A 55962-nucleotide genomic window follows, 5' to 3' on the forward strand; every position below is an offset into this window, starting at 1 on the left:
AACCTGTGCCAGCGCGACGATGGGTATATCGACTTCATGCGCCTGACGGGCGAACAGGACGAGCGCAATGTCCACGGTGTGCTGGACGCCGCGGGCGCGATGGTGGTGCCGCCCGCCTACAGCTCCGTGCAGGACTTCGGCACGAAAAAGAAGATCGCCATCGTCAGCCAGCGCATCGATGGCCGCTTCCTGTTTGGCCTGGTCGATAGCCAGGGCGAGCTGCTGGCGCCCTGCCAGTACGAAGCCATCGATAGCGCCACGACGTCATCGCCGCCCAGGCTGCGCAAGAACCTGATCTTTCGCCATCGATGCGCAAGGCCTCGCCTGCATGCTGACCCTGGACGGAAAACAATCGTTTGTGCCTTTATATCCGCCCGCCCACCATCTGCGCGGCGTGGCCGTGCAAAGCGACTTTTTATATGTCGTCAAGGATGGCATGGCCTGGAGCATGGATTTCACGGGCCAGTTGCTGGAACAGTTCGACACCGTGGAAAACTTCAAGGCGGCCATCACGGCCCAGTTGAGCGAAGCCATGGGCCTGAGCAAGAAAAAACCCGTCAGGCGCCGCAGCTTTACGCCGGCGCAAATCCTGGCAAAGGCCGACCGCGCGCAGTTGCGCACCATGGCCGCCCTGTTCTTGCAGGGCGACGCGGACCTGGCCGCGCGCTGCGTGGACATCACGCTCGACGAGCTGGCGGAGGACGACCCGGAAGAAGAATACGAAGGAGACACGCCCGCAGCGGCCTGTTTCTTCCTGCTCTGGTCCACGGCCGCCCACACGCTGGGCCACGGCACCACCTGGACTGGAAAGCCGTCGATGAAGTGCCGCGCATAGTCCAGCATATCGGCTTGCCCGCGCTGCGCGATTTTTCGTGGTCGGAGCGCGAAGACGGCGACGCGATGGCCGATGGCCTGGCCGCCATCGCCGCCCACCTGGCGCCGCATCAGCTGCGCCTTGTCAACATGCACGGCGGCGAAGACACGTATTATCTGGGCGTGGTGCGGACGCAGGATGCGGCCGCGTTCAAGGCAGCGGCGCTGCTGGCGGCCTTGCGGCCCGTGGTGTACTAAGACCGCTCAGTTCAAACCGCTCAGTTGCATTTGACGGCCCCGAAATGCTGGGCCAGGGTCAGGCCCAGTCCCTGCTCCACGGCGTTTTCCACCTGCGCCGCCAGCGCCGCAGCCTCTTCGGCCGCCTTGATGTCGCGCTCGTTGGTGGAACCGGCCGGATAGCCGGAGTTCACGCGCATGCCGCCGAAGACGAACAAGCGGTAGATGTCGGCCAGGCTGATGCGGTTGACGTTGCCCAGCAAGACCCAGTGGTCGGAACTGTCGGCCACGCGCTTGCCCCACTGGACGCGCACGGCGCCATCCACGTTCACGCGTCCCACCCAGCCTTGCTGCACCATCTTGTCGAGCAGGGTTTCCATTTCTTCGAAGCCCAGGCGCGTGCTGCGGCGGATCTCGGCCGCGCCCACCAGGGCCGAATCGGCGCAGTGGCAAGCGCGGTACAGCACTTTCAGGATGGCGACGGCGTCGACGAATTCGCTGCCCGGCGCCGCCTCGTACCACCAGCGCTCGTATTTCACGACGGGCAAGGCAGCCACCAGCAAGGCGCCCACCAGGGTGATCATCCAGCTCAGGTAGATCCACACGAGGAACAGCGGCAAGGCGGCCAGTGCGCCGTAGATGCGCGAATACGTGGGAAATTCCTGGATGAATTCGCCGAAGCCGCGCTTCGCCACCTCGAACGCCAGCGCCGCCAGCAAGCCGCCCCAGGCCGCGTCGCGCCAATCACGTCTCGGTTCGGCACGGCGATGTACAGCAAGGTGAACGCCAGCATGGTCAGGCCGATCGACACCAAGGTATAAAACACGGCGCCGAGGAAGGGCACGGCGCCCACCACGCCGCTGGTGGCCATGAAGAGGCGCGACGTCACCGTCAGCGACACGCCCACCAGCAGCGGGCCCAGGGTGACGATGGCCCAGTACACGAGCAGGCGCTTGGTCCAGCGGCGCTCCTGGCGCACGCGCCAGATGCGGTTGAAGACGCGCTCGATCAAACCCATCATGCCCACCGAGGTAACGATCAGGGCGCCCGCGCCGATGGCCGACAAACGCGTGGCCTTCGAGGCGAACGTGGTCAGGTAGCCGAGAATGGTGTTCGAAATGCCCTTGGGCATCACGCTTTGCACGAAATAGTCTTCCAGCGCATGGCGGAAGGTATTGAATAGCGGGAAAGTGGTGAAGATGGCCAGGGCCAGCGTCAGCAGCGGCACCAGCGCGAACACGGTGGCGAAGGTCAGGCTGCCGGCCACCTGCGGCAGGCTTTCCTCGCGCACGCGGCGGCGCGCGAACTGCAGCAGGTCGCGCGTTTCGGACCACGTCAGGCCGCGCACGACGGCCAGTCCCATGCTCAGGGCGCGCCACAGGTATTGAAAGATGGGGAATATATATTTTGAAAACATGTGCAAAATCAGAACGGCGCCATGACAGCAGTCGTATCAGGCTGTAAAGCGCCCTATAATACCAATGATGAAGCCAACCAATCTGATTATTCTCGTATTGTTTTATTCACGCCATGGCGCCACGCGCCAGTTGGCCGAGCTGATAGCCCAGGGAGTGGAAAGCGTGCCCGGTTGCGATGCCCGCCTGCGCACCGTGCCCGCCGTCTCCACCGTGGCCGAGGCGACGGCGCCCGAGGTGCCGCCCGCTGGCGCTCCCTATGTGGAACTGGAAGACCTGCAGGAATGCGCGGGCCTGGCCCTGGGTTCGCCCACGCGCTTCGGCAACATGGCCGCCGCCATGAAGTACTTCTGGGACGGCACGGCCAGCGACTGGCTGGCCGGCAGCCTGTCCGGCAAGCCCGCCTGCGTGTTCACGTCCACGGGCAGCCTGCACGGCGGCCAGGAATCGACCCTGCTGTCGATGATGATCCCCCTCTTCCACCACGGCATGCTGGTCATGGGCCTGCCCTACACGCACCCGGAACTGATGACGACGTCCACCGGCGGCTCGCCGTACGGCGCCACGCACTGGTCGGGCATAGCCGGCGACAAGGCCCTGAGCGACGATGAAAAACGCCTGGCCATGGCCCTGGGCCGGCGCCTGGCGGAAAACGCCGCCAAACTGGCAGGCGCATGATGCACGGCACACTGCACAAGTATTTTCACTGGGGCGCCATCGCCAGCCTCGTCACCCTGATCGTCTGGTGTCTGCTGTGGGAAACCGTCGTCGCGCCGCTGCAGCCGGGCGGCTCCTGGGTCGTGCTGAAGGCGGCGCCCCTGCTCATACCCCTGTACGGCGTGATCAAGCGCGACGTCTACACCCTGCAATGGTCGTCGATGGTGATCCTGCTGTACTTCACGGAAGGCGTGGTGCGCGGCTACAGCGACACGAACCCCACCTCGGCCCTGATGGCCTGGGGAGAAGCGGCCATCGTCTGCATCTATTTTGCCTGCGCCGTGCTGTATCTGCGCCCGTATAAAAAGGCCGCCAGGCGCATGGCCAAAGAGCTACTGGAAAAAGTGAATAAAGTGAGCATCAAGAAATGACTGAAAAAGCCGATTTCCTCGCCGCCTGCCGCGCCCTGCTGGGCGACAGCTACGTCCTCACCCAGGATGCCGACACGGCGCCCTTCCTCACCGACTGGCGCGACAGGTTCACCGGCAAGGCCCTGGCCGTGCTGCGCCCCGCCACGGTGGAGCAAGTGGCCGCAATCCTGCGCGCCTGCGCGCAATGGCAAGTTCCCGTGGTGCCGCAAGGCGGCAACACGGGCCTGGTGCTGGGCAGCATCCCCGATGCGGCCGGCACGGCCGTCGTGCTGTCGCTGGCGCGCCTGAACGCCATTCGCGCGCTCGATCCCGTCAACCGCACCATCACCGTCGATGCGGGCTGCATCCTGCAAACCATCCAGGAAGCGGCGGCCGCCGCCGGCTGCCTGTTCCCCCTGTCGCTGGCGGCCGAAGGCAGTTGCACCATCGGCGGAAATCTGGCGACGAATGCGGGCGGCACGGCCGTGCTGCGCTACGGGAACACGCGCGAGCTGTGCCTGGGGCTGGAAGTGGTCACGCCGCAGGGCGAAATCTGGAGCGGCTTGCGCGGTTTGCGCAAGGACAATACGGGCTACGATTTGCGCGACCTGTACATCGGCGCCGAGGGCACTTTGGGCGTGATCACGGGCGCGGTGATGAAACTGTATCCGCAGCCGAAGGCCTGCATCACGGCGCTGGCCGCCATGGACTCGCCCGCCCACGCCCTGCGTTTATTAAGCCTGATGCAAGACCATTGCGGCGCCAGCCTGACGGGTTTTGAATTGATGTCGCAGTACTGCCTGCAACTGGTGGCGGAGCAGTTCCCGCAGCTGCCGCGGCCTTTCGCCGACGCGCATGGGCAGTCGCATGGGCAATATGTGCTGCTGGAACTGTCCAGCAGCCAGTCCGAGGCGCATGCCGTGGAATTGCTCGAGGCGAGCATCGGCGCGGCCCTGGAAGACGAATTGATCGCCGACGCCGTCGTCGCCAGTTCCGTGGCGCAGTCGGAAGGCCTGTGGCAGCTGCGCGAGCACATTCCGCTGGCGCAGGCGCAGGCGGGCAAGAACATCAAGCACGATATCTCGCTGCCGATTTCCCGCATCGCCGATTTCATCGCCGTCACGGATGCGGCGCTGGCAAGCGCCTTCCCCGGCTGCCAGCTCGTGTGCTTCGGCCACCTGGGCGACGGCAACCTGCATTACAACGTGGCCCCGCCAGCCGGCATGACGGACCGGGATTTCCTCGCCAACCAGGACGCCATCAACCGCATCGTGCACGACCAGGTGCATGGCTTTGGCGGCTCGATTTCGGCCGAACACGGCATCGGCGCGCTGAAAAAGGCGGACCTGGCGCACTACAAGTCGCCGCTGGAACTGCAGCTGATGCGCGCCGTCAAACAGGCGCTGGACCCGCAAAACATCATGAATCCGGGGAAGATATTGTGAAGCCGCCGTATCTCCTGCTCATGGCCTTGCTGGCTGCTTCCGCCAGCGCGCAGGACGTCTATAAATGCGTGCAGGATGGCCAGACCAGCTACAGCGCCACGCCCTGCACGGGCGGGCAGCTGCAGATCCTGGAAATCCCCTCGCCGCCGCCTGCCGTCGACAAGGGCGCGGCCACGCGCCAGGAGCGGGTCGCCAGCCAGCTGGCAGCGGCGCGCAAGCAGCAGGAACAGCGGGAAGACCAGGCGCGCGAACGCGGCGCCAGACAGCGCGAAGCCCATGACAAGCACTGTGCCCAGCTGCGCCTCGATCAGAAATGGGCGGCGCAGGACGCCGTCGGCGCCGGCGATAAAACCCGCGATGCGGCGCAATTGAAAGCGCGGCGCGCCGGCGAACGCCTGGCCGTCGAATGTCTGAATTGAGTGCGCCGGCAGCCAATCCTGCGGGTACGCGCCTGTTGTCGCGCTGGCTGCTGCTGGGCGAATGGCGCGCGCATCCCGTGCGCGCCTTCGTCGCCATCCTGGCCATCGCCATCGGCGTGTCGCTGGGTTTTGCCATCCATTTGATCAACGCGGCCGCCTTCAACGAATTTTCCACGGCCGTCAAAAGCCTGTCCGGCCAGGCCGACGTGCAGGTGGCCGGGCGCGAAGCGCTGTTCGACGAAGCCATCTACCCGTGGCTGGCGCAGCGCGACGGCGTGGCCGTCGCTTCCCCCGTGCTGGAACTGCAAGCCGGCGTAGCCGGAAAGAAAGACGGCGGCCCGCTGCACATCCTGGCGCTCGACGTCTTCCGCGCCGGCTTCATCTCGCCCGACCTGATCGGCGCGCCGGCCGAAGGCCAGCCTTTCGACACCCTGGCCGACGACGCCCTCTTTTTATCGCCGGCCGCCTTGCGCTGGATCAATGTGGCGCAGGGCGACAGCATTGCCCTGCAATCGGGCACGGGTAGCGTATCGCTGCGCGTGGCCGGTTCGCTGCAGCGCGCGCGCGCCGGCCAGCGCATCGCCGTGATGGATATCGGCGCGGCGCAGTGGCGCTTCAACAAGCTGGGCAAGCTGTCGCGCATCGACCTGAAACTGCGCCAGGGCGTCAACCGCGACGCCTTTCAGGCGGATCTCGCGCGCGCACTGGAAGCGCAGTACCCGGGGCGTTTCCAGGTGGGCCAGCCGAATGACGACAACCAGAATAGCCGCAACAATAATCTGAGCCGTGCCTACCGCGTCAACCTGACGGTGCTGGCCCTCGTCGCCCTGTTTACGGGCGCCTTTCTCGTGTTTTCCACGCAGGCGCTGTCCGTCATCCGCCGCCGCGGCCAGTTCGCGCTGCTGCGCGTGCTGGGCATGGAGCGGGGCACACTGCTGCGCCAGGTGCTGTTAGAGGGCGCCAGCCTCGGTGTGGTCGGCGCTGGGCTGGGCATCGCCGGCGGCTACGCCATGGCGGCCGTCGCCCTGCGCTTCTTCGGCGGCGACCTGGGCGCCGGCTATTTCGCGCGGGCGTGCAGCCGCAGGTGCAGTTCACACCCGTCGCCGCCTTTGTCTACTTTGCCCTGGGTCTGGGCGTCGCCTTGCTGGGCTGCGCGGCCCCCGCGCTGGAAGCGGCACGTGCCGCCCCCGCCATCGCCCTGAAATCGGGCAGCGAGGAAGTCGTCACGACGCGCCTGGCCAAGACCTGGCCCGCGCTGGCTTGTTTGCTGCTGGCCGGCGCCTTGACGTTCCTGCCGCCCGTGTTCGAGCTGCCCCTGTTCGGCTACCTGTCCATCGCCCTGCTGCTGATCGGCGCCATCGCCCTGATGCCGCAGCTGGCGGCCGTCGTCTTCCGCTTGCTGCAGCGCGCCTGGCTGCGCACGGAAACGAGCCAGCATGCGCCCGTGCGCAGCCTGACCGTGGCGCGCCTGGCGAACGCCTCGGGCCAGGCCGGCATCGCGCTCGGCGGCGTGCTGTCGAGCTTTAGCCTGATGGTGGCCATGGCCATCATGGTGTCGAGTTTCCGCGTCTCCGTCGATGACTGGCTGCTGCAGATTCTGCCGGCCGACGTGTATGCGCGCCCGGCGGCCAGCGGCGGCACGGCGGGACTGAATCCACGCGAACAGGCGAGCATCGCCGCGCTGCCCGGCGTGGCCAGGGTGGATTTCCAGCGCCTGCGCTCGCTGTCGCTGGCGCCCGACCGTCCCAACGTGATGCTGCTGGCGCGTCCCATCAACCTGGCCGATCCGGGCAAGAGCATGGTGCTGGTGGGCGAAACGCTGCCTGTGCCGGCAGGCAGCCGGCCCGTGTGGCTGTCCGAAGCGGCGGCCGATCTGTACAACGTCAAACCTGGCCAGCAGATGGCCCTGCCGCTGGCGGGCGGCCTGCACCAGTTCTTTGTCGCCGGCATCTGGCGCGACTACGCGCGCTCGTCCGGCGCCATCCAGATGCCGCTGGACGACTACCGCGCCTTGACCGGCGACATGGACGTCAGCGACGCGGCCCTGTGGCTGGCCAAGGATGCCACGGGCGAGCAGTTGCAGGAAAAGCTCAAGGCCCTGCCCTTCGGCGCCAGCCTGGAAGTGTCTAATCCGTCGGCCATCCGCGCCCTGAGCCTGCAGATTTTCGACCGCAGCTTCGCCGTCACGTATCTGCTGGAAGCCATCGCCATCGTCATCGGCCTGTTCGGCGTGGCCGCCACGTTTTCCGCGCAAACCCTGGCGCGCGCGCGCGAATTCGGCATGCTGCGCCACGTGGGCGTGACGCGCGGCCAGATCTTGTCCATCCTGGCGCTGGAAGGCGGCGCGCTGACGGCGCTGGGCATCGCCACCGGTTTTGTGTTGGGCCTGCTGATCAGTTTTGTGCTGGTCTTCATCGTCAACCCGCAATCGTTCCACTGGACCATGCAGCTGCACCTGCCCTGGCCGCTGATCGCCACCGTGGCCGCCGCCCTGCTGACGGCGGCCGCCCTCACCGCCCTCATCGCGGGGCGCCAGGCGCTGTCCGCTGGCCCCATCCGCGCCGTCAGGGAGGACTGGTAATGCGCCGCTTGACTCTTTTACTCATGTTCTGCAGCGCCGCCGCCATCGCCGCTCCGCCCGCGTTCGCCCCCGTCACGCCGCTGCCGGCCGGCCAGACCCTGCGCATGCCGCACGATTTCGGCGCCCATCCCGCGTACAAGACGGAATGGTGGTACGCCACGGGCTGGGTAAAAACCGCCGGCGGCGAGCAGCTGGGTTACCAGGTGACCTTCTTTCGCAGCGCCACGGCCGCCGACGCGGACAACCCCAGCGCCTTCGCGCCGAAACAGCTGATCATCGGCCATGCGGCCCTGTCCGACCCAAAAGTGGGCAAGCTGCTGCACGACGAGAAAAGCGCGCGCGAGGGTTTCGGCCTGGCCTACGCCAAGGTGGGCGACACGGACGTCAAACTCGACGACTGGCGCATGCGGCGGCAAAAGGACGGCAACTACCAGGTCAGCCTGGCCGCGCGCGATTTTAACTTGCAGCTGACCCTTGCCCCCACGCAGCCCGTGCTGCTGCAGGGCGTTGGCGGCTACTCGCGCAAGGGCGCGCGGCCCGAGCAGTCCAGTTATTACTACAGCAAGCCGCAGTTGCGTACCACGGGCACGATCGCCCGCGCGGGCGGCAAGCCGGAAGCCGTGACGGGCGCCACCTGGCTCGATCACGAGTGGTCGAGCCAGGTGCTCGACGCGGACGCCAGCGGCTGGAACTGGATAGGCGCCAACCTCGCTGACGGCGGCGCCCTGATGGCCTTCCAGATCCGCAGCAAGACAGGTGCTAAACTATGGGCGCACGCGACATGGCGCGACGCGTCCGGTAAGATGACGCAGTACGCGCCCGGCGACGTCGATTTCACGCCCACGCAGCTGTGGCGTTCGCCCCGCACGCAGGCCGAATACCCGGTCGCCACCGAGATCCGCACTGGCGCCACACGCTGGCAGATCAAGCCATTGCAGCCAGACCAGGAACTCGATTCGCGCCGCTCGACGGGGGCCGTGTACTGGGAAGGCGCCGTGACGGTGGAGCGCGACGGCCAGCCCGTGGGCCGCGCCTACCTGGAAATGACCGGCTATGTTCAGCCGATGAAGTTGTAAGCGTTATCAGCACCATCGAATATGTAAATCAAAGCGAAAAACAATGACAACCAGCACAGAAACAGGCAGCACCAGTACAGCTAGCACCGCACCAACTCTTGATACCGGCACCAGCCGCGAACTGAAGAAAGGCAGCCTGGCCGCCTTCAAGGGCTTGATGCCCTTTCTGACGCCGTACCGCAAGCAGTTCTTCCTGGCCGGTATCGCGCTGGTGGTGGCCGCCGCCTCGACCCTGGCCATTCCCGCCGCCTTCAAGCAGATGATCGACCTCGGTTTCGGCGGCGCGGCCGGCTCGAAAAGCATCCAGCACGTCGACCTGGTCTTCCTCGCCCTGTTCGGCGTGGCCTCCATCCTGGCTTTGGCCACGGCGGCGCGCTTTTATACCGTGTCGTGGCTGGGCGAGCGCGTCACGGCCGACATCCGCAGCGCCGTGTACCGCCACGTCGTCACGCAAAGCCCGGAATTCTTTGAAACCACGCAGACGGGCGAAGTCCTGTCCCGCATCACCACCGACACGACATTGATACAAGCCGTGGTCGGCACCAGCATCTCCATGGCGCTGCGCAATGTGCTGCTGTTCCTCGGCGGCCTGGTGATGCTGTTCGTCACCAGCGCCAAGCTGGCTGGCATCATCATCGGCTTGCTGATCCTCGTCGTCGTGCCCATCATCGTATTCGGCCGCAAGGTGCGCAAGCTGTCGCGCGATTCGCAGGACCGCATCGCCGACGCCTCGGCCATGGCCGGCGAAATCCTCAACGCCATGCCCACCGTGCAGGCGTTTACGCACGAGAAAATCGAATCGAAGCGCTTTGGCGATTCCGTCGAAGGCGCCTTCATGACGGCCATGCGCCGCATCCGCGCCCGCGCCCTGCTGACCATGATCGCGATCTTGCTGGTCTTCGGCACCATCGTCTTCGTGCTGTGGCTGGGCGCGCGCGCCGTGCTGGAAGGCTCGATGACGGGCGGAGACCTGGGCCAGTTCATCCTGTACGCCTCCATCGTGGCCGGCGCCATCGGCGCCCTGTCCGAAGTCATGGGCGAAGCACAGCGCGCCGCCGGCGCCACCGAGCGCCTGCTGGAATTGATGGCCGTCAAATCGGAAATCGAATCGCCTGCCACGCCGCTGCCGCTGCCCGCGCGCGCCGCGAACGGCGCCGCCTTGACATTGGACAATGTCATGTTCTCGTATCCGTCGCGCCCCGACACCCACGCGCTCGATCACGTCAGCCTCGACATCCGCGCGGCGAAACGGTGGCCGTCGTCGGCCCGTCCGGCGCCGGCAAGACCACGCTGTTCCAGCTGTTCCTGCGTTTTTACGACCCGCAGAGCGGCAGCATCCGCCTCGATGGCGTCGACATCAAGCAGCTCGACCTGCACACCCTGCGCGACGCCATCGGCATCGTGCCGCAGGATACCGTGATCTTCTCGGCCGACGCCATGGAAAACATCCGCTATGGCCGCGCCGGCGCCAGCGACGAGGAAGTCATCGCCGCCGCGAAAATGGCGGCCGCCCACGAATTCATCGAGCGCCTGCCGAACGGCTACAAATCCTTCCTCGGCGAACGGGGCGTGCGCCTGTCCGGCGGCCAGCGCCAGCGCATCGCCATCGCCCGCGCCCTGCTGAAAAATCCGCCGCTGCTGCTGCTCGACGAAGCGACCAGCGCGCTGGACGCGGAATCGGAACGCCTGGTGCAAAAGGCGCTGGAAGCGGCCATGGTGGGCCGCACCACCGTCATCATCGCGCACCGCCTGGCGACCGTGCAGCGGGCCGACCGCATCGTCGTCATGGAAGACGGCAAGATCGTCGAGACGGGCACGCACGCGTCGCTGGTTGCCCTGGGCGGCATCTATGCGAATCTTGCCGCACTGCAATTCCATCACGTACAGATCAATCCAGCGGAATAATCATGAACGCACTTTTCCACGCCAACCTGGGCATCACCGATTTCTGGACCTTTTTACTGGGGACCATCTTCATCGTCATCCTGCCCGGCCCCAATTCCATGTACGTGCTGTCCGTGGCCGCCCAGCGCGGCGTGCGGCCCGCCTACCAGGGCGCCTTCGGCATCTTCGCCGGCGACCTGATACTGATGGTGCTGTCGGCCTGCGGCGTCGCCTCGCTGCTGAAAGCCAGCCCGGCCCTGTTCTACGTCGTGAAATACATCGGCGCGGCCTACCTGGGCTGGATCGGCCTGCAAATGCTGATAGGCTGCTGGCGCAAGCTGCGTGCACCCGCTCCCGCTGAAGGCGAAGCGGCTGCCGTACCTGCTCCCGTCAAGGAAAGCGACCCGTTCCGCAAGGCGCTGATCATCAGCCTGATGAACCCGAAAGCGATTTTGTTCTTCATCTCGTTTTTCATCCAGTTCGTCGACCCGGCCTTTGCCAAGCCCGTGCTGTCCTTCATCGGCCTGGGCCTGATCTGCCAGGTAATCAGCTTTACCTACCTGACGGCCATCATCTTTGTCGGCGCGCGCCTGGCCGAGACCTTCCGCCGCCGTCGCCGCCTGTCGGCCGGCATGGGCGGTGGCGTGGGCGCCATGTTCATCGGCTTTGGCGCGAAACTGGCCACGGCCACACTGTAAGGAACTCCCGTGAACGAGCTTGAACTGCGCCAGCGCTGCCATACCGTCCTGCCGGGCCACCGCCAGCCCACGCCAGCGGCCACCTTCGCCGCCATGGCCGCCTGGTGCGAAGCCAACGACGTTGCGCACGACACCTATGGCGAAGGCGCGCTGATCGAACAGTTCGAGAACAAGATCGCCAGCCTGCTCGGCTTCGAGGCGGCCGTATTCTGCCTCACGGGCACCTTGGCGCAGGTCACTGCCCTGCGCCTGGCCTGCCAGGACCGCGGCTCGCGCCTGGTGGCGCTGCATCCGACGTCGCACATCCTGCGCCACGAGCGGGGCAACCATGAATTGCTCGATCATTTCAAGGGCTTGATGATCGGCGACCCGCACCGCCCATGGACGGTGGACGACTTGCGCGCCGTGCCCGATGCGCTGGGCGCCGCGCAGCTCGAACTGCCGATGCGCGAAATCGGCGGCCAGTGCCCGTCGTGGGAAGAGTTGAGCGAGATCAAGCGGCATTGCCGCGAACGCAACATCCACCTGCACATGGACGGCGCGCGCCTGTGGGAAGCGCAAGCCGGCTTCAAGCAGCCCTTGCCGGCCATCTGCGACGGCTTTGACTCCGTGTACGTGTCGCTGTACAAGGGCATCGGCGGCCTCGGCGGCGCCGTGCTGGCCGGCAGCCGCCCGTTCGTGGAACGGACGCGCGAGTGGTTCCGCCGCCAGGGCGGCAATATCGTGCACCGCACGCCCTACGTGGTGGCCGCCGCCATGCAATTCGATGCGCGCCTGGCCGCCATGCCCCGCTATTTCGAACGCACGCAATGGCTGTACGCGCTGCTGCGCGATTTTCCATCGATCGCCGTCAACCCTGCCCAGCCGCAGGCCAACATGCTGCATCTGCACTTGCCCGTGTCGCGCGAGCGGGCCATCGCCATCCGCAACCAGGTGGCCGAAGAACACGGCATCTGGCTGTTCGGCCGCGCCAGCCACGCCGCCCTGCCCGGGCACAGCGTGGTGGAGTGGTATGTGGGGGATAACTTGCTGGAACTGCCCGACGACAGCGTACGGCATGCCTTGAGCCTGCTGGACCAGGCCATGCACGCCTAGACCCCGGCTTCCCGCCAGGCCGGCTCGCTGGCCAAGCGGGAATGGCTACCGTGTCCGCAAGCCGTAGGTAAATTTGATCAGGTAGTTGACGCCGATATCGGTCGGCGCGGAAGCACCGGCAGCGTGGCCGCACAAACAGCTGCCCCGGTAGTCGGGCAGGCAGAATTGCTCGTCCGAACCACCATGCAGATAGCCGAGCACGACGAACAGCTCAGGATAGCTGGCGGCGGCAGCAGCGTGCGGCCGTCGCACGGCATCCAGCCGCTCGCCTCGATATGCGCACCGGCGCTGTCCCCGGCAAAGGCGACCACCGCGCCGACGGGCGTGTCGCCGAAGCCGGGCCGCACGAAAGCCGGCGGCAAGGCAGGAAACGTGGCACTCATGGCCAGGCCTTCCCGCCGCGGGTGGCGACGCAGAGAGCCCATGGGCTGGCGCCGGCCGCCGTCAGCGATGACGCATCGCCGCTTTGATCAATGTCAATTCGCATGTCATGCCCTTGTCGGTTTTCATGTCCATCCAGACCTGCATCCGGTTTCATTCCAATAATGAATCAACATTTTTCGAAAAGCAAGTTTCGTGCTGCGCGGCATAAAAAAAAGCGCCCGAAGGCGCTTTTTTCATTTCATGGCGGCCGGGTTGGCCGCCACTACCTGCTTAGAACTTGTAGTTATAAGCGAGACCGATCAACTGCATGCGGGTCTTGAACAGGCCCTTGGTGGTTTCACCGTTGCCGGTGCAGCCGTTAGACAGCGGCGGCACGGGGCCGCAGCCATTTTTGTAATTGACGTCAGCATCCTTGAAATCGATATAGCTGTAGGCCAGGTCCAGCGAGGAATTGGCGTTCAGCTTCCAGTTCGCGCCGATCGAATACTGCATGCGGTCGCTGTCCGGCAAGGCCGGGTGGCGCAGTTCGGCGCTGCGGACCGGCGCCTGATCGTGAGCGATACCGGCGCGCAGCAACAGGCTTTCGCTGTACTTGTAGTTGGTGCCCAGCGAGACGCGGTAGGTATCTTTCCAGTTCTGGCGAATGCGTTCCGGGCCTTCGGCCGTCGGCGGGAACTGGATATCCAGGTTCTGCAGGCGCGAAGTACGGGTCCAGGTGACGTCGCCCATCAAAGCCCACTTATCGTCCATCTGGTGGAAAGCATTGATCGATACGGTTTCCGGCGTGCGCAGTTCGACCAGCGCCTTGGAGTTGACCTTGCCCGATGCGGCGCTGATGAAGCCATTCACGGCCGCATTGTTCGACACTTGCGAGAAGTCCCAGATCGTGTCGCCTTTCAGCTTGTGCGAAATCGACGAGCGGTAGGAAATACCGAAACGCGTACCTTCATTCATCTGGTACAGGTAGCCCAGGTTGAAGCCGAAGCCCCAGTCGTCGCCATCCATCGAGGCGTGGCCATCCTTGGCGCCCGCCAGTGCTATGCCGGCAGCTTGCGCGGCAGCCGCGCCTTGCGCCTTAGCAACACTCGCCAGGAAAGCCCTCGAGGCGACTGGATTCGCGCTCAAGGCACTGACCGTACCCGGCACGTCCACTGCCTGGCCCAGTTCCGCCTTCATGTATTCAGCCGTCACGCCGAAACCGAACGAGTGGTGCTGGTCCAGTTTGAACGACACGGAAGGATTCAGGGCGATGGCTTCGAGCTTGATGTTGGTGATCGCATAGCGGCCGCTCCAGCTGTTGCCATAGTCAAGCTTGGCGCCGTAGGGCACGAACAGGCCCATGCCGACGGTCCATTGGTCATTGACTTTCTTGCTGGCGTACAGGGCTGGCGCAAAGACGGCATCCGGTGCGTAGTCCTTGGTCGTGCCACCCGTCGGCTTGCCCAGGAAATTGACGGAGCGATTGTCCTGGAACGTCGAATGCGGTACCACCAGGGTGCCGCCGCCCACGAACTGCGTGCCTTCCAGGCGGGACATGCCGGCCGGGTTGTAGAAAATGGTCGACGCGTCGGCCGCTTCGGCGCCGCTGGCGTCAGCCGTGCCCTGGGCGGAAACGCTTTGCGAACCAAAACGGTAGCCGGAAGCTTGTGCGGTGGAGGAGATGCCGGCGAACGCGGCAACGATCAAAAGGGGCAGATATTTATGTTTCAAGTTAGTCTCTCTTTATTATATGAAGTGTCTTCGTCACATTATCCCGGGTAGCTCAACCTCACCCGTCCTGCACTGTTCTTGCCGCCGTGAACTCCAATTCACTGACGGCATGAGCGAAGCATATAATATTTTTTAGAAAAAAGCGAACGTTCGCTCTTTTTATGAAACAGCGTTGTTTTCTACGCCAATCGCGGGACTGTACGGGGGCAGCACGGGGGCCGGCAGCGGTATCAGGAAGCGCTGGTGCATCAGCGCCAGCATCTGTTCGGCCGCCACGGGGCGCGAGATGAAATAGCCCTGCACTTCATTGCACTGCAGCGTACGCAGGATGTCGAGCTGCTCGCGCGTCTCCACCCCTTCGGCCACCACGCTCATGCCCAGCGCATGCGCCATCGACAGGATGGCGCGCACGAACACTTCCCCCTGCTCCGAGCGCCCCAGCTCCATGGTAAAGGCGCGGTCGATCTTCAAGCCATCCATGGCGAACTTCTGCAGCTGCGACAGCGAGGAATAACCGGTACCGAAATCGTCGACCAGCAGGCGCACGCCCAGCGCGCGGATGGCCGACAGCTGCTCCACGGCGCGGTTCTGCTCATCCATCATGGCCGATTCCGTGATTTCCACCTCGATCAGCCGCGCATCGATGCGGTGGCGCGCCAGCGCGGACGCCAGCACCTGGTGCACGTCGCCACGGCCGAACTGGCGCGCCGAGACGTTGATGGACACGGGCACCAGTTCCAGCCCGCTGGCCTGCCAGCGCGCCATCTGCAGGCACACCTTCTCGATGACGACTTCGCCCAGCTGCGAAATCAGGCCGCTGCTCTCGGCCACGGGGATGAATTCCAGCGGCGGCACCATGCCGTGCTGCGGATGCTGCCAGCGCACCAGCGCCTCCATGCTGCACAGCTGGCCGCTCATGGCGTCGACCCGGGGCTGGTAGACGACGAGGAACTGGTCTTGCTCCAGCGCCGCCACCAGGCTTTGCTCCAGTTCGCGGCGGTTGCGGATGGTTTCGAACAATTCGGGCTGGAAGAAGCGGTGATGGCCCTTGCCTGCCACTTTCACGGCATACATGGCGATGTCGGCATTCTTCAGCAGCACTTCCGTCTCGGCGCCATCGCGCGGATACAGGCTGATGCCGATCGACGCGCCCATCTTGTGGCGTTCGCTGCCCAGGTAAAACGGTTCGTCGAAAGCGATGGCGATGCGCTGCGCCACCTGCTCGGCGCGGCTGTCGTCCTCCACCGGGTCGAGCACGACGACGAATTCGTCGCCGCCCAGGCGCACCACGTGGTCGCCCGGGCGCAGCACGGCCTTCAGGCGCAAGGAGGCGGCGCGCAGCACCTTGTCGCCCTCGGCGTGGCCCTGCGTATCGTTGATATCCTTGAAGCCGTCCAGGTCGATGAACAGCAGCGCCAGCATGTGCCGTGCGATGGCGGCCCGCCCCAGGGCGCCCGGCAGGAATTGCTGCAGCCAGTAGCGGTTGGGCAAGCCCGTCAAGCCGTCCTCGTTGGCCAGGCGGCGCAAGTCGCGCTCGTGCTCCTTGGCCGTGCTGATGTCTTGCAGGGTGACGGCCAGGCGGTCGCCGCTGCGCACCAGGCGCCGGCGTATCCAGCGCAGCTTGAACGGGTTACCTTCCGGCAACTCGATCTCTTCCTCGGAAAAGCCGGACTCCATGGCGGCCCGGTAATTGTGGATCAGGTCGCGGAAATACGGCTCGTGGGCGCGCGACTGCAGCCGCATGCCCAGCAATTGCTCGCGCCGCACGCCGAAGTAGCCGGCGCCCGGCTCGTTGCAGTCGACGATCTCGAAATCGAGGATGCTGCCATCCGTGCCGCGCAGGGCGGCAATGATATAGAAGCCGTCGCTCGTGCCTTCGGTGGCCATGCGGTAGGCATTGCGCACGCCTTCGGACTGGTGGTGGCGCCACGCCAGGCGCAGCGACAGCACGGTGGCGACGGCGGCAAAGGCCAGCAGCAGCACGGTGACGGCCAGCGCGATGCCGAGATAAATGGTGCGGGTTTCCTCGTAGGGATGCAGCATCTCGCCGTCCGACAGGCCGACCACGGCCGTAAACGGATAGGCTTTCAGCGCCTGCCAGCCCACATAGCGGCTTTGCTTGTCGGAAAAAGCGATCCTGCCGCCCGAATGCAGGGCGCCGCTGTCCGTTTCGAGGAAGCTGGTATCGAGGAAGGGCGTGCCCCGGCCGGTCTGGGTCGGCAGGACGCGCGAGCCGAGGCGCGTGCCGAACAGCTCGCCCTCTTCGCCCACCATGGCGGACATGCCGAACTTGCCAAAATTGACGCTGTCGTAGAATTCCGAAAAGTAACTGGAATGGATGGAGATGAGCAGCACGCCATCGAAATTGCCATCCTCGTCTTCCAGCCGGCGCGTGAAATGCACGAGGCCTTCATCGGCACCGGGCGCCGTGGCGACACCGCCCCCGTTGACGCTGCCGAGCGCAATGCGCAGCGCGCTGGAATTGCTGCGCCAGTGGCGCAGCAGGAAATCGCTGCGCTCGTTGACCCGCAGGCGCTGCAGCGGCGCCGTGGCCGTCACGGGGTGGCCCTTGCGGTCGAGGATGGCGACGATGGCAAATTGCGGCAAGGCATACATGCCCTGCGTCTTCAACTGGTCCAGACGCAGCTGGCCGCGCGAATTTTCCCACTCGTACTTGAGCTGCAAGGTCAGCTGGTCCATCTGTTCCAGGGTGCGCAGCAGGTACTGGCTGTAGGCCTTCGACAAGGAAGACACGCTGTCGAGCGCCTGCTGCTGCGCCACCTTCCTTTCCGCCTCCAGCTGCAGCAAGGTGGCCGTCCACAGCACGGCGCACAGAACCAGCCCCAGCAAGGGCCAGGCCAGAATCAGGCGCAGGTTGGCCTTGAAAAAATCGGCCCTGCTCATCTCCACCACGGCGGCGTTATTACTATTCACAAATTGTCGCAAAAACATGGTGCAGCATCTGCCGTTTCTGTATTTCCTTAGGGACACACAAATTACCACAGAGTCATGTTTGCAGGGGATAAGGTAGTGTAATTATGTGCGTCGCCCGCATCCCGCCTGTCGCGCCTGCGTTACAATCACCATCCTTACCGTTGGAGAAATACATGCAGCAATATCAAGATTTGATCAAGACCGTGCTCGAAACGGGCAGCTGGCAAGACAACCGCACGGGCATCCGCACCCTGAGCGTGCCGGGCGCCATGATGCGTTTCGACTTGGCCAACGGCAATTTCCCTGCCGTGACAACCAAGAAACTGGCTTTCAAATCCGTGATCGGCGAATTGTGCGCCTTCCTGCGCGCCTCGCGCAACGCGGCAGAATTCCGCGCGCTGGGCTGCAAGGTGTGGGACCAGAACGCCAATGAAAATGCGCAATGGCTGGCCAATCCCTACCGCGAAGGCGAGGATGACCTCGGTCCCGTGTATGGCGTGCAATGGCGTCAATGGCCTGCATATAAGGTGCTCGCGCGGCCCAGCCCGCGCAGATCGCCGACGCGCAAGCCAACGGTTATACCTTGATTGCCCCCATCGCCGAGGACGGCGTGCAAAAAGTGCTGCTGTACAAGGCCGTCGACCAGTTGCGCGAGTGCCTCGATACCATCATGACGAACCCGGGCAGCCGGCGCATCCTGTTCCACGGCTGGAACCCGGCCGTGCTGGACGCCGTCGCCCTGCCCGCCTGCCATTTGCTGTACCAGTTCATCCCGAACGCCAGCACGCGCGAAATCTCGCTGTGTTTATATGTGCGCAGCAACGATATCGGCCTGGGCACGCCGTTCAACATCGCCGAAGGCGCCGCCCTGCTGCACCTGGTGGCGCGCCTGACGGGCTATACGCCGCGCTGGTTTACGTATTTCATCGGCGACGCGCACATCTATGAAAACCACCTGGACATGGTGGAAGAGCAACTCAAGCGCACGCCGTTCCCGGCGCCCCGTTTCGTCATTTCCGAGCGCGTGCCCGACTACGCGAAGACGGGCAAATACGAGCCGGAATGGCTGGAAAAGATCGAACCGTCGGATTTCTCGCTGGAAGGCTATGAACACCACGCGCCCATCAAGGCCGCGATGGCCGTCTGATGGCGGTGCCACCACTGGCGGCGCTGCACCGCAAGCTGTTTGACGAAACGGACGGCGTCAAGTTTTCCAATCTGAAAGACCGGCTGCTGAAAAAGCATGCCGCAGATGACCGGCTGGCCGTGCTCGCCATCCTGACCGCCTACGCCAGGGAAGGCCAGCTGCTGCACTGGCGCGCCTTCCTGATGACGGATATCGTCGCCCTGGCCGAACCGGGAGAATATGGCGATTTTTTCAGCTGGAGCCTTGATATGGACGGCCTCGCCTACTGGGGCGTGGATGGCATGCTCAAAAGCATGGGCAAGGAGGCGTATGCTCCGCTCGTGGCCCTGGCCACTGCGGAAAATGCCAAGCTGAGCGTGCGCGCCAAGGCCGTGAAAAGCCTGGCCGCCTTCAGCCGCCAGCCTTTCGATGCCGGTTTGCCGTACGATCCCGGCCATTGGAAGGAAGAGCAGTTGCGACTGGAGGCTGTGCAGGCCTGGCAGCGCGATGCTTACCCGGATGGCGCAGGCCATGCGGTGCCCGCCACCCACGCGGCGCTCGATGAACCGCGCACGCCGCTGGAAAAAGCTGCCGCCAGGCTGGAGAAAAAACTGGCGGCCCGGCGAAAAAAGGAGCAGGATCTGGCGCAGCCATCGAACTGGCTGACCATCGCCAGCGCCGCCGACATGGCCGGCATCGCGCAGCGCTGGGCCTTGCCGGAGCAGTACCGGCGCTTCCTGGCCTGCCATTCGCCGCTGCGGGTATTTATCGACAGCCAACCGAATTTCCAGGGCTTGAGCCTGTACGGCGCGGCCGAACTGGTCAAGGGCCAGCACGGTTACGCCTGGGATCCCGTCAGCGGCGCAGCCATCGCCGGCTGGCCGGAACAGTACCTGGTGATCGCCGACGCGGGCGCCGATCCGTATTGCCTGGACCTGGGCGCCATTGCCGGCGGCGATGCGCCCGTGTACACGGCCGAACACGGCATGGGCGCATGGCGCTTCGAGCGCCATGCGGACAGTTTCATCGACTTCCTGAACGAGATCGCGCTGGCGGCCTAGCCTGCTTCGCCTCCCGGCCCACCCGGGCCGGGACCGCCTGGGCCGCCTGGCCCCCGTCCGCCCGGCGGACCGAAGCGCGGTTCGCGCTCGCCCTCTTTCGCCGCCGACGTGGCGCCACCGAGGCGGTACGACAGTCCCACGTAAATCATCCGTCCATCGAAGCGCCGCGTGCTCGTCTCGCGCAGGGAGGCGCTGTTGATGACGGTTTCCATCTTGTTGCTGCTGAACACATCGGTCACGTTCATGACCAGGCTCAATTGCGGCGTCACCGTGTGGCGTAGACTGAGGTTCAAGGTATTGTTCGGCGAGCGGTAGCCCTGTCCCGACAAGGTCTTGCCTTGCATTTGCAGGGCCAGTTGCAGGGCAGTTGCAGCTGGTTGGCGGGATTGATCTGGTAATTGAGGCGCGCGCGGCCGCTCAGGGCATTCGCCGTGCGCGTGCTGCGGTTGCCCAGGTCGTCGGAACTCGTTTGCTGGCTGCGCGCCAGGTTGCCGCTCGTGTTCAGGGTCAGCGATGGCGTGAGCTTGCCGCTGACGCTGAACTCCAGGCCGCTCGAATGGCTGCCCTCTCCGTTTTCGCGCGTCGTCAGCAACACATTGTCGCTGATAAAGTAGCGGTAATCGACGATGGCGTCCGTGTCGCGGCGGTGGTAGGCGCGCAAGCTGCTTTCCAGGCCGAACAATTTCGTTTCATAGCCGATTTCGAACGAATCCGTCTGCGTGGGCTTCAGCTTCGGATTGCCGGCCGACACATTGAACTCGTCGCGGTAGACCACGTACGGGTTCAGGTCGCCCGCATTCGGGCGGCGCAGGCGGTGCGCATAGCTGAAGCGCAAATTGCTCTCGTCGCTGACCTTGTAGGTGGCAAACAGGCTGGGAATGTAGTTGACGTAGTTGTTGCCGGCCTCGACGCCGCTGGTGATCTGGCGCACCGTCAAATCCGTGTACTCGGCGCGCAAGCCAGCCAGCGCGCCCCAGCGCTCGCTCAGGCGCATCTGGTAGGAGCCGTACAGCGCGATGGTGCGTTCATCCATCTCGAAGCGGTTGCTGCGCATGGGGTTGACGGTCGCAAGCAGGCTGGCCGGGTTGATGTCCGTATATAAAGTGTCGAAACTGCTCTTGTTGTCGGCCACCTTGTAACCGAGCTTGGCCGTGCCGCCCGCCAGCGGACGCTCGTAGTCGCCGCTGAAGTCGACGATGCGGTTGCCCGTCTCGCTGTGCTGGCGCGCGCGGCTGTCGAAGGCGTTCACAGGCGCGACCGCGTAGGTATTCGCGTAATCGCTGTCGCTTTCATTGGTCGATGACGACACGCGCAAGTCGATCTTGAGGGTTTCACCCGGCAATTCTCCCTTGTGGTCGTAGCGCGCGCCCCAGCTGTAGTTACGGCTGTCGCCGTTGCGCACGGTGCGGCGCACATAGTCGCCGATAGTGCTGCCCGTGCTGTCGCCATTGATGTAGCGGTCGAGCGAGCGCTGGTCGTTGCTGCGCCCGTTATACGACACGCTGGCGGCCAGGGTGTCATTCGTGTTCAGGTTGTAATTCACGGTGCCGTGCAAGCCCAGCGAGTCGTTCAAGCCATTGTTGCTGGACTGCTGGCTGCTGGGGGCGAACGCGCCAGTGCCACGCTCCAGGCGCTCACGGCTGACCTCGCCCACGGAATTGCGGCCGTCATGGCGCACATTGATGCCGCCCTGGTAGCCCCACGGCCCTTCGTTATAGGTGCCGGAGACGGAGCTGTTGTAGCGTCCGGCGATGCCCGCATTCGCGTTGACGGTGGCAAAGCCGCCCGGCTTGCGGTTGCGCCGCATCACCAGGTTCAGGATCGGCCCGCCACCGGCCTCGTTGCCGAACTGGGCGGGGATTGTTGATCACTTCCACGGATTCGATATCGTCGGCCGCCATGGCGTTCAGGGTGGCGCCGCGCGAATCGCCCTGCAGCATGGCCGACGGCTTGCCATCGATCAAAATCTGCACATTGCTGCTGCCGCGCAGGGAGACGGACCCATCGGGATCGACGGCCACGGACGGCACATTGTTCAAGGCGTCGGCCGCCGTGCCGTTGCTGCTGCCCACGTCGGACTTGACGTCGTAGACTTGCCGGTCGATGCGGCCCGTGGGACGTTCGGCCGTCACGCTGACGGAAGGCGGAGACCCGGCGGCCGGCGCCGGCTTGACGGCATTGTCGCCGGTGACGGTTTGCGCCTGGACAGCGGCGCCGGAGACGAGCAGGCTGCCGCCCGCCAGGCAATGGAAAAGAAGTTTATGCATTGGCTAAAAGTAATCGAGACGCTACGGATGAGGCACTACGCCGCAGCGTGAGAGCACATGTGTGGGCACAGTTCAAGCATGCCACGATTGCAAGGAGCAAAGCAAATGCGAACCATTGTTATTTACTTCAATTTACAAATCTCTTGCACTTGTGGCCGTACAGCCTCATCCGATGACCTTTGCCCTGCCTTTGCGCTATCTTTACGTTAAGTCAGCAAGCCCTGCCCCCGTGCCAGTTTCAGCCAGCCCGGATATTCCGTCATCAACAAATCATACAGTTCCGCATCGCTGTGCTCGTCGGGCGAGCTGACGGAAAAGTAATTGGCATTGTCGACCAGGCGCCCCTGCAGTTCGTCGAGCTTTTCCAGGAACGGGAAGTCGGAATCGGCAAAGGCGGCGAGGAACTTGCTTTTCGACTTGCGCCCCTTGCCGATGCCCATGAATTGCCAGAAGATGGGCTCATTGCTGGCCCAGCGCAATTGCTTTTCCGTCGTCGCCTGGTCGCTGGTGCCGCCATCGGTCACGAACATCACGTACACGGGCAACTCGGCCGCGACGGGCCGCGTGCGCTCGCCGCCTGCCGCGCCGGGAAATAGAAGGCGCGGATGGCCTGCATGGCGGCGCCATAGCGCGTGTCGCCTTCCAGCGGATGGCGCTGTATGGCCTGGCTCACGTAGGTATTGCAGTTGCTCAAGGCCATCGGCGCCGGATGGTGGACGTTCTTGCCAAAAAGAAAAACATCGATCTCGCCATCGTCGTCGAACTTGCAGCCTAAAGCCAGGATGCGCTCGGCAAAGCGCTGCACCAGCCCCTCTTTATATAGCCGTCCCATGGAACCGGAAATATCGAGGCACAGACACACCTTGGCGCGGTGGTCAAGCAGGCCCACTTTTTGCAGGGACACGCCCGCCTGCTTGACCAGGCTGACCAGTTGCGGCGCCTCGCGTTCGACGCGCTTTTCCAGGTTGATCTTTGCCTGCATGACGGCAGAGGCGGCTGCAGGGGCAGCCTGGTCGACTTCGCCGCCGAAGTGGCGCACCAGCGCATCGAGTCCCCCATTAAAACCTTGCCCCACGGCCATGCAGCGCCAGCCGCCATCCTTGCGGTAAATTTCTGCCAGCATGACGGCTTTTTCTTGCGCAAAATCAGACCCGGCAAAGGCAAAGCGTGCCAGTTCGCGCCCGCCCGCCTGCAGGCGCACGTGGCCAGCTTGCAGCTGCGACATCACGCCGCCGCCATCGATGGACGCCGTCACGACGAGGCGATCGATTCCGGCCGGCAAGCGCGCCAGCTGCAAGGCAAACTCGGCCATGTCGCCACCGCTGCCCGCGCGCGCTTCCACGCCGCCGCACGGCGTGCGCGGCTGGTTGAAAAAGGTCATGTAGCGCTCGTCGGACAGTTTGCCGGCCGCATCGAGGCCGAAACAGGCCACGTCGAGCGCCAGGCCCTGGGCGGCGACGCCGACCTGCAAGACGCCATCGGGAACGAGATTGGCCAGCGGCAAGCGCTGTCCCTTGGACAAGGTTTCCATCAGTATCTCCTAGGCGATATAGCGGCGCGGGTTATCGGCATTGCAATCATCTTCGTCTTCCTTGTCCTCGCCCTTGAAGACGACGGGACCGTTGAAGGCCAGTTGCAGGTTCTCGCCTTGCCAGCTCAGCCACGGCGTCGCTTCGCTGCCGGGCTCGGACGTCTTGCCGGACGGTTCCAGGATGATGCTGTCGGGCGTGACGCGCGCCATGCCGATCACATAGGTGTAGACGGAATCGTCGTCGGCCGCCTTGGACAGGCGGAAATCGAAGTCGCACTCGACGATCTGCTGGCCATATTGCATCACCATCTTCGGCCGCATGGACGCGACCGAGACGGCGCCATTGGCCACCGCCGAATACACGCTGAAGACGAGGCCCACCGTGCCGCCGTAATGTTGCGCCAGCGCAGGATTGACTTCCACCGTTTCCGTGGCCGGCTCCTTGCCCGCCGCGCCCGCCACGTCGCCCAGGTGGCGCACGAAAGGCATGCTGTCGAAGTTCCCGGCCGTGTCCGGCGCCTGGATGAAGCGCATCTGGCCGTTCGGCAAGAGGATGCCCACGCGCAGGTCGAGGTCGTCGTTATCGTCGTCGCCGTCGCCGTTATCGACCCAGGTGGCCTTGACGGTGAGTTTTTTCGGCGCGCCCGCGCCCTTTTCCAGCGAGACCTTGTGCGTCTGCCCCGCCTTGGTCAGCGAAATTTTCGACAAGGAAATCTTCGCCGCCGCAGGCTCTGGCGCGGCCTCGGCCACTTCGCCGCCGAAATGGGCGACCAGCGCGTCCAGGCCGCCGTTAAAACCCTGGCCCACGGCCATGAAGCGCCAGCCGCCGTCCTTGCGGTAGAACTCGCCCAGCATGACGGCTTTTTCCTGTGCAAAATCAGGCCCGGCAAAGGCGAAGCGGGCCAGTTCGCGCCCGCCGTCCAGCAGGCGCAGGTAGCTGCTGCCCAGCTGCGCCATGGTGGCGGCGCCATCGATGGCAGCAGTGACGACGAGGCGCTCGATGGATGCAGGCAAACGGTCCAGCTGGTAGCTGAAGCCGGCCGCATCGCCGGACGGCGCCGAGGCTTCCACGCCGCCGCACGGCGTGCGCGGCTGGTTAAAGAAAGTCATGTAGCGGTCGTCGGACAGTTTACCGGCGGCATCGAGGCCAAAACAGGCAAAATCCAGCGCCACGCCGGCACTGGCGAGGCCCAGCTGCACGACGTTGCCCGTGACGAGGCCGGACAGCGCCAGGCGCTGCCCCTTGATCAGGTTTTCCATGGGATCATGTATTCAGGTGTGGGAGCTTCGGACAACGGCTCAGGGCAAGGCGCGTCGTCCGAAGACAGTACGAATAGTACGGCGAGGCGGCGCAACGCCGCCATGGGCCGTTTTCCGGAGCTCTTAAGCGTTAATGCCGAACGAGCGGGCTAGAGGACCCAGACCGCCTTTAAAGCCTTGACCAATCGCCTTGAATTTCCATTCGCTGCCGGCGCGGTAGATTTCGCCGAAGATCATGGCCGCTTCCGTCGAACCGTCTTCCGACAGGTCGTAACGGGCGATTTCCGCGCCGTTGTCGCCGTTCAGGCAGCGGATGTAGGCCTTGCCGACCATGCCGAAGTTCTGCTTGCGGTTTTCCGCGTCGTGGATGGTCACGGCGATGGCGATCTTGTCGATGTCGGCGGGCACGTTGGCCAGGTCGACGGCCACTTTCTCGTCGTCGCCATCGCCGCCGCCGGTCGTGTTGTCGCCCGCGTGGACGATGGAGCCGTCGGCCGACTTCAGGTTGTTATAAAAAATGAAATCGGCATCGGAGCGGGCCTTGCCATCCGTTTTCAGCAGGAAGGCGCTGCCGTCCAGGTCAAAAGCGGCGCCATCGGTGGCGCGCGGGTCCCAGCCCAGGCCAATCACGATTTTCTTCAAACCGGGAGCTTCCTTGCTCAGGTTGACATTGCCGCCTTTTTGCAAACTGATCGCCATGGTAATTCCTCTTTAGTATTTAGTAATGAATGGGTTGCATCCGGTGTTTCAAGTCACGCCGCCGGCACGCCAGCTTGATGAGCCATGAGCCTACCATAAAGTTCCTGCTTGTCAGCCGCGCACTATTGAAAATAATGCCATGAGGAAAATACCGAACGGCTGTCCTAATGCGCAAAATGACGGATAATGCCGCTCGACAAAAATTTTCACCCCCATGAGCGACTTGAACCCGGGATGTCCTTGAACAAGATACAACTCGACTGCATTCCCGGCACCCTGTGCGACGAGCGTCTGTGGTCGCGCCTGGCGCCTGCCCTGGGCGACGCCTTTGAGCTGCGGCACGTCCCCCTGCACCAGGCGCGCACGCGCCCGCAGATGCAGCAGATGATCGCCAGCCACAGCGCTCCACAAGCCCACCTGGTGGGCTTTTCGCTGGGCGCCTACCTGGCGCTCGAACACGCGCTGGCGCACCCGCAGCGTGTGAAATCCCTCACTTTGATCGCCAATTCGGCCAAAGGTTTGCTGCCGGCGGAAATCGAAGCGCGCCAGCGCATCGTCGCCATGCTCGAGCGCAATGCCTATGCGGGCATCACGCACCAGCGCCTGCGCGAACTGCTGCACCCGTCACACCTGGACGATCCCGCCATCACGGGCCTGATCCGGCAAATGGGGCTGGACCTGGGCAAGGACGTGCTGCTGGCGCAATTTCTCACCACCATCGACCGTCCCGACCTGATGGCGCGCCTGCCGGAACTCGATTTCCCCGTGCTGATCGTGGGCGCCGAAGACGACAAGCTCGTCCATCCCGACGACCTGCGCGCCATGGCCGCCCGCCTGCCGCAGGCCACCCTGGCATTACTAAAAGACAACACCGGCCACATGATTCCGCTGGAAGCGCCGGGCCCGCTGGCCGACGCCATGCGTGCGCATCTGGAGGCTGCCGGCAATTTCAACGATAATGACGGGCATCGGGCCCCGCCCCCACCTTTTTCACAGAACCAATGAGCTTACTGACCATCATCGTCGCCACCGACCAGCAAGGCGGCATCGGCATCAACAATACCTTGCCGTGGAAATTGCCGGAAGACCTCGCGCACTTCAAGCGTTTGACGACGGGCCACCCCATCCTCATGGGCCGCAAGACCTTCGATTCCATCGGCCGGCCGCTGCCGAACCGCCGCAACATCGTCATCACGCGCAATGCCGACTGGCGCCATGAAGGCGTGGAAGCGGTGCCGTCGGTGGAAGCGGCCATCGCCCTGCTGGACGGCGCCGAAGGCTATGTCATCGGCGGCGCCGAGATTTACCGGCAAGCATTGCCCCTGACACAGCGCTTGATCGTCACGGAAATCGGCCAGAGCTTTGATTGCGATGCGTTTTTCCCTGCCGTGGACCATGCTCTGTGGCAAGAAACCGCGCGCGAGGCCCATGTATCGGAGAAATCCGGCCTGCCTTACGCCTTTGTCACGCTGGAACGCAAAGCCTGATAAGGTTGATAGTTATTGACAGAATGTTGCTGTAATACCCCTGTCACACCCATGCGTCACGCTAGCGCAAGCTTGTGAGGCTGAGGGCTGATATTTTTTTTCCCGCAGAGACGCCGCATTTCTGCGAGAATCCCGTTCTTATTTTTTTTCTGCGGCTGCCGGGTTGTACTACCGCCTGACCGTCGCGCCCTAGTCCGCCCCTCCACATAAGTCAGGGGCGGCTTGCTTTTTTGGAGACATGCATGAAATTTCGTTTCCCCATCGTCATCATTGACGAGGATTTCCGTTCTGAAAATACGTCCGGCCTGGGCATTCGCGCCCTTGCCGCCGCAATGGAAAAAGAAGGCATGGAAGTGCTGGGCGTGACCAGCTACGGCGATTTGTCGCAATTTGCCCAACAACAATCGCGCGCATCGGCCTTCGTGCTGTCGATCGACGATGAAGAGTTCGGCGGCGGTTCCATCGAGGAAACCGATCACGCCTTGAAGTCGCTGCGCGCCTTCGTCGAGGAAATCCGCTACAAGAACGCCGACATCCCGATTTATCTGTATGGCGAAACGCGCACCTCGCGCCACATCCCCAACGATATCCTGCGCGAACTGCATGGTTTCATCCACATGTTCGAAGATACGCCGGAATTCGTCGCGCGCCACATCATCCGCGAAGCGAAATCCTACCTGGACGGCCTGTCGCCGCCGTTCTTCCGCGCGCTGGTGCACTACGCCAACGATGGCTCCTACTCGTGGCACTGCCCCGGCCACTCGGGCGGCGTGGCGTTCCTGAAGTCGCCGATCGGCCAGATGTTCCACCAGTTCTTCGGTGAAAACATGCTGCGCGCCGACGTCTGCAACGCCGTCGAGGAACTGGGCCAGCTGCTCGACCATACGGGTCCTGTCGCCGCGTCCGAACGCAATGCGGCGCGCATCTTCAATGCCGATCATTGCTATTTCGTCACCAACGGCACGTCGACCTCGAACAAGATGGTGTGGCACTCGACCGTGGCGCCCGGCGACATCGTCGTCGTCGACCGCAATTGCCACAAATCAATCTTGCACTCGATCATCATGTGCGGCGCGATTCCCGTGTTCCTGATGCCGACACGCAACCACCTGGGCATCATCGGCCCCATCCCGCTGCACGAATTCACGCCGGAAAGCATTGCCCGCAAGATCGAGGCGAACCCGTTCGCGCGCGAGGCGAAGAACAAGAAGCCGCGCATTCTGACCATCACGCAATCGACCTACGATGGCGTGATCTACAACGTGGAAACCCTGCGCGAAATGCTCGACGGCAAGATCGACACCCTGCACTTCGACGAAGCATGGCTGCCGCACGCCACCTTCCACGATTTCTACAAGAATATGCACGCCATCGGCAAGGATCGTCCGCGCGCCAAGGAATCGATGATCTTCTCGACCCAGTCCACGCACAAATTGCTGGCAGGCCTGTCGCAGGCCTCGCAAATCCTCGTGCGCGAATCGGACACGGTCAAGCTGGACCAGGACGCCTTCAACGAGGCTTACCTGATGCACACCTCGACTTCGCCGCAGTATTCCATCATCGCCTCGTGCGACGTGGCCGCGGCCATGATGGAAGCGCCGGGCGGCACGGCCCTGGTGGAAGAATCGATCATGGAAGCGCTCGATTTCCGCCGCGCCATGAAGAAGATCGACCAGGAATGGGGCCAGGACTGGTGGTTCCAGGTGTGGGGCCCGTCCAGCTTCAACGACGAAGGCATGGGCCAGCAGGAAGACTGGATGATACGCGCCGAGGATGACTGGCACGGCTTCGGCGACCTGGCTCCCGGCTTCAACATGCTCGACCCGATCAAGGCGACCATCGTCAACCCTGGCCTGTCGCTGGACGGCCAGTTCGGCGACACGGGCATTCCCGCGTCCATCGTCACCAAATACCTGGCCGAGCATGGCGTCATCATTGAAAAATGCGGCCTGTATTCGTTCTTCATCATGTTTACCATCGGCATCACCAAGGGCCGCTGGAACACCTTGCTGACGGCCTTGCAGCAGTTCAAGGACGATTACGACAAGAACCAGCCGATGTGGCGCATCCTGCCGGAATTCGCGGCGGCCAACCCACGCTACGAAAAAATGGGCTTGCGCGACCTGTGCCAGCAAATCCACGATTTCTACAAGGCCTACGACGTGGCGCGCTTGACGACGGAAATGTATCTGTCGGACATGATCCCCGCCATGAAGCCGTCGGACGCGTTCGCCAAGATGGCGCACCGCGAAATCGAGCGCGTGGCCATCGACGAACTGGAAGGCCGCATCACGTCCATCCTGCTGACGCCGTATCCACCGGGCATCCCGCTCTTGATCCCGGGCGAGCGCTTCAACAAGACCATCGTCGACTACCTGCGCTTCGCGCGCGACTTCAACGAGCGCTTCCCCGGCTTCGAGACGGATGTGCATGGTCTTGTGAAACGCGAGGTCGATGGCAAGCGCGGTTACTTCGTCGACTGCGTTCGTCAGGACTAGAGCACCTAGAAAACGTCCATGGCGGCGTTGCATTGCCTCGCCGTACTATTCGTACTGTCTTCGGCAACGCGCCTTGCCCTGAACGTTTCTAGGCACTCTCGTGACGTTCGTTGAACTTCATTAATAGCGCCGCCTGATGTGCATCAGGCGGCGTTTTTCATTGTGCGCCTCCCGCGCACGCTTGCGCCAGATCAAACGGCTGGGGTATCGGGCTTCTAAGATGGGCGACTCGTGCCCTCGTGATGGCTGGCATATGACGCTCAAGGTGTGGCTGGAAATCGTGCAGCAGGCGGCGGCTGGCAGTGGCGCCTTGCTGATGGCGGCATTGAAGCAGGCTCAGGTAACTGTAGCCCGGCGGCACGATGGTGAAGAAGACAGCGCGGGCATCGTGCTGTTTGCCGAGGCCGATGCGGCGCTGCTGCAGGCGCTGCCGGCGCTGTGCGGCCATGCCCGCGTGCTGGCCATTGCCGCCTGCGGCCAGCCCCCCAGCTGCGCGCAACAGCGGGCCCTGATGGCCGCTGGCGCACGCGATGTGCTGCTGTGGCCGGCCGGCGGCGCCGATGCGGCCCCGGTGCTGGCGCGCCTGCAGCGCTGGCAAGCCGTGGCGCAGCTGCTGGCATCCAGCGCCGTGCGCCGGCAATTGGTGGGCGACAGCGCGGCCTGGACCGCCTTGCTGCACCAGGTGGTGGAAATGGCCGCCTTCAGCCAGGCCTCCGTGCTGATCACGGGCGAAACGGGCACGGGCAAGGATTTATTGGCGCAACTGGTCCACCGCCTCGGCAACTGCAGCGGCGACTTCACCATTCTCGACTGCACCACCCTGTCGCCGGACCTGGCCGGCAGCGAACTGTTCGGCCATGAACGGGGCGCCTTTACGGGCGCGTCTGGCGCGCGCGACGGCGCTTTCGCCCTGGCGGACGGCGGCGTGCTGTTTCTCGACGAAGTAGGCGAACTGCCGCTGCCCCTGCAGGCGCAGCTGCTGCGCGCCATCCAGGAGCGCAAATACAAGCGCGTGGGCGGCAATACCTGGCAGCCGACGCAATTTCGGCTGGTGTGCGCCACCAACCGCGAACTGGAAGACGAAGTGGCGCGCGGCGCCTTCCGCGCCGACCTGTACTACCGTATCGCCGGCTGGCGTTGCCAGGCGCCGCCCCTGCGCGAACGCCAGGACGATATCCTGCCCCTGGCCCGCCATTTCCTGGCCGAACTGGCGCAACGCCCCGCGCCGCCGCTGGACGCCGCCGTGCGCGAATATTTGCTGCTGCGCGACTATCCGGGCAATGTGCGCGAACTGCGCCAGACCGTCACGCGCATCTGGCACCGCCATTGCGGCCCCGGCCCCATCACCATCGGCGCCCTGCCCCCCGAAGAGCGGCTGCTGGCGCCGCTGTGGCCCGACCAGCACTTCGAGGCGGCCGTGCGGCGCGCCCTGGCCCAGGGCTGCAAGCTGTCGCACATCACGCGCTGCGCCACCGACATGGCCATCCGCCTGGTGCTGGCCGATGAACACGGCAACAACCAGCGCGCCGCCGCCCGCCTGGGCGTGACGGACCGCGCCCTGCAGATACGCCGCAAGGCGGCTGCCTGCGCGACGCAAGCGGCTGCAGCCGCCTTGCCGGCCTCGCCAGCCGCGCTTTGATCTGCCTCAAGCCAGTCCCGCCAGCCGCAAAAAATTCCCCCCCGTGATCAGCGCCATATCCAGCGACGGCAAGCCCAGCAGCTCAATCTTGTGCAATTCCAGCCCCGGATGCAGCCAGGGGCCATCCGAGCCGAACAAGACCTTGTGCGGCCCCGCGCGCCGCACGGCCTGCTGCAGCAAGTCGAAACGGCGCACGCCGGAACTGTCCGTATAAATGTTAGCGTGACGAACCAGGTGATCGATCAGCGCCAGCTGGGCCGCCCAGTCGTCGGCGAAGCTGCCCAGGTGGGGCAGGATGAAGTTGACGTCGGGATACTGCTGCGCCAGCAGTTCGGCCACGGCCACTTCGCCGGCCGGGTCGTACAGCACGGGCAAGCCGAAGAAGCGGGCTGCGTCGCACACTTCGCCGCTGATGCGCGCGTCCAAGCGGTGCGCCTTGATGCCGACAAAGCCGTAGCGCTCGACGGCCGTGCGCAGCAAGTCCTGGATGCGGCCCCGGTCGCGCCGCGCATGCACGAAGGCAAAGCCGTAAAAACGCCGGGGATCGGCAGCGACCAGGCGCGCCACGCCGTGGTTGGCAATCGCGTAATCGGAGTGAAATGTAGCGAACAGCACGCTGCGGGCGATGCCGGCCGCCTGGGCGCGGCGCAAATAAGCATCGAGCGGCGCATCGCTGTCCCACGGCCCGCTCAAGCCGTCGCCGGGACCGGCGTGGCAGTGGCTATCGATGACCAGCGCCATGGCCGCCTCCCTGCGCTCAGTTCCAGTCGCCCATGACGACGATGCGGTTGCCGCGCCGCCGCCAGCGCCCGCTTTCCTCCTCCTGCTGCGGCGCAGGCGAGCGGAAATGCGGCAATTGCTGGTGCAGGGCCCGCGTCAGCGCGCTTTCCACGGCGCGCGCACTGCCATCGCCGTCGGCCGCCAGGCGGGCCGCCTGTCCCGCGATGCGCACGAAACGGCGCGCCATCTCCAGTTCGCGGTCGGCCGGCGCCTCGGCTGCCATTTCCAGCTCCAGCGCATTGCTGGCCGCGCGCCCCAGGGCCGAGCCCAGCGCCGTGCCCACGCCCGGTATCGGGATCATCGAGCCGAGGGCGCCGCCGACAAAGGGCAAGGCCGTCTTGGCCACGGCCTTCAAGGCGCCGCCCAGGGGCTTGGCCACCTTGGCGATGGTGGAACCCACCTTCTTGACGCCCTTCCACACGCTCTTGAAGACATTGCCGAGAAACTGCTCGAGTTCCTCCTCGCTGGCCACTTCCAGCAATTCCATGGCCAGCTGCAATTCCTCCTCTTCGCCGAAGACGGCCGGCGCCGTGCCCTTGCCGGGCCAGTCCCGGCCGAATTCCAGCACTTCAAACGCGGCGCCGGCCCGTTGCCGGCATTGCGCGCATGCGCATTCGAGTTGGTGCATGATGCTCTCCTTCGCAGTTATCAAGGTGCTATCGTCAACTCCACATTTCACCGAGCACGGCCAGTTCCAGTTCGCGCCGCTGGTTGGTCAGCACGCCGCGCTGGTTGGCAAACATGTCGTCGTGGATGCGCTGCTCGATGCGCCGCCGCTGCGCCGCCGAGGACAGGGGCGCCACGTACACCTGGTGCCCGCTCAGGTCCACGCCCATCATCTGGCCGCACAGCCGGTGCTGCAGCAAACGCCGGTGCAGATCGTCCGTCTGGCCGCTGTAGGCGCGGCGCCGCCCGCCCGCATCGAATTCGATCACGTACATGCCCGGCCCCCGGCCATTCGGGTCAAGCAGGGCATTGGCCAGCGTCCCCAGCGCCAGGTAATTCAGGGCGGCCGCTTCCGGCACCCGGCCCATGGTGCCGGCCAGGGTGGGCGGGATCTCGCCCTGCTGCTGGCCGTCGTCCTGCCCCTGATCCGCCCCCTGGTCCAGTCCCTGGTCCGCATCCGGCTCCTGCTGGTCGCCAAAAGCCGGTTCCGCCACGGGATAGGGCGCGGGATACAGCGTGGATAAATGGCGGGATAGCCGCCCCAGCCCCGGTAGCGCGGCGGCAGATAGGGCAAGGGCTGGGCAGCATAGCGGGGCGGCCGGCGGCCCTGCCCCTGGTAGCGCGGCGGCGCGGGACGGCGCTGTCCGCGCAACGGTGGCCGCGCGCGCAGCCCGCCGCCGCGCATAGCGCCGCGAGCGCTACCGGGACGCGGGCGTTCGCCCTCCCATTCGGCCTCGGCTTCGTCCTCCCCTTGCCATTCCTGCGACCACTCCTGCGACCATTCCCCCAGCCACTCCTGCTCGCCGGCCCCTGTTGGCTGCCCCGCAAAGGGCAGCATTTCAAACGCTTCGTTCATATCGCCTCCTGATGTGATGTTCAAGCAAGTCCATTGCCTGTTGCAGTTGCCCGGGCGCCTGGTCGGCCCGCAGCAGAAAAGTCAGCGCGCCGGGACCATCCCCCGCTTGCGCCAGCGCCAGCACGCCAGCCGCGCGCAAGGCTGGCTGCAAGTGGGCGCGTCCGGGCAGGCGCTGCACGGGGAAGCTGCCGCCCCGGCAAGCGATGCCGGCAGCCGCCATTCCGCTGCGCCATTGCGCCACCCTGTCCGCCAGCCTGGCGCGCAGGACGTCGCCGTGCCGCGCATTGAGCACCAGCGCCCGCCGCGCCGCCGCCAGCACGGCGGCCGAGGGCGGGCTGGCATGCACGCGCGTCTGGCTGTGCGCTTCGAAGCGCCGCAGCAGGGCGCCGCTGCCTGCCAGCACGGCCAGCGGCACGCCAAAACCCTTGGCCAGCGAGGCGCCGACGATCAGGTGGCCGCCCGCCTTGTCGTAGCCGCCCGGCAAGCCATGCAGCCGCGCCGAGCCGCCACCGTGCGCGCCCATCACGCCCAGCACCTGTGTATCGTCCAGCAGCAGATAGCCGCCCCCCTGGCGCGCCAGGGCCGCATAGGCGGCCAGCGGCAAGGCCTGCTCGCTGCCCGGCACATAGCCATCGGCCAGGATCAAGGGACGCCGCCCTTGCCTGCCCCAGGCCGCCACTAGGCGCCGCAATGTTCCCATCTCGCCGCTGGGAAACAAACGCAGCGGCAAGCCCAGCGCCCGCGCCCGCTCGGCGCCCCAGCGGGCGATGGCGTAGCTGCCGCCATCGATGAGGATCACGAGCCGCTCGGCAGCCAGCATGCCGAACAGGTCCCAGAACAGGTGCAGGGTCGACGGCAGCACGCAAGCCGCCTCGCAACCTTGCAGCACCGCCAGGCTTGCTGCCAGCGCCTGCGCGCCCGGCAGCTCGCGCAGCGCCGCCGGCTGGCCCAGGCTCAAGCTGCTCCATGGCGCCAGCGCGGCCGCCGGATGGCGCATACCCAGGTACAGGGCACTGGTAAAGTCGAGCATGCACGCGCCCCGCCCCCGCCCTAGACACTGCGCAGCTGCTGGCTCAGGCGCTGGCGCAGCAACACCGAGGGCATCGTCGCTTCGACCACCGGGTCGCTGCTGTCGACGGACAAATCCACCCCGGTGGCGGCGCGGTAGCCGTGGATATAGCCCTGCACTTGCGGACGCCAGAAACGCGCCCAGTTGAAGGCTTGCGTGGGTTCATAGATATCGCTCCAGTTGCCGTAGCGCACGGAGAGCAGCAATTGCTCGCCAAAGATGGCCAGGTTGCGGAAATGCATCACGCTCGTATCGGTCCAGCCTTGCAGTTTCTTCATGGCATCAACGCGGTCCATCCACGGTTCCGGATACGCCACCATCACGCGCGTGGGCAAAAATTCGCGGAACTCGGGCCGCGCCAGCATCCATTGCTGCATCAGCATCTCGATGCGCGCCGTCGACGGCAAGTCGCCGAACTGGTTGTGCGCGCCCTGCGACAGGATCAGGTGGATTTCCTTCAAGGCATTCAGCACGGGGAAGGCATCCGCCTTGACGGTGGTGTCGTCGTCCTGCTTGTAGAACGAGGTCAGCAGGCGCAGCAAATGGTGGAACGCTTCGAGGAATTTCGAGCGGCTGTCGGCCGGCCGGAAGTGCTGCACCGCCTTGCCATCGAGCCGCACGCCGTAATGGTGGTCGTACTCGTAGTTGCGGCGCACCACGGTCAGCCGGTGCTGCTCATCTTGCGTGTATCCCCACAGCAAGTTATTCAGGGGACGCAGCATGTCGATTTCCGTGTTCGACAGGGGATCGAGGCCGCCGCCGGACGCGCGCAGGTTCTGGAAACGCTGCGTGATGGCATTCATGGTTTGCACCAGCATGCCTTCTTCATGCCAATACGACCAGATCAGTTCCAGCAGGCAAGGATTGGCCAGCTTTTCCTGGATGATGCCAAAGCACAGGTCGACTTCGCCCTCCTGCCCCGCGGGATGCTGATGGGGATGTCGGGCAGCTTGCGGCGGATCACGGCCAGGTAGGGCAAGGTCTGGAAGCCATCGATGTTTTCCAGGTAATCGTTGCGCAGCACGGTTTCCAGGTCGCGTCCCTGGGGAATGTCGCGCCGGTCCAGGTAGGCGTTGTCCTCGGCCGGATTGAAGGCCAGCGGCTGGTTCAGCACGCCGCAATTGACCATCACGAACGCTTCCGTCGCCACTTTCAGCACGCGGTAGGAATCCGAATCCGAGAATGGCAGCGCGCGGCGCTGCTTGAGCTGCTGGAACATGTCGGCCTTCTTGACGAAGCGTTCCTGCTCGAAGCCGCGCACATTGGCCAGGTCGCCGCAAAACAGGCTGTCCATGAAATGCAGGTAATTCGTAAACGACATCGCCTCGGTGCTGTTGCGTATCAGGGTCCACAGCGGCAAGTCTTCCGTCGGCTCCGTTTCCGTGCGCGTCAGCGACACGCCCACATTGCCGGAGATGGGCTGCGGCTGGCGCTCTTCCGTCTCGTATTCCGCGTCCACGGCCAGCATGGCGTTCGGGCTCAGCCCCTCGGGCACGGGCAAGGCGCTGCGCAGTTCCGGCCGCTGCGACAACATCATCTGCGCCGCGAAACGGTGCATGCCGGCGCGCCGCACGGGCGTGGAAAACGCGTTCGGCGTGCCGCGCGCAGGGGTACCCACGGCGAGGCGGCCAGCACCTGCACCAGGTCGCGTCCATCGGCGCTTTGATCGCCGTCAAACGAGACGCTGGCCACGGCGCGGTCGCCCACCCTGCCGAAATTGCAATCGCTGGGCTGGCATTCGGGCGTCTCGAATGCCAGCCCGACCTGCGGATTGAGGTGGGGCTTGAAGCACAGCACGGCGCTGCAGCCTGCCTGCACCGTCACGCACTGGGGCGCGGTGGTGGGGAAATTGCCGTACACCCCCACGTAGCTGCCCGTCGCCAGGTCGGAAAACACGGTGCAGCCACGGCCATCCGTCCAGCGCACGCCCACCAGCATGGCGGGATCAGCTACCCAGGTGGCGGGATCGAAATTATGGCAATCCGCGTCAAGCCCCCGGTACAGGCTGACGGCGGCATTGACGACCATGACCCCGCTATCCTGTTCGTGTACGGTCACGGCGATGCTGCCGCCGCGGTGTATCGGGCCAGCCTGGCCCGCCCCCCTGCTCTTGCCACCCATCTTGCTGCTGATCTTGCTGCTCATGTCATTCTCCTCAATGGATAATCAAACGGGATGCCAGGGGCGCTACCGCCCTGCCGGGCCGGCGGCCATGCCGCACGACGTCGGCGCACAGCTCCGACGTGTCCAGGGTGCTGCGCAGGGCCCAGTGGGTCAGCAGGCGTCCCAGCAGCTCGCTTTCGTCTTCCGGACTCAGGCTGCCGCTGGCGCGCGCCTGGCCCAGCACGGCGAACACCAGGGTCGGCGCGGCCGCGTACATCTGCCCCGGCGCCAGGTTCCAGCTGCGAAACAGCCGCGCCAGCATGGCCGGTTGGCGCGTGTGCACGGCCATCGCCTCGGCCAGCGAGCCGCCGCGCAAGGCCGGCGGGCGGTGCTGCACCAGCAAGCCCACGAGGGCCGCCATGCTGGCCTGCAGCTGCTCCAGCAGGCGCTGGCGGGCCGGCGGCAGGCCGGTCAGCGGGTAGTACGACAGCCACAGCTGCTCCAGCCGGCTCCATTGCGGATGCGGATACAAGGCCCGTCCCATGGCGCAGCTCAGGCGTACCCGCAGCCAGGGCACCGGATGGGGATCGTCGATATTGAGACGGAAGACAAACACGCGCGGCAGGCTGACCACGCCGATCAGGCCCAGGGTGGCAGCCACGCCGACCCGCGCCAGCGACCAGAAATCGGCCACGATCTCGGAAATCCACCGCTCCCACAGCTGCCACACGTGCACCAGGCCGCTGCCGCCATGCTGCATGGCTTGCAGCATGGGCCGCAGGGACGCCACCAGGTCCAGCAGGGCCGCGCCCTGGTGGCCCACCTCGTGCACCAGCGACGAGGCGATGCTGCTGCCGATCATGCGTTCGCGCGGCAGGCGGATGATGGCGACGGGATTGTCGCCGCCGCCCGGCAGGCGCGTGCGCGCGCGGCGGATGGCGGCGCCCGGCCCCCGGTCCAGGTAGCAGATCACGGGCGGCGCCTGGTACACATTGCCGGGCAGCGCCAGCGCGTCGGCGGCGACGATGTCGAGGCCGGCCAGCCACACGCCCGTCTTGTGCTCGCTGCGCTGCGTGATGACTTCGTTGAACAGGTCGAACTGGGTCAGCGCGGCGTTGAATTTCAGGCGCAGGAAGGTGAAGCGGCGCTGTGCCTCGGCGGCGGTGGCCATGCTGGCGCCATCGGCCGCTTCGCGCCGCAGCCAGGCCTGGAACTGGGCCACCATGCGCCGCAATTCGCGCCGGCCCTGCACCAACTGGCTTTCGATGGCCGACTGGGCGCTGGGCATCAGGGCCGCTGCCAGCACCGTCGGCTCGATCAGCGCGAACGGCTCCAGCCGCGCCAGCCGCGTCAGCAGCGAGCGCGCCTCCTGTGCCAGCATCCAGGCGGCGTAAGCGCCGATGGCCATGATGTCAGACGCCGTACAGGACGATTTTGTGGCCTTGCCGCGCCCAGCGCCCGCTGGACGGACGCATGCCGGCCTGGCTGCGCGCGGCGCCCGGCGCCTGGCTGCCCGCGCCGCTGCCATTCTGCACCGCGACCTGGCCTCCGGGACGGCCCAGCAAGCCGGGCGCGAACTGGCGCGCCGCCGCGCTGGCCGCCGCCTGGGCGATGGCGCGCGGGTCGCCCGCACCGCGCGCTTGCGCGGCGCGGTTGACGGTATCGGCGGCCAGGCGCACGAACTGCTTGGCGCCCTCGAATTCGCGGTCTTCATTCGACGACGCCTCTCCTTCCAGCCCCAGCGCGCTGCCGGCCGCCGAAGCGAGGCCGCTGCCGATCTTGGCCCCCAGCGGGCCGCCGAAATAGCCGCCGATGGCGCCGCCGGCCAGGGGAATCGCCTTCTTCGCCACGCCCTTGAGTACGCCACCGATGGCTTGTCCCACGGGCGACTTGATGATGCCGCCCGCCACGGAGGCGGCCTTGCGCAGGAAATTGCCAAGAAACTGTTCCAGTTCGGCTTCATTGCTGACCGACAGCAGTTCATTGGCAAGTTCCATCTCCTCGGCTTCGGAAAACATCGCGTTTGAGCCGCCCTCGCCGCTCCACTCGCCCTGGCCGAACTCGAACTGCTCCGCTTCAAAGCCGGACATCTCCTGCCCGTATTCCAGGGTCGTACGATCTAAGTCATGCATGATGAGCTCCTCAAAGTTAGCACCTCGGTTGACACTACAGTGCCGGACGAACTGGCCGTCCGGCTAACAATCGAGCACGACGATGTGCCCGCCCTCGCGGCGCCAGCGGCCAGCGTCCCGTCCCGGCGTTTGCGCCGCCTGCCTGAGCAAGCCTGGCGCCACGCTGCGCGCCACTTGCAGCAGGGCAGTTTCCACCCGCGCCCCGGGCGCGCGCCGGTCCATGCCGTCTTGCGCCAGTGCCGTATTGACGGCATCGATCAGATGCACGACCTGGCGCGCCAGTTCGAATTCCTTGTCTTCCGGGCTCAATCCTTCCAGTTCCATGCCGAAGATGCCTGCCGCGCGCCGCTTGAGCGCCTGCGGCGAACCGCCGTGCAGCGGCAGCAGGGGCGCCACCACCTTGCCCAGCAGCTGGCGCAGCGGCCCTTCCAGCGGCGTGCCGCGCACCTGCTGGCCCGCCGCCGTGGCGCCCAGCTGGCGCGCCAGGAAAGCATCGAACTGGGCCGGCCCCTGCAATTCCAGCAAGTGCGCCGCCAGGGCCAGCTCATCTTCCTGCTGCAGGGGCGGCGTGGCCGGTGCGTCGGGTAATTCCATTTCGGGACGATAGGCAAGCAGGCGGCTGGTCATGACAGGCTCCGGAGAAGTCGGGCCAGTGGCCCATGCCTCCCTTACGCAAGGGTCATGCCAGCCATACGCCAAGGGGAAAGAACGGCGCCAGCGGCGAACGGCGTTTCGCCGATAGCGTAAAAACCACCGTTGCCGGCGAAGCGGGTTTCGTTGTCAAGATGAGCTTTCAAACAAGCTTAATTGGCAGGAATGATTACGTGGCCTATCCGCCACAGTGGCCGTACCCGGCAAAAAAAAATTTTCCATTTTCAAAAAATAAACTTCGCCCTACCTCGCCGAAAACACCGCCAACGCCACCTCAACGCACAGCAAAAATAAACGTGGCCAACACGTAAATAGTTAATTGGAAACAGGATTTTGGTAGGCAAGCCCTACAATTAGCGGGCCAGAATTTGATTGCCTGAAAGAAACTAAATGACTGACCCTACTTTGCGCCGCTTGCTGGCCATTACCTTGCTCAGCCTGCTTTCCGCCTGTGGCGGTGGCGGCGACAGCAAGACCGGCTCCACCCCGAATCCGGACATATCAGCCGTCCCGCCGGCGACCACCGCCCCCGGCACCGCGCCAGGCGATACCATTCCGCCGCCGCCCCTGACCACGCCGCCGGCGAATCAGACGGCCACCTTCTCGCGCCAGGAAGCGTCGCGTTTCCTGGGCCGCGCCACGTTCGGGCCGGACATGGCGGCCATCGATGCGCTGGCCGCCAGCGATAGCGACGCCTGGTTCCGCGCGCAGTTTTCCAAGCCGCAAACCTTGCACCGCAAATATATCGACGCCAAATATCCCGCAGCGGGCGCGGCGGCGACCCAGGCCAGGCCGAACGACTTCTATGAATCGTTCTGGCAGCAGGCCGTGCGCGGCGACGACCAGTTGCGCCAGCGCGTGGCCTTTGCCTTGTCGGAAATCTTCGTCGTTTCCACGCAAAACGAGGCCGTGTGGCCGCAAACGCGGGGTGTCGCCAGCTACTACGATATGCTGGGGCAACATGCGTTCGGCAACTTCCGCACCCTGCTGCAAGGCGTGGCCACCCATCCGATGATGGGGCTGTATCTGTCGCACCTGCGCAACCAGAAGGAATCGGCCACGCGCACGCCCGACGAGAATTTCGCGCGCGAGGTGATGCAGCTGTTTACCATCGGCCTGTACCAGCTGAATGCGGATGGGTCATTGAAATTGTCCGGCGGCAAACCCATCGACACTTACACGCGCGACGATGTGAGCGGACTGGCGAAAAGTGTTTACGGGCTGGAGCTGGGCCGGGCCGGACCAGGCCGCGAACCGTTTTTTTGGCAGCGTGGCCGATCCGGACCGCGACTGGAAGCCGATGCAGCTCTATGCGGCGTATCACTCGACCAGCGAAAAACGCTTTCTGGGCGTCAGCGCGGCGGGCGCGGCCGGCGGCGAAGCGGACATGGCGCTGGCCCTCGACACCCTGTTCAACCATCCGAACGCGGGCCCCTTCTTTGGCCGCCAGCTGATCCAGCGCTTAGTGACCAGCAATCCCGGCCCCGCCTACGTGGGCCGGGTCGCGGCCGCCTTTGCCAACAATGGTTCGGGCGTGCGCGGCGACATGCAGGCCGTGATCCGCGCCGTGCTGCTCGATCCCGAAGCCCTGGCGCCTGCCGGCAGCAGCTTGCGCACGGGCAAATTGCGCGAACCACTGGTGCGCCTGGCTAACTGGATGCGCGCGTTTCACGCCAGGGATGCCGCCTTGCAATACCGCATCTACTATCTGAGCGACCCACTGTCGGGACTGGGCCAGAATCCCATGAACGCGCCGTCCGTCTTCAACTACTTCCGCCCCTCGTACGTGCCGCCCAATTCGGCGCTGGCCACGGCGGGCCTGGTGGCGCCGGAAATGCAGATCACGTCGGAGCCGTCCGTCACCGGCTACCTGAACTTCATGCAGGATGCCATCAGCGGCGGCGTGGCGGAAAACCGCGCCGTGCGGGCCGATTACTCGGCCGAACTGGCCCTGGCCGACCAGCCGGCCGCCTTGCTGGACCGGGTCAACTTGCTGTTGATGTCCGGCAATATGTCGTCCCGGCTGCGCACCAAAATCCTGTCAGCCGTCACGAGCATCGCGATTCCCGCCGCCAGCGGCAGCAATGCCGCGCAAGTGACGACGGCGAAAACCTACCGCGTGCACCTGGCCATTTTCCTGGCCATGGCCTCGCCTGAGTACCTGGTTCAAAAATAAGGAAGCTGCATGACTACCCCCTCTCATTTCTCGCGCCGCCGCTTCCTCGGTTCCATGCTGGGCCTGGCCGGCAGCACGGCCGCGCCCTTCGCCCTGAACCTGGCCGCCATGGGCCAGGCTGCGGCCCAGTCCGCCGACGACTACAAGGCCCTCGTCTGCCTGTTCATGGCCGGCGGCAACGATACCTTCAACACGGTGCTGGCCACCGACACGCCGTCCTGGAGTGAATATGTGCGCCTGCGCAACACGGGCGGCAGCGATTCCATCCACCTGCCCGGGGTCGGCGAAACGGGCGGCGTGCTGCCCATCGTGCCCGCCACGGCGCAGGCGGGCCGCAGCTTTGCCCTGCATCCCGCCCTTGCTCCCGTGAAAGACCTGTTCGACGGCGGCCGCGCCGCCATCCTTGCCAATGTGGGCACCCTGATCCAGCCCGTGACGCTGGCGCAATACAAGGCGGGCACCGTGGCGCTGCCGCCGAAGCTGTTTTCGCATAACGACCAGCAATCGACCTGGCAATCGGGCTTGCCGGAAGGCGCCAGCATCGGCTGGGGCGGGCGTCTGGGCGACCTGCTGGGCGCCGGCAACGCGAATGCGACGTTTACGGCCATCTCGGCCGCCTCGAACGCCCTCTTCCTCAGCGGGCGCCAGGTGCGCCAGTTCCAGGTGGGCCAGGCGGGTGCCGTGCCGATCCGCAATATCGGCAGCGGTTACCTGTTCGGCACCACCGAGGGCGAGACCGCCTTGCGCGACATCATCAGCACGGCGGGCGACGACCTGATGGAGCAGGAGCACGTGGCGACGGTGCAGCGCGCCATTTCCAGCCAGGGCGTGCTGAGCGGCGCCATGCTGGCGGCCGGCGCGGGCGGCGTGCCCAATCCGCCGCCCTATGTCAATCCGAACACGGGCGCGTCCGGCGTCAACCAGCTGGCCGTGCAATTGCAGACGGTGGCGCGCATCATCGGCGGGCGCAGTGCGCTGGGGGCAAAGCGGCAAGTGTTTTATGTGACCCTGGGCAGCTTCGACACGCATGACCGCCAAAAGGAGCTGCATGGCGACCTGATGGCGCGCCTGGCGCACGCGCTGGTGTATTTCGACGCGACCCTGGCGGCCCTGCAGGGCGCCGACGTGCGGCGCCAGGTGACGACGTTTACGGCCTCGGACTTCGGCCGCACCTTCAGCAGCAACGGCGACGGCACGGATCACGGCTGGGGCGCGCACCACTTTGTCGTGGGCGGCGCCGTCAAGGGCGGCGACATCTACGGCGCCTTCCCCGTCACGGGCCTGGGCCATGCGCTGGACGTGGGTTCCGGCGCCCTGCTGCCGACCACTTCCGTCGACCAGTACGGCGCCACCCTGGCCAAGTGGTTCGGCGTGGCCGACAGCCAGCTGGCCGACGTGTTCCCGAATATCGGCAACTTCGGCCGGCGCGACCTGGGTTTCATGACAGCAACTTAACCGTTCACGGCGATCACCAGGGTGGCGACATAGCCCTGCGTGGCATTGCCCGTCACCGTGGCCATCTGCAGGCTGGTGCCGTCACTGAAAACGTTGTCGCTGGCATAGCTGATCTGCGCCAGGTTGCGCACGCTGGCCGTGTAGCCGCTGGCCGTATAGGCCTCGTTCAAGGTTGCCATCGGGAAGGTGAACTGCGAGGTCTTGAGGCGGTTCGCGGCAGCAGCCGCCTTGGCCAGGCTGGGATAGACCTCGACATGCACGTGCGGCATGCGCCCGGCGTAGCAGCCGGGAAAGATGGTCGTGAAGCTGAGGTTGCCGGCGCTGTCCGTTTCCTGCACGCCGCGCAGGTAATTTTGCGCCGTCACGCCGCTCGAATACAGCGAATACAGACCGTCGCGGTCGCAATGCCATAGATACACGGCGTAGCCGGCCAAGCTGGCGCAGCTGCCGCTGGCGTTGAGCAACTGCAAATGGATGGTCAGCGGCACACCCGCCGCCACACCCGTGGCGCCGTTAAAACTGGCGCGGATATCGCTGCGCACGACGCCCGACTGGTTCAGCACGTTGATGATGCTGCCGCCATGCGTGTTCGTGCCATCGGCCGGATACGGCCCGCCCGTTTCCTCGGGAATCACGGAACAGGCGCCCGTGACGGGTGTCGTAGCCGTACCCGCAGCGGCAGAGCCGCTGCTTGCGGCGATACCGCTGGCGTCCGTGCCGCCGCCGCAGCTGGCCAGGGGCAAGGTGGCGGCGCCGGCCAGCAGCCAGCGCAGCACTTGCCGCCGCTCGGCCGCCTGTCGCCGCATCATTTCGAGGTCGGATGCCAGACCGTGACCATGTAGTTCCATACATACTCCATCAAGTGGGGCAAGCCCGCCAAGGCGGGGCTCAGGCTGGCGCACAAGAACAGGGCTTGCGTGGCCCGTTGCGAGAGCACTTTCCTGGCGGCAATGGCGAGCTTGCGTTCCATGCTTCAAGCCGTTGTATTGACCAGGTTGCCGCTGGAGGACAGGCTGCCGCCCGCACTCGCCGTGCCCAGGCTGCTGGTACTGCTGAAACTGCCGCTGCCGTCCAGGCGGCTGAACGCGCTCAGCTGACTGGTGGCGCTGGTCGAACTCAAGGCACTGATGCTCATGCTCAATCTCCTTTGGCTTATTGGGGCCGGCGCGGGCCGGAGCGGCCGTCGTGCCGCTGTTGCGCCTGCTTGCGCTGCTCCGGCGTCAGCACGGCCAGCAATTGCTGTTCCAGCCGCGCCTGCTGCAAGCTGATCGCCGCCATGGCTTGCGCCGCCGTGCTGGCCAGCGCGCCGGCCCTGGCATCGTCATAGGCATCGGATGCGGCCAGCGCGCGCAACTGCGCGTGGGCCTGGAAGGCGATCTTTTCCTGTTCCCGCAGCAAGGGCGCCTGGACGTGCGTGGCGGCGAAGACCTTGTCCTGCTGGGCTTCGCTCAGTTCGATACCGTGCAAAAACGGCGGCGGCCCCGGCATGGCGCGCGGCGGCGGACCATCCGGCGCGAATTCCTGCTGGGCCAGGGCGACCAGCGGCATGCTGCAGGCGGACAGCAGCAACAGGGACAGGACAATACTCAGGTGTTTCATCGGCTTTCCTTTCGTGGCGATCAGCCCTGATTGTCGGCGTCTAGCGTGTAAAGCAACGTTAGGGCCGCGTAAAAGCGTGTAAAGGACTGTAAGCAGGCATGTGGCCGTCACGATGTAAAAGCGGGTAAAAGCGTCCTGAACAGCCCCTGTTGACTGCTATCATCGGGCGATATTCACCCGAAAAAGCACAGGCATGAGCAAGGTTTTGTTAATCGATGACGACGTGGAACTGGTCGGCATGTTCCAGGAATACCTGACGCAGGAAGGTTTTGACGCCCGCGCCGTGCATGACGGCGAAAGCGGCGCGGCCGAAGCGCTGACGGGCCTGTATGCCATCGCCGTCCTCGACGTCATGATGCCGCGCATGAACGGCCTGGAAACCCTGCGCCGCATCCGTGCCGGCAGCAACCTGCCCATTCTGATGCTGACGGCGCGCGGCGACGATACGGACCGCATCGTGGGCCTGGAGCTGGGCGCCGACGATTACGTGACGAAACCGTGCACGCCGCGCGAGCTGACGGCGCGCATCCGCGCCATCCTGCGCCGTTCACAAGCGGCGCCGCACGATACGTCGGGCCTGGCGCCGCTGACCGTGGGGCAATTGACGATGTGGCCGGAACAGCGCCGTGCCGCCTGGGCCGGCGCGCACCTGGAGCTGACGAGCACGGAATTCAACCTGCTGGAAGTGCTGGTGCGCCACGCGGGCAAACCTGTGAGCAAGAATCAACTGTCGGAACTGGGCCTGGGCCGGCCCATGGCCCGCTTCGACCGCAATATCGACGTGCACTTGAGCAGCCTGCGCCGCAAGCTGGGCAGCCTGGCCGACGGCCGCTCCTGCCTGCAGACCGTGTACCGCCTCGGCTACCAGCTGATCAAGGAGTAAGCGTGGGACGCCTGTTCTGGAAGTTTTTTCTGTGTATCATGCTGGCGCAGGTGACGGCCACCATCGGCATCGGCGGCACCTTCTGGCTGAAAAAACCGGGCCGCGCAGCAGGAGCGGGCGCTCGACATCGATACCAGCCCGCCCGCGCAGATGGCCATCGAAGCGGCCAGCGCCACCCTGGAAGCGGGCGGCAGCCAGGCCTTGCGGCAATTTCTCGGCAAGATGGAACGCATGCGCGTGTTTGCCGTCGATGCCAAAGGGCAAGAACTGATGGGCCGCAGTGTCCATCCCGCCATGCTGGCCAAGGCGCGCGCCATGCTGGCGCAAAACCCGCCCCATCCCGTCGTGCGCACGGTCACCGGCAGCGACGGCCAGCGCTACCTGCTGTTCCTGCCCTCGTCCGAACGCTTCCGCAATGCCGAGGCGGGCGCCGCGCGCGACACCCTCAATGCCGTCGCCATGAGCGGCCCGCGCGCCATGGGAGCCGGACCACGCCCCAATGAAGCGGGCGCCCCGCCGCCACGCGGCGAATTCGGCCGCGGCATGCCGCCCGGCCCGCGCATGGACAGCCCCTACCGCACCTTCATTCCCCTGGCCGCCGCCATCGCTGCCAGCCTGCTGTTTTCCTTCTTGCTGGCCTGGTATTTTGCGCGCCCCATCCGCGAGCTGCGGCAAGCGTTCGAGGCCGCCTCGCACGGCAACCTGGCGCCCCGTTTTCACGCCAGCGGCAAGCGCGGCGACGAATTGACGGACCTGGGCCGCGATTTCGACCGCATGACGGGACGTTTGCGCCATCTCATGGATAGCCAGACGCGTTTGCTGCATGATGTCTCGCACGAACTGCGCTCACCGCTGGCCCGCCTGCAGGCCGCCATCGGCCTGGCGCACCAGCAGCCGGACAAGATGGACGCGTCGATGCAGCGCATCGAGCGCGAAAGCGAACGCATGGATAAACTGATCGGCGAGCTGCTGACCCTGTCGCGGCTGGAAGCGGGCGCCGGGCAAGCGGGAGCCGGGCAAGCGGGGGCCGGCTCCCCGCTCAGCGAAGACGTCGGCATCGCCGACCTGTTGCACGACATCGTGGAAGATGCCCGCTACGAAGCGAAGGCGCGCCAAGTGGATATCGCCCTGGCGGGCGACGCGGCCATGGCCGACGCCAGCGTCACGGGCCAGCCGGAACTGCTGGCGCGCGCCGTGGAAAACGTGGTGCGCAATGCCGTCAAGCACAGCCCCGATGGCGGCACGGTGGAAGTGAAACTGTCGCGCCTGCCTGATGGCAAGCAGGATCTGCTGCGCATCGCCGTGCTGGACCGGGGCCCCGGCGTGGCCCCAGCCGACCTGGTCCGCATTTTTGAACCATTCTTCCGCGCCAGCAATACCCAGCACAGCACGGATGGCCACGGCCTGGGCCTGGCCATCGCCCGGCACGTCATCGGCGCCCATGGCGGCCGCATCGGCGCCAGCCTGCGCAGCGGCGGCGGGCTGTGCGTGGAAATGCTGCTGCCCGTCAAAACGCCAGGCTGACCTGTCGGCGAGCCTGGCGTCTTTTACGCGCGGAGAATGCTGTTACGCTTGCGTATCGATGATGCTGCCCAGGGTGGACGAGCTTGACCTGGCCGGGCTGGCCGCCGTCTCGGCACTGCTGGCCGGCTGCGCATCCTGTTGCGCCGCCTGCTGCGCGGCCGCCGCTTGCAACTGAGCAATTTGCGCCTGCAAGGCCTGGATTTGCTGCGCCAGCTGCTGCTGCAGCTTTTGCGACGCGTCCGTCTGCTCGCCCTTCTGCGATTCCGTCAACTGCTTTTGCGCCGCCGTGATCTGCTTTTGCAGCGCCGCGATCTGCGCACTGCTGCCCGAACTGCTGCCACTGACCGCACTGACCGCGCTGCCTGAACCGATTGCCGCTACCATATTGCCTCCTTGATCATTCAATACCTTATTATCGGCGCGCAAGGTACTCAATACAGGGCGGCAAGTGTAAAGGCGGGTAAAGACGCCGCCACGCCATCCGCTTGCACACCAGCAAGAAAAACTGGCACACTGGCGCTTCCTGCCTTGACCACGATCAATGATGATGACGCCCCTGCTGCCCGCCCTGCCCGACCTCGTGCCCCGCCAGCGTTGCGGCGTGATCGAGTTTCCCGTCCACCACATGCGTGGCGGCACGTCGACGGGCCTGGTCTTGCATGCATCCTCCATGCCTGCGGACCCGGCGCTGCGCGACGAGTTGCTGCGCCACCTGCTGGGCGTGCCCCAGTCCGGCCGGCAGCCCGGCAACCGGCAGATCACGGGCCTGGGACGGGGCGCGCCCACCAGCAATAAAGTCTTCCTCGCTGACGTGGAGCAGCACGCGGGCCAGCCGCGCCTGGTCAGCACGCTGGCGCAGCTGGCCGGCGAGCATGGCGATATCGACTGGAGCGTGAACTGCGGCAATATGTCGTCCGCCCTGCAACTGTGGGGACTGGACAGCGGCGTGATCGAGGCGCTGGCCATCGGCGCGCACGACATCGATATCCGCAACACGAATACGGGCGTCATCACCACCTCGCGCATGGCGCGCGAACGCGACGGCAGCTTTACCGGCACTGAAATTCCGGCGTGCCCGGCAACTTCCCCCACGTCGACCTGTTCCTGCAGCAGCCGGCAGGCGCCAAGACGGGCAAATTATTACCAACAGGCAATGCGCAGGATGTGGTGCACGGTTATGCCGTCTCGTGCGTGGACGTGGCCGTGCCCATGGTCATCGCGCCAGCGAGCCAGTTCGGCAAGACGGCGCGCGAGTCCATCGCGGAACTGGAAGCGGACACGGCTTTCATGGCCGCCATCCGCCAGGTGTGGAGCGCGGCGGGCCTGCTGATGGGCTTGCGCAAGCGCGATGGCGGGTTGATGCCCCTGGAAGAACTGGAACGCAGCGAAACCATCCCCAAGTTCTGCATCGTGGGGCCTGCCGCGGGAGAGGGAAATATTGCTGTACGTTACTTTACGCCGCAAGCGGGCCACGCTTCGCTGGCCGTTTCGGGCGGCTGCTGCCTGGCGGCCGCTTGCCTGATACCGGGCACGGTGGCGCATGCGCTGGCGCGCGGCGTGCCGCCTGCCGGGCAAGTAAATGAGGAAATTGCACTGGGCATAGAAAACCCGGCCGGCATCCTGGCCACCACCATCGTGGCGCGCCAGACGGGAGACGCCATCGCCATCGACGGCGCGGCCTACCGGCGCAGCGCGCAAATCTTGCTACGCGGCCATGTCCCCCTGTACCAGCCGTCAACCGCGCTGAAGACGTGGCTGCTGAAACAGATTTAGAACAGGGCCGGCGCCCTGCCCGTTCAACGTCTTCAGGTTTTTGGCAGGGTCACGCCCACCTGGCCCTGGTATTTGCCGCCGCGGTCCTTGTACGACGTTTCGCACACTTCATCGGACTCGAAGAACAGCACTTGCGCCACGCCTTCGTTGGCGTAGATTTTCGCCGGCAACGGTGTCGTGTTGGAAAACTCCAGGGTCACATAGCCTTCCCATTCCGGTTCGAACGGGGTGACGTTGACGATGATGCCGCAACGGGCATAGGTGCTCTTGCCCAGGCAAATCGTCAGCACGTTGCGGGGAATGCGGAAATACTCGACCGTGCGGGCCAGCGCGAACGAATTCGGCGGGATGATGCAATAGCCCTTGCCCGACACATCGACGAAGTTATTCGCGTCAAAATCCTTGGGGTCGACGATGGTGGTGTTGATGTTGGTAAACAACTTGAACTCGTCGGCGCAGCGGATGTCATAGCCATAGCTGGAAGTGCCGTAGGAAACGATGCGGTTGCCGTCGCGTTCCTTGACCTGGCCCGGTTCGAACGGCTCGATCATGCCCGTTGTTTCCGCCATGCGGCGTATCCATTTATCGCTTTTAATCGTCATCGCAGGGGTATCTTTCTAGAATATCGAATGGCTGGGGCGGCGCGCCAGGTGCAGGCGCGGCCCGAATGGCAGGATTTTACGCGAAAATCCGCCGCTGTTGGCCCCCATCCCCTGAAAATCCTTGGCGTCAGGCTATTGTTTCGCCAGCAATGCCGTGATCATCTCGCGCACCACTTGCGCCGTCAGTTCCGGGTTTCCATGGGAAACAGATGCCCGCCCGGCACCTGGCGGAAAAACTTGCCGACCAGCTTGCGCGTGGCCGTCAAGCCCGCTTGCCGGCATTCCACCGACTCCGTGCCGCCGATAAAACCGATGGGCACGGGAAAACCATCCTTGACGAGGCCGCCGATATGGTGCGGCAAGCTGCGGTAGACATCGGTTTCCACTTCGCGCGTAAAGCGCAGCTGCACCCCGTCCGGATGGGGGACCAGACCGCTGTCTATATAGTCGCGCAAGACTTGCGGCGCCCAGATGGCGAACATGTCCTTGGCCGCGAAATGTTCATAGGCCGCCTGCGCATCGGGCCACAGCTTGCGCCGCCGGGCGGAAAAACGGGCGGGAGAGTAACGCTCGCCCAGCGCCGTGTTGCGCGCCAGGCGCACCAGCAAGGCGCGCCAGCCCGCCACCACGGGCGAATCGAGCAAGACCACGCAGCGCACCAGGTCAGGCCGCTGCTTGGCCACCATCACGCTGAGCATGCCGCCCAGCGAATGGCCGACGAGGATCACGGGCGCGCTGTAACGGCGCTCCAGGTCATCGATGTACTCGCGCACCAGCTCGGGCCAGCCCGTGCTGACGGGGTAATCCGGGTCGTGCGCATGCATGTCGAGCGCCTGCACATGGTAGTGCTGGCCCAGCAAGCCGAACAGCTTGCGGTAGGTGCCGGCAGGATAACTGTTGGCGTGGGCAAAGTGCAGTTGCGGGAGGGTCATCGTGGGACGGTGCCGGTGAATGCGATAAACAATTGTAATGGCACACCGGCAAGCCGTATCAGAGGAAGGCCTCTAATTGTCCCCGCGCCGCCGCCATGCCGGGCACGAACGAGGCCAGCACCTCGCCCAGCTCGGCGTTTGAATCCACCACGCAAAAAGCGTCGTCGAACGCATGGTGACGGTTCATGGAATTGCGCACGACGATGCATTCCAGCCCGGCGGCCCTGGCGGCACGCAAGCCGCGAGGCGAGTCTTCCACGGCCACGCAGTCGGCCGCGGCCAGGCCCAGGCGCTGCAGGCCCAGCTGGTAGCCATCGGGCGCCGGCTTGCTCTCGCCATACATTTCGCGCGTCAGCACGAAGTCGAAGTGCTGCAACAAGCCCGTGGCCGCATGGCTGATCCGGAAATGCTGTTCGTAGGCACTGGTGACCACGCCCATGGCCACGTGCGGGCGCAGCGCCGCCAGCACTTGCCCGATGCCGGGCATGGCCAGCCGGCGCGCCTGGCGCAGGCGTTGCGCAAACAGCACGGTGCGCTCGGCCCGCAGGCGTTCGACCAGTTCGATATCGTGGCCCTGCCCCAGCAACAGATGCCAGGCGCCGTAGTTATTGTCCAGGAACCAGTCAAAGAATTGCTTTGGCGTCAAGTCTATACCGTAGGGCAAGAGCAAGTCGCGGTTGCTTTCGTAAAACAGCTGCTCGGTGTTGACCAGCACGCCATCGTTGTCCCACAGCACGCCCTGGATGGTTTTCATGGCTTGTTGTCGTTCAAAAACTTACTTGAAGAAGATGTCGTAGGACAATTTCACGATCAGCAGCGCCAGCAGCACGAGGAAGAGGATGCGCACGAAGGCGGCGCCGCGGCGCACGGCGATCCAGGTGCCCGTCAGCGCGCCCAGGATGTTGCACACGGCCATAGGTGCGGCCACGGCGTAGACCACGTGGCCGGCGGGAATGAAAAAGGCCAGCGCGGCCACGTTGGTGGCGATATTCACCAGTTTCGAGCAGGCCGAAGCGAGGATGAAATCGAAGCCGAAGACGCGGATGAACAGGAAAATCAGGAAACTTCCCGTACCCGGCCCGAACAGGCCGTCATAAAAGCCGATGGCGCCGCCGATGACGATGGCCAGGACGCGTTCGCGCGGGCCGATGGGGCGCGCTTCGCGCGTCGTGCCGAAATCCTTCTTCATGAAGGTGTAAATCGCCATGATGATGATCAATACCAGCACCATGGGCCGCACCACCTGTTGCGGCACGTAGGACACGGCGGCCGCGCCGATAAAGGACATGACGAAGGCGCTGGCCACGGCGGGCAGCACCAGCAGCCAGGGAATATGCACCTTGCCGACAAACGAGCGGGCGGCAAACGTGGTGCCGCAGGCGGACGCCAGTTTATTCGTGCCCAGCAAGGACGTGGACGCCATGTTCGGCATCAGGTTGAACAGGGCCGGCAGCTGTATCAGCCCGCCCCCGCCCACGGCGGCATCGATCAGGCCGGCAAAGAAGGCAAATAAACACAGCAGCGAGATGGTCAGCATGATAGGCAATCTGGAATGGGCGACAGCGGCAGTATAGGCGCCGTGGATTTTTCCGGATGCAACTTCAAATTGCGGAAAACGCAATCAGGCGTAACGCTTGACGGAATGCGCCCCATGCGGTCTACTGGCTTCTTTTGCCGGGAGTCACGCGATGTCGATGAAACTGATGTGGGAGATCCGCGCCTTCTGCACCGTGGTGGAAAAACGCAGCTTCAATCCACGCGGCGCGCATGCTGGGACGCTCGCCGTCGGCCGTCACCCGCGCCATCCAGTTCCTCGAAGACGCCATCGGCGCCGAACTGATCCTGCGCACGCAAAAGCAGTTCACCCTGACGACGGCTGGCGAAACGTACTACGCGTCCGCCAAACACTTACTGGAAACGCAGGCCGAGGCGGAAGACCAATTAGCGGAATTGAGCAACTCGCCGCAAGGCTGGGTACGCATCTCGGCGCCGGAAATCCTGTCGCTGGGCTTCTTGCCGAAAGTGGTGGCGCAATTTTCGCGCGACTACCCGAACGTCTCCGTGGACATCCATTTCTCGGACAAATCCATCGACCCCATCCAGGAAAAGCTCGACTTTGCCATCCGCGGCGCCTTTCCCCAGTCCAGCGAGCTGATCGGCTATCCCCTGTGGAACTACCGCCGCTACATGTACGCCTCGCCCGACTATATAGAACGCATGGGCGCGCCCGACGAACCGGAAGAGCTGGCCAGCCACGACATCATCATGCACTCGGCCCCCCGCATCCTGCGCGACTGGCATTTCGTTTCCACCGAGCGCAACGTGCGCTACCAGGTGCAGCCGCGCTTCCGTTTTACTTCCGGCATCGCCACCTTCCAGGCCGCCCTGGAAGGCGCCGGCATCGTGCGCCTGGCCAGCTGGCTGGCCGAACCTGCTGTGGCCGCCGGCACCTTGCGCCGCGTCTGCACGGCATACCGGCTGACCTCGTCAAAGGAGCTGGACCCGAGCATCCATGCCGTGTATGGCACGTCGAGGATGGCCAAGGGGGCGCGCCTGTTCCTCGAATATGTGCGCAAAAGGGGGTTGAAGATACCGGATGAACGATTAAATTAACACCTGATCGGCGACGATGGCATCGCTGTACACGGCAAACTGCGCGCCATCGAAAATAAACCCGGCCACTTCGCGCATGCCCAGCCGTTCATGGGCGCGCAGCGACGCCAGATTGTCGCGCCGGATGAACAGCACGGCCTGCGCGCCCCGCCATTCCTCACGCAAGGCCGCGTACAGCAGCCCCGGCAAGCCCTGCCCCCGTTCCGATTCCGCAATACAGACGGGACCGTACACATAGGCGCCTCTTCCTCCCGCATACGCGGCCAGCATGGCCAATACCACGGGTGCCTGAGCCGTGGCTGTCGCCGCGCTGAACAGCACGCCAACGACAGGCCCTTCCGCCTCATGCCGCGCCACGATGACGGGCGACGCACCATCCGCCATGGCGGCCACCTTGTCGCGCGAAAACTCGCCCGTCAGGCTGCCGCCGTGCGAGGGGGAGTTGGCTTGCAGCAGGGCGGTGATGGCGTCGATGTCGGCGGTTTGGGCCGTACTCATTACATAATGAAGTGCCGGATTGCTCAATGGGTGCTCCTTGAATGAACCTTGCCGAAGACGTAGTGTGTGTCACGCAAAAGAAGCATGCAAATAATTAGTGTCCAGCCGCACAATCTAGCGCATTGCCAGCCTTGGCGGCGTCTGCCGCACTCAGCCGTGCTGCCATCTGTTTTACATCACTCCACAGAAACGAGATTAGAAACACCGCCACCAATGGCAGAATAAATTTCCAGACTTCATACCGCCTCTGTAATACAGGGCATTTGTCGCTCTTGCACATCCTATTCCTCCACAACCCCACAAAGCCGTATTGACACAGATAAATGATCACATTCATCGCCACGGCCAACAGCCAGACTGCCGCAATCACAAAGGTGCTGATTCCCCATTGTTCAAGACTCAATAAAAAATTCTGCATGAACAATTCCGCAAGAAAGGACGACAACAGCATTCCCGTGGCAATGGACACCGTATGGGATACGCCATGTATCACCGGCACCAGCACCCTGCGTCGTAGAAAATGCCCCCAGTCGGCTGCCAGCAACAAAGTGCATGACGCCAGAAACAGGAGGACACTGAGCAATGGCGCGGGAATGTCCTGGTAATGTGCTGCAAATTTTCCTTGCAATGACTTGACCATGTGATTAACGTCTTGATTGCCCGTAAATTGCAGTCCAAATAAGATCAAGCCAGTAAACAAGCCTCCCGCCACACCAGTACCCGTATGCCGCATCGATTGCGCCATCGCAGGCGACAGCGTTTCCACCTCGCGTAACAATTGGCCACACAGGCAGGAACGCAAGCGCCGGTAACCATCATCGATCTTCGACAGCAGCCGCTCGAAGGGATTGCATTCGTCGCACATATTGCATCTCCTGCCTGGAAACGGATGGATGCCGCGGCCTTAGCGCCCATACCAATAGCGCGGCCGGCTGGCCCGATACTGCGTTATCTCAATACACTCCCCAAACGCCAGCACCAGCGCCCCCGCCACATCCGTGCGCAGGCGCGTGATGCCCATCGCCCCGTAGCGGGCATACACCTGGGCCTTCGGATGTTTATAGCGGTTCCGGTGTCCGACCTGGAAAATTGCCAGGGCCGGATGGACGGCGTTCAGAAATGCCGGTGTCGACGAGGTGCCGCGCTGCCATGATGCGGCGCCAGCAGCACGTCGGCCGCCAGATCGCCTTCGGCCGAGCGCGCCAACAATTGCGCCTCTTGCGCCGCCTCGATGTCGCCGGCCAGCATAATTGCATGCTTGCCGGCCGTGATTTTCACGGTGCAGCTGCGGGCGTTCGGTTTCAGGGAAATGTCCGTGTGGCTGGCGGGCAAGGGATGCAGCATGGCGAAGCGCACGCCTTCCCAGCTCCAGTTCTGGCCCGCCACGCAATGCAGATACGGACGCCGGGCTTGGCGCCGGGCTTCGACGGCCGGGTGGCCATCGAACAGGGACGAAGCCAGCCAGCCCACGTCTATATTTTCCAGCAGAGAGATAGCGCCGCCCGCGTGATCGAGGTCGCTGTGCGAGATGATCACGCCGTCGAGCTTGCTGATGCCCCGTGCGCGCAGATACGGCACGATGACACGGCTGGCGCCGTCGGAATCGAGACTGTAGGCGGGCCCCGTGTCGTACAGCAGTCGGTGATCGTGGGTTTCCACCAGCACGGCCATGCCTTGTCCCACATCAAAGGCCGTGATCCACATCTGGCCAGGTGGCGGACTCGATGGCAAGGCCGTCAGCAGCGGCAGCCAGCCCAGCATGCCCGCCCACCTATGGGGCCATCCCCGTGGCGCCAAGAGCCAGGCCGTGCCGAACAATGCCCAGCAAAAACTCCACATTGGGGGCGCGGGCGCCGTCCACACGGCAAAGCGGCGCGCTCCGAGCCAGTCCAGCACCTGCGCCAGCATCTGCACGATGGCGTGCGCCAGCAGCAACAACCAGTCACACAAAGGCGCCGGCAGCAGGCTGCCCGCCAGGGACAAGGGCGTGACGACCAGGCTGATGACGGGTATGGCCAGCGCATTGGCCACGGGGCTGACCAGCGAGACTTGTGAAAACAGCAGCATCGTCAACGGCACCAGCCCCACCGTCACCACGTATTGCGTATGCGCACCGAGCGCCACGGCCGCGCGCAGGCGCCGCCAGCGGCCGGCGCTCTCCGGCAAGCGTGCCGTGGTGCGGCCCGCCGTCGCGTACAGCATGGTGGCGACGGCGCCGAACGACAGCCAGAAACCGGGCCACAGCACGGCCCAAGGGTCGAGCAGCACGACCACGCCCAGCGCCAGGCACAAGATATGGACGATGCTGGTGATGCGCCCCAGCC

Annotated in this window: 51 protein-coding genes and 8 pseudogenes (2 of these 59 only partly in view); 25 read left to right on the forward strand and 34 right to left on the reverse strand. The window is 64.8% G+C overall.

Translation table 11 applies throughout. From position 1 onward, the window contains the following. Positions 1-1071, forward strand: the 3' portion of a protein-coding gene (locus ACQVLG_RS25555; RefSeq protein WP_474291639.1) for a DUF6630 family protein. Its footprint begins 921 nt before the window's first position; only the last 1071 of its 1992 coding nucleotides appear in the window; its start codon lies beyond the left edge, outside the window; its stop codon occupies positions 1069-1071. 20 nt (positions 1072-1091) lie between these two features. Here ACQVLG_RS25555 and ACQVLG_RS25560 read toward each other — a convergent pair. Continuing rightward, positions 1092-2413, reverse strand: a pseudogene (locus ACQVLG_RS25560) (YihY family inner membrane protein). A gap of 121 nt (positions 2414-2534) precedes the next feature. On the opposite strand from ACQVLG_RS25560, the gene wrbA reads away from it, so the two are divergent. The 9 genes and pseudogenes from wrbA to ACQVLG_RS25605 all read left to right on the forward strand — a co-directional run bounded on the left by wrbA (position 2535) and on the right by ACQVLG_RS25605 (position 12730). After that, positions 2535-3143 carry an NAD(P)H:quinone oxidoreductase gene (gene wrbA / locus ACQVLG_RS25565; protein ID WP_474291640.1) on the forward strand — a complete coding sequence of 203 codons (609 nt, stop codon included), beginning with the start codon at positions 2535-2537 and terminating at the stop codon, positions 3141-3143. Next, entirely contained in the window at positions 3143-3553 is a 411-nt protein-coding gene (locus tag ACQVLG_RS25570) for a DUF2069 domain-containing protein (protein ID WP_474295791.1), read from the forward strand. Before wrbA ends, ACQVLG_RS25570 begins: the two co-directional genes overlap by 1 nt. Further along, a complete protein-coding gene (locus tag ACQVLG_RS25575; protein ID WP_474291641.1) occupies positions 3550-4977 on the forward strand; it encodes an FAD-binding oxidoreductase in 1428 nt (475 codons plus the stop codon). Before ACQVLG_RS25570 ends, ACQVLG_RS25575 begins: the two co-directional genes overlap by 4 nt. After that, on the forward strand, positions 4974-5396 hold the full coding sequence (locus ACQVLG_RS25580) for a DUF4124 domain-containing protein (RefSeq protein ID WP_474291642.1): 423 nt from the start codon (positions 4974-4976) through the stop codon (positions 5394-5396). The genes ACQVLG_RS25575 and ACQVLG_RS25580 overlap by 4 nt, the downstream gene beginning before the upstream one ends. Continuing rightward, a pseudogene (locus tag ACQVLG_RS25585) lies at positions 5384-7977 on the forward strand (FtsX-like permease family protein). The gene ACQVLG_RS25580 and the pseudogene ACQVLG_RS25585 overlap by 13 nt, the downstream one beginning before the upstream one ends. After that, a complete protein-coding gene (locus ACQVLG_RS25590) occupies positions 7977-9053 on the forward strand; it encodes a lipocalin-like domain-containing protein (RefSeq protein WP_474291644.1) in 1077 nt (358 codons plus the stop codon). Before ACQVLG_RS25585 ends, ACQVLG_RS25590 begins: the two are co-directional and overlap by 1 nt. 43 nt (positions 9054-9096) lie before the next feature. Then, positions 9097-10958, forward strand: a pseudogene (locus tag ACQVLG_RS25595) (ABC transporter transmembrane domain-containing protein). Positions 10959-10960: 2 nt separating this feature from the next. After that, positions 10961-11635: a leucine efflux protein LeuE gene (leuE, locus tag ACQVLG_RS25600; RefSeq protein WP_070291620.1), complete on the forward strand. Its 675-nt coding sequence runs from the start codon at positions 10961-10963 to the stop codon at positions 11633-11635. 9 nt (positions 11636-11644) lie between these two features. After that, entirely contained in the window at positions 11645-12730 is a 1086-nt protein-coding gene (locus tag ACQVLG_RS25605; protein ID WP_474291645.1) for a threonine aldolase family protein, read from the forward strand. 45 nt (positions 12731-12775) lie between these two features. Here ACQVLG_RS25605 and ACQVLG_RS25610 read toward each other — a convergent pair whose 3' ends face one another. From ACQVLG_RS25610 to ACQVLG_RS25620, 3 genes are all read right to left on the reverse strand, one after another. Further along, complete coding sequence (locus ACQVLG_RS25610) at positions 12776-12982, reverse strand: tail fiber protein (RefSeq protein ID WP_474291646.1); 207 nt, start codon at positions 12980-12982, stop codon at positions 12776-12778. Positions 12983-13384: 402 nt separating this feature from the next. Then, positions 13385-14824 (reverse strand): OmpP1/FadL family transporter, encoded by a 1440-nt coding sequence (locus ACQVLG_RS25615; RefSeq protein WP_474291647.1) that lies wholly within the window; start codon positions 14822-14824, stop codon positions 13385-13387. A 159-nt stretch (positions 14825-14983) separates the two neighbouring features. Beyond that, complete coding sequence (locus ACQVLG_RS25620) at positions 14984-17758, reverse strand: bifunctional diguanylate cyclase/phosphodiesterase (RefSeq protein ID WP_474291648.1); 2775 nt, start codon at positions 17756-17758, stop codon at positions 14984-14986. A gap of 173 nt (positions 17759-17931) precedes the next feature. Here ACQVLG_RS25620 and ACQVLG_RS25625 point away from each other — a divergent pair. Together ACQVLG_RS25625 and ACQVLG_RS25630 are read left to right on the forward strand one after the other, a co-directional pair. Continuing rightward, positions 17932-18905, forward strand: a pseudogene (locus tag ACQVLG_RS25625) (thymidylate synthase). Beyond that, positions 18905-19945, forward strand: coding sequence for an SMI1/KNR4 family protein (locus ACQVLG_RS25630; RefSeq protein WP_474291649.1), 1041 nt, complete (start codon positions 18905-18907; stop codon positions 19943-19945). The pseudogene ACQVLG_RS25625 and the gene ACQVLG_RS25630 overlap by 1 nt, the downstream one beginning before the upstream one ends. Here ACQVLG_RS25630 and ACQVLG_RS25635 read toward each other — a convergent pair. From ACQVLG_RS25635 to ACQVLG_RS25665, 7 genes are all read right to left on the reverse strand, one after another. Next, a complete protein-coding gene (locus tag ACQVLG_RS25635; protein WP_474291650.1) occupies positions 19942-20289 on the reverse strand; it encodes an outer membrane beta-barrel protein in 348 nt (115 codons plus the stop codon). The two genes, ACQVLG_RS25630 and ACQVLG_RS25635, sit on opposite strands and share 4 nt — an antisense overlap. Then, positions 20235-21752, reverse strand: coding sequence for an outer membrane beta-barrel family protein (locus ACQVLG_RS25640; RefSeq protein WP_474295792.1), 1518 nt, complete (start codon positions 21750-21752; stop codon positions 20235-20237). Before ACQVLG_RS25640 ends, ACQVLG_RS25635 begins: the two co-directional genes overlap by 55 nt. After that, positions 21658-22212, reverse strand: a complete 555-nt coding sequence (locus tag ACQVLG_RS25645) for a TonB-dependent receptor plug domain-containing protein (protein ID WP_474291651.1) — start codon at positions 22210-22212, stop codon at positions 21658-21660. The genes ACQVLG_RS25640 and ACQVLG_RS25645 overlap by 95 nt, the downstream gene beginning before the upstream one ends. Positions 22213-22418: 206 nt before the next feature. Further along, positions 22419-22742 (reverse strand): VWA domain-containing protein, encoded by a 324-nt coding sequence (locus tag ACQVLG_RS25650; protein ID WP_474295794.1) that lies wholly within the window; start codon positions 22740-22742, stop codon positions 22419-22421. Further along, positions 22742-23743 carry a TerD family protein gene (locus ACQVLG_RS25655; RefSeq protein ID WP_474291652.1) on the reverse strand — a complete coding sequence of 334 codons (1002 nt, stop codon included), beginning with the start codon at positions 23741-23743 and terminating at the stop codon, positions 22742-22744. Before ACQVLG_RS25655 ends, ACQVLG_RS25650 begins: the two co-directional genes overlap by 1 nt. 9 nt (positions 23744-23752) lie before the next feature. Continuing rightward, on the reverse strand, positions 23753-25003 hold the full coding sequence (locus ACQVLG_RS25660; RefSeq protein WP_474291653.1) for a TerD family protein: 1251 nt from the start codon (positions 25001-25003) through the stop codon (positions 23753-23755). A gap of 123 nt (positions 25004-25126) precedes the next feature. After that, positions 25127-25702: a TerD family protein gene (locus ACQVLG_RS25665; protein ID WP_077405537.1), complete on the reverse strand. Its 576-nt coding sequence runs from the start codon at positions 25700-25702 to the stop codon at positions 25127-25129. Between the two features lie 234 nt (positions 25703-25936). On the opposite strand from ACQVLG_RS25665, the gene ACQVLG_RS25670 reads away from it, so the two are divergent. From ACQVLG_RS25670 to ACQVLG_RS25685, 4 genes are all read left to right on the forward strand, one after another. After that, positions 25937-26707, forward strand: a complete 771-nt coding sequence (locus tag ACQVLG_RS25670) for an alpha/beta fold hydrolase (protein WP_474291654.1) — start codon at positions 25937-25939, stop codon at positions 26705-26707. Beyond that, positions 26704-27189, forward strand: coding sequence for a dihydrofolate reductase (locus ACQVLG_RS25675; RefSeq protein WP_474291655.1), 486 nt, complete (start codon positions 26704-26706; stop codon positions 27187-27189). The genes ACQVLG_RS25670 and ACQVLG_RS25675 overlap by 4 nt, the downstream gene beginning before the upstream one ends. Positions 27190-27431: 242 nt before the next feature. Next, a complete protein-coding gene (locus ACQVLG_RS25680; protein ID WP_474291656.1) occupies positions 27432-29687 on the forward strand; it encodes an Orn/Lys/Arg family decarboxylase in 2256 nt (751 codons plus the stop codon). Positions 29688-29940: 253 nt separating this feature from the next. Beyond that, positions 29941-31326, forward strand: a complete 1386-nt coding sequence (locus tag ACQVLG_RS25685; RefSeq protein ID WP_474291658.1) for a sigma 54-interacting transcriptional regulator — start codon at positions 29941-29943, stop codon at positions 31324-31326. Between the two features lie 6 nt (positions 31327-31332). On the opposite strand, the gene ACQVLG_RS25690 is transcribed toward ACQVLG_RS25685, so the two are convergent. From ACQVLG_RS25690 to ACQVLG_RS25735, 10 genes are all read right to left on the reverse strand, one after another. After that, a complete protein-coding gene (locus ACQVLG_RS25690) occupies positions 31333-32067 on the reverse strand; it encodes an amidohydrolase family protein (protein WP_474291659.1) in 735 nt (244 codons plus the stop codon). Between the two features lie 16 nt (positions 32068-32083). Continuing rightward, entirely contained in the window at positions 32084-32734 is a 651-nt protein-coding gene (locus ACQVLG_RS25695; protein WP_230539548.1) for a hypothetical protein, read from the reverse strand. A 34-nt stretch (positions 32735-32768) separates the two neighbouring features. Further along, on the reverse strand, positions 32769-33266 hold the full coding sequence (locus ACQVLG_RS25700) for a GIY-YIG nuclease family protein (RefSeq protein WP_474291660.1): 498 nt from the start codon (positions 33264-33266) through the stop codon (positions 32769-32771). A gap of 345 nt (positions 33267-33611) precedes the next feature. Continuing rightward, on the reverse strand, positions 33612-34658 hold the full coding sequence (locus tag ACQVLG_RS25705) for an aminotransferase class I/II-fold pyridoxal phosphate-dependent enzyme (protein WP_474291661.1): 1047 nt from the start codon (positions 34656-34658) through the stop codon (positions 33612-33614). Between the two features lie 20 nt (positions 34659-34678). After that, on the reverse strand, positions 34679-35515 hold the full coding sequence (locus ACQVLG_RS25710) for a hypothetical protein (RefSeq protein WP_474291662.1): 837 nt from the start codon (positions 35513-35515) through the stop codon (positions 34679-34681). Between the two features lie 26 nt (positions 35516-35541). Then, positions 35542-36315, reverse strand: coding sequence for a hypothetical protein (locus tag ACQVLG_RS25715; RefSeq protein ID WP_474291663.1), 774 nt, complete (start codon positions 36313-36315; stop codon positions 35542-35544). Beyond that, the gene (locus ACQVLG_RS25720; RefSeq protein ID WP_474291664.1) at positions 36231-36842 is read right to left on the reverse strand and encodes a hypothetical protein; all 612 of its coding nucleotides are present in this window, start codon (positions 36840-36842) and stop codon (positions 36231-36233) included. Before ACQVLG_RS25720 ends, ACQVLG_RS25715 begins: the two co-directional genes overlap by 85 nt. 10 nt (positions 36843-36852) lie before the next feature. After that, the gene (locus tag ACQVLG_RS25725) at positions 36853-38208 is read right to left on the reverse strand and encodes a hypothetical protein (RefSeq protein WP_230539544.1); all 1356 of its coding nucleotides are present in this window, start codon (positions 38206-38208) and stop codon (positions 36853-36855) included. 4 nt (positions 38209-38212) lie between these two features. Then, a complete protein-coding gene (locus ACQVLG_RS25730; protein WP_230539543.1) occupies positions 38213-38932 on the reverse strand; it encodes a hypothetical protein in 720 nt (239 codons plus the stop codon). A gap of 63 nt (positions 38933-38995) precedes the next feature. Continuing rightward, on the reverse strand, positions 38996-39559 hold the full coding sequence (locus ACQVLG_RS25735; protein ID WP_474291665.1) for a hypothetical protein: 564 nt from the start codon (positions 39557-39559) through the stop codon (positions 38996-38998). A 32-nt stretch (positions 39560-39591) separates the two neighbouring features. Here ACQVLG_RS25735 and ACQVLG_RS25740 point away from each other — a divergent pair, with 32 nt between their 5' ends. After that, on the forward strand, positions 39592-39894 hold the full coding sequence (locus ACQVLG_RS25740) for a hypothetical protein (protein WP_474291666.1): 303 nt from the start codon (positions 39592-39594) through the stop codon (positions 39892-39894). Positions 39895-40170: 276 nt separating this feature from the next. Here the strand turns inward: ACQVLG_RS25740 and ACQVLG_RS25745 are convergent, their stop codons facing one another. Then, the gene (locus ACQVLG_RS25745; protein ID WP_474295907.1) at positions 40171-40302 is read right to left on the reverse strand and encodes a hypothetical protein; all 132 of its coding nucleotides are present in this window, start codon (positions 40300-40302) and stop codon (positions 40171-40173) included. Between ACQVLG_RS25745 and ACQVLG_RS25750 the strand changes: the two are divergent. The 3 genes and pseudogenes from ACQVLG_RS25750 to ACQVLG_RS25760 all read left to right on the forward strand — a co-directional run. Next, positions 40256-40729, forward strand: a pseudogene (locus tag ACQVLG_RS25750) (DUF1800 family protein); the annotation flags it as partial. The gene ACQVLG_RS25745 and the pseudogene ACQVLG_RS25750 sit on opposite strands and share 47 nt — an antisense overlap. 64 nt (positions 40730-40793) lie before the next feature. Beyond that, positions 40794-41759, forward strand: a complete 966-nt coding sequence (locus tag ACQVLG_RS25755; protein ID WP_474291667.1) for a DUF1800 family protein — start codon at positions 40794-40796, stop codon at positions 41757-41759. A 9-nt stretch (positions 41760-41768) separates the two neighbouring features. Next, the gene (locus tag ACQVLG_RS25760) at positions 41769-43214 is read left to right on the forward strand and encodes a DUF1501 domain-containing protein (RefSeq protein ID WP_474291668.1); all 1446 of its coding nucleotides are present in this window, start codon (positions 41769-41771) and stop codon (positions 43212-43214) included. On the opposite strand, the gene ACQVLG_RS25765 is transcribed toward ACQVLG_RS25760, so the two are convergent. Genes ACQVLG_RS25765 through ACQVLG_RS25780 form a run of 4 tightly spaced genes read right to left on the reverse strand, consistent with a single transcriptional unit; the run spans position 43211 to position 44813 of the window. Further along, complete coding sequence (locus ACQVLG_RS25765; RefSeq protein ID WP_474291669.1) at positions 43211-44062, reverse strand: dioxygenase family protein; 852 nt, start codon at positions 44060-44062, stop codon at positions 43211-43213. The genes ACQVLG_RS25760 and ACQVLG_RS25765 overlap by 4 nt on opposite strands. Then, complete coding sequence (locus ACQVLG_RS25770) at positions 44020-44184, reverse strand: hypothetical protein (RefSeq protein WP_230539538.1); 165 nt, start codon at positions 44182-44184, stop codon at positions 44020-44022. The genes ACQVLG_RS25765 and ACQVLG_RS25770 overlap by 43 nt, the downstream gene beginning before the upstream one ends. Before the next feature lie 3 nt (positions 44185-44187). Continuing rightward, a complete protein-coding gene (locus tag ACQVLG_RS25775; RefSeq protein ID WP_230539537.1) occupies positions 44188-44349 on the reverse strand; it encodes a hypothetical protein in 162 nt (53 codons plus the stop codon). A 17-nt stretch (positions 44350-44366) separates the two neighbouring features. After that, the gene (locus ACQVLG_RS25780; RefSeq protein WP_474291670.1) at positions 44367-44813 is read right to left on the reverse strand and encodes a Spy/CpxP family protein refolding chaperone; all 447 of its coding nucleotides are present in this window, start codon (positions 44811-44813) and stop codon (positions 44367-44369) included. A 193-nt stretch (positions 44814-45006) separates the two neighbouring features. Here ACQVLG_RS25780 and ACQVLG_RS25785 point away from each other — a divergent pair, with 193 nt between their 5' ends. Then, positions 45007-45696, forward strand: coding sequence for a response regulator transcription factor (locus tag ACQVLG_RS25785; protein WP_230539535.1), 690 nt, complete (start codon positions 45007-45009; stop codon positions 45694-45696). Between the two features lie 150 nt (positions 45697-45846). Further along, a complete protein-coding gene (locus tag ACQVLG_RS25790) occupies positions 45847-47220 on the forward strand; it encodes a sensor histidine kinase (protein ID WP_474291671.1) in 1374 nt (457 codons plus the stop codon). A gap of 42 nt (positions 47221-47262) precedes the next feature. Here ACQVLG_RS25790 and ACQVLG_RS25795 read toward each other — a convergent pair whose 3' ends face one another. Further along, complete coding sequence (locus ACQVLG_RS25795) at positions 47263-47604, reverse strand: FlxA-like family protein (RefSeq protein WP_474291672.1); 342 nt, start codon at positions 47602-47604, stop codon at positions 47263-47265. 241 nt (positions 47605-47845) lie between these two features. On the opposite strand from ACQVLG_RS25795, the pseudogene ACQVLG_RS25800 reads away from it, so the two are divergent. Then, positions 47846-48175 (forward strand): annotated as a pseudogene (locus ACQVLG_RS25800) (PrpF domain-containing protein); the annotation flags it as partial. Positions 48176-48291: 116 nt separating this feature from the next. Beyond that, entirely contained in the window at positions 48292-48993 is a 702-nt protein-coding gene (locus ACQVLG_RS25805; RefSeq protein WP_474291673.1) for a PrpF domain-containing protein, read from the forward strand. Between the two features lie 32 nt (positions 48994-49025). Here the strand turns inward: ACQVLG_RS25805 and dcd are convergent, their stop codons facing one another. The 4 genes and pseudogenes from dcd to ACQVLG_RS25825 all read right to left on the reverse strand — a co-directional run bounded on the left by dcd (position 49026) and on the right by ACQVLG_RS25825 (position 52064). Further along, positions 49026-49595, reverse strand: coding sequence for a dCTP deaminase (gene dcd, locus ACQVLG_RS25810; protein ID WP_034755486.1), 570 nt, complete (start codon positions 49593-49595; stop codon positions 49026-49028). A gap of 132 nt (positions 49596-49727) precedes the next feature. Further along, positions 49728-50527, reverse strand: a pseudogene (locus ACQVLG_RS25815) (alpha/beta fold hydrolase). Positions 50528-50585: 58 nt separating this feature from the next. Beyond that, positions 50586-51281, reverse strand: a complete 696-nt coding sequence (locus ACQVLG_RS25820; RefSeq protein WP_474291674.1) for an HAD family hydrolase — start codon at positions 51279-51281, stop codon at positions 50586-50588. Positions 51282-51302: 21 nt separating this feature from the next. Next, positions 51303-52064, reverse strand: coding sequence for a sulfite exporter TauE/SafE family protein (locus ACQVLG_RS25825; protein WP_230539529.1), 762 nt, complete (start codon positions 52062-52064; stop codon positions 51303-51305). Between the two features lie 230 nt (positions 52065-52294). On the opposite strand from ACQVLG_RS25825, the gene ACQVLG_RS25830 reads away from it, so the two are divergent. Next, the gene (locus ACQVLG_RS25830; protein ID WP_474291675.1) at positions 52295-53140 is read left to right on the forward strand and encodes a substrate binding domain-containing protein; all 846 of its coding nucleotides are present in this window, start codon (positions 52295-52297) and stop codon (positions 53138-53140) included. Here ACQVLG_RS25830 and ACQVLG_RS25835 read toward each other — a convergent pair. From ACQVLG_RS25835 to ACQVLG_RS25845, 3 genes and pseudogenes are all read right to left on the reverse strand, one after another. After that, a complete protein-coding gene (locus ACQVLG_RS25835; protein ID WP_474291676.1) occupies positions 53132-53638 on the reverse strand; it encodes an N-acetyltransferase family protein in 507 nt (168 codons plus the stop codon). The two genes, ACQVLG_RS25830 and ACQVLG_RS25835, sit on opposite strands and share 9 nt — an antisense overlap. 94 nt (positions 53639-53732) lie before the next feature. After that, on the reverse strand, positions 53733-54503 hold the full coding sequence (locus ACQVLG_RS25840) for a hypothetical protein (protein ID WP_474291677.1): 771 nt from the start codon (positions 54501-54503) through the stop codon (positions 53733-53735). A 39-nt stretch (positions 54504-54542) separates the two neighbouring features. Continuing rightward, positions 54543-55962 (reverse strand): annotated as a pseudogene (locus ACQVLG_RS25845) (DNA internalization-related competence protein ComEC/Rec2); it runs 1009 nt beyond the window's last position.

This window comes from Janthinobacterium sp. TPC_1 (assembly GCF_056037845.1).

Bases quoted from the DNA above. Each gene is read 5' to 3' on its own strand.
- wrbA (WP_474291640.1), top strand. From the start codon at position 2,535: ATGAAGCCAACCAATCTGATTATTCTCGTATTGTTTTATTCACGCCAT.
- ACQVLG_RS25570 (WP_474295791.1), top strand. From the start codon at position 3,143: ATGCACGGCACACTGCACAAGTATTTTCACTGGGGCGCCATCGCCAGC.
- ACQVLG_RS25575 (WP_474291641.1), top strand. From the start codon at position 3,550: ATGACTGAAAAAGCCGATTTCCTCGCCGCCTGCCGCGCCCTGCTGGGC.
- ACQVLG_RS25590 (WP_474291644.1), top strand. From the start codon at position 7,977: ATGCGCCGCTTGACTCTTTTACTCATGTTCTGCAGCGCCGCCGCCATC.
- leuE (WP_070291620.1), top strand. From the start codon at position 10,961: ATGAACGCACTTTTCCACGCCAACCTGGGCATCACCGATTTCTGGACC.
- ACQVLG_RS25630 (WP_474291649.1), top strand. From the start codon at position 18,905: ATGGCGGTGCCACCACTGGCGGCGCTGCACCGCAAGCTGTTTGACGAA.
- ACQVLG_RS25635 (WP_474291650.1), bottom strand. From the start codon at position 20,289: ATGCAAGGCAAGACCTTGTCGGGACAGGGCTACCGCTCGCCGAACAAT.
- ACQVLG_RS25640 (WP_474295792.1), bottom strand. From the start codon at position 21,752: ATGCGGCGCAACCGCAAGCCGGGCGGCTTTGCCACCGTCAACGCGAAT.
- ACQVLG_RS25645 (WP_474291651.1), bottom strand. From the start codon at position 22,212: ATGCATAAACTTCTTTTCCATTGCCTGGCGGGCGGCAGCCTGCTCGTC.
- ACQVLG_RS25650 (WP_474295794.1), bottom strand. From the start codon at position 22,742: ATGTTCGTGACCGATGGCGGCACCAGCGACCAGGCGACGACGGAAAAG.
- ACQVLG_RS25655 (WP_474291652.1), bottom strand. From the start codon at position 23,743: ATGGAAACCTTGTCCAAGGGACAGCGCTTGCCGCTGGCCAATCTCGTT.
- ACQVLG_RS25660 (WP_474291653.1), bottom strand. From the start codon at position 25,003: ATGGAAAACCTGATCAAGGGGCAGCGCCTGGCGCTGTCCGGCCTCGTC.
- ACQVLG_RS25665 (WP_077405537.1), bottom strand. From the start codon at position 25,702: ATGGCGATCAGTTTGCAAAAAGGCGGCAATGTCAACCTGAGCAAGGAA.
- ACQVLG_RS25670 (WP_474291654.1), top strand. From the start codon at position 25,937: ATGTCCTTGAACAAGATACAACTCGACTGCATTCCCGGCACCCTGTGC.
- ACQVLG_RS25675 (WP_474291655.1), top strand. From the start codon at position 26,704: ATGAGCTTACTGACCATCATCGTCGCCACCGACCAGCAAGGCGGCATC.
- ACQVLG_RS25680 (WP_474291656.1), top strand. From the start codon at position 27,432: ATGAAATTTCGTTTCCCCATCGTCATCATTGACGAGGATTTCCGTTCT.
- ACQVLG_RS25685 (WP_474291658.1), top strand. From the start codon at position 29,941: ATGACGCTCAAGGTGTGGCTGGAAATCGTGCAGCAGGCGGCGGCTGGC.
- ACQVLG_RS25690 (WP_474291659.1), bottom strand. From the start codon at position 32,067: ATGGCGCTGGTCATCGATAGCCACTGCCACGCCGGTCCCGGCGACGGC.
- ACQVLG_RS25695 (WP_230539548.1), bottom strand. From the start codon at position 32,734: ATGCACCAACTCGAATGCGCATGCGCGCAATGCCGGCAACGGGCCGGC.
- ACQVLG_RS25705 (WP_474291661.1), bottom strand. From the start codon at position 34,658: ATGCTCGACTTTACCAGTGCCCTGTACCTGGGTATGCGCCATCCGGCG.
- ACQVLG_RS25710 (WP_474291662.1), bottom strand. From the start codon at position 35,515: ATGCTGGTGCAAACCATGAATGCCATCACGCAGCGTTTCCAGAACCTG.
- ACQVLG_RS25720 (WP_474291664.1), bottom strand. From the start codon at position 36,842: ATGAGCAGCAAGATCAGCAGCAAGATGGGTGGCAAGAGCAGGGGGGCG.
- ACQVLG_RS25725 (WP_230539544.1), bottom strand. From the start codon at position 38,208: ATGGCCATCGGCGCTTACGCCGCCTGGATGCTGGCACAGGAGGCGCGC.
- ACQVLG_RS25730 (WP_230539543.1), bottom strand. From the start codon at position 38,932: ATGCATGACTTAGATCGTACGACCCTGGAATACGGGCAGGAGATGTCC.
- ACQVLG_RS25735 (WP_474291665.1), bottom strand. From the start codon at position 39,559: ATGACCAGCCGCCTGCTTGCCTATCGTCCCGAAATGGAATTACCCGAC.
- ACQVLG_RS25740 (WP_474291666.1), top strand. From the start codon at position 39,592: ATGCCTCCCTTACGCAAGGGTCATGCCAGCCATACGCCAAGGGGAAAG.
- ACQVLG_RS25760 (WP_474291668.1), top strand. From the start codon at position 41,769: ATGACTACCCCCTCTCATTTCTCGCGCCGCCGCTTCCTCGGTTCCATG.
- ACQVLG_RS25765 (WP_474291669.1), bottom strand. From the start codon at position 44,062: ATGGAACTACATGGTCACGGTCTGGCATCCGACCTCGAAATGATGCGG.
- ACQVLG_RS25770 (WP_230539538.1), bottom strand. From the start codon at position 44,184: ATGGAACGCAAGCTCGCCATTGCCGCCAGGAAAGTGCTCTCGCAACGG.
- ACQVLG_RS25775 (WP_230539537.1), bottom strand. From the start codon at position 44,349: ATGAGCATCAGTGCCTTGAGTTCGACCAGCGCCACCAGTCAGCTGAGC.
- ACQVLG_RS25780 (WP_474291670.1), bottom strand. From the start codon at position 44,813: ATGAAACACCTGAGTATTGTCCTGTCCCTGTTGCTGCTGTCCGCCTGC.
- ACQVLG_RS25785 (WP_230539535.1), top strand. From the start codon at position 45,007: ATGAGCAAGGTTTTGTTAATCGATGACGACGTGGAACTGGTCGGCATG.
- ACQVLG_RS25790 (WP_474291671.1), top strand. From the start codon at position 45,847: ATGGCCATCGAAGCGGCCAGCGCCACCCTGGAAGCGGGCGGCAGCCAG.
- ACQVLG_RS25795 (WP_474291672.1), bottom strand. From the start codon at position 47,604: ATGGTAGCGGCAATCGGTTCAGGCAGCGCGGTCAGTGCGGTCAGTGGC.
- dcd (WP_034755486.1), bottom strand. From the start codon at position 49,595: ATGACGATTAAAAGCGATAAATGGATACGCCGCATGGCGGAAACAACG.
- ACQVLG_RS25820 (WP_474291674.1), bottom strand. From the start codon at position 51,281: ATGAAAACCATCCAGGGCGTGCTGTGGGACAACGATGGCGTGCTGGTC.
- ACQVLG_RS25825 (WP_230539529.1), bottom strand. From the start codon at position 52,064: ATGCTGACCATCTCGCTGCTGTGTTTATTTGCCTTCTTTGCCGGCCTG.
- ACQVLG_RS25830 (WP_474291675.1), top strand. From the start codon at position 52,295: ATGCTGGGACGCTCGCCGTCGGCCGTCACCCGCGCCATCCAGTTCCTC.
- ACQVLG_RS25835 (WP_474291676.1), bottom strand. From the start codon at position 53,638: ATGAGTACGGCCCAAACCGCCGACATCGACGCCATCACCGCCCTGCTG.
- ACQVLG_RS25840 (WP_474291677.1), bottom strand. From the start codon at position 54,503: ATGTGCGACGAATGCAATCCCTTCGAGCGGCTGCTGTCGAAGATCGAT.